This window comes from Falsiroseomonas selenitidurans, assembly GCF_012103215.1.
GTDB lineage: Bacteria > Pseudomonadota > Alphaproteobacteria > Acetobacterales > Acetobacteraceae > Falsiroseomonas > Falsiroseomonas selenitidurans.
The window spans coordinates 1-55,998 of the sequence record NZ_JAAVNE010000010.1 but is presented as its reverse complement, the minus strand read 5'-3'; the positions used below and the strand labels follow the sequence as shown (position 1 = coordinate 55,998).

Annotated in this window: 49 protein-coding genes (1 of these 49 only partly in view); 32 read left to right on the top strand and 17 right to left on the bottom strand. The window is 71.1% G+C overall.

Going from position 1 to position 55,998, the window contains the following annotated elements; genetic code table 11:
• Both HEQ75_RS08470 and HEQ75_RS08465 read left to right on the top strand, forming a co-directional pair.
• Positions 1-144, top strand: the 3' portion of a protein-coding gene (locus tag HEQ75_RS08470; protein WP_168029255.1) for an endonuclease/exonuclease/phosphatase family protein. Its footprint begins 735 nt before the window's first position; the window shows 144 of its 879 coding nt (coding positions 736-879); its start codon lies beyond the left edge, outside the window; the stop codon is at positions 142-144.
• A 33-nt stretch (positions 145-177) separates the two neighbouring features.
• Positions 178-993, top strand: a complete 816-nt coding sequence (locus HEQ75_RS08465) for an aspartate/glutamate racemase family protein (protein WP_168029253.1) — start codon at positions 178-180, stop codon at positions 991-993.
• On the opposite strand, the gene HEQ75_RS08460 is transcribed toward HEQ75_RS08465, so the two are convergent.
• Together HEQ75_RS08460 and HEQ75_RS08455 are read right to left on the bottom strand one after the other, a co-directional pair.
• Complete coding sequence (locus HEQ75_RS08460) at positions 994-1,947, bottom strand: Bug family tripartite tricarboxylate transporter substrate binding protein (RefSeq protein WP_168029251.1); 954 nt, start codon at positions 1,945-1,947, stop codon at positions 994-996.
• 5 nt (positions 1,948-1,952) lie between these two features.
• The gene (locus HEQ75_RS08455) at positions 1,953-2,939 is read right to left on the bottom strand and encodes a Bug family tripartite tricarboxylate transporter substrate binding protein (RefSeq protein ID WP_168029249.1); all 987 of its coding nucleotides are present in this window, start codon (positions 2,937-2,939) and stop codon (positions 1,953-1,955) included.
• Between the two features lie 92 nt (positions 2,940-3,031).
• Between HEQ75_RS08455 and HEQ75_RS08450 the strand changes: the two genes are divergently transcribed.
• The 5 genes from HEQ75_RS08450 to HEQ75_RS08430 are packed head-to-tail and all read left to right on the top strand — an operon-like array spanning position 3,032 to position 8,547.
• The gene (locus HEQ75_RS08450; protein WP_168029247.1) at positions 3,032-4,741 is read left to right on the top strand and encodes an SMP-30/gluconolactonase/LRE family protein; all 1,710 of its coding nucleotides are present in this window, start codon (positions 3,032-3,034) and stop codon (positions 4,739-4,741) included.
• Positions 4,742-4,756: 15 nt separating this feature from the next.
• Complete coding sequence (locus HEQ75_RS08445; protein WP_168029245.1) at positions 4,757-5,680, top strand: dihydrodipicolinate synthase family protein; 924 nt, start codon at positions 4,757-4,759, stop codon at positions 5,678-5,680.
• Positions 5,677-6,855, top strand: coding sequence for a mandelate racemase/muconate lactonizing enzyme family protein (locus HEQ75_RS08440; protein WP_168029242.1), 1,179 nt, complete (start codon positions 5,677-5,679; stop codon positions 6,853-6,855). The genes HEQ75_RS08445 and HEQ75_RS08440 overlap by 4 nt, the downstream gene beginning before the upstream one ends.
• A 56-nt stretch (positions 6,856-6,911) precedes the next feature.
• Positions 6,912-7,376 carry a DoxX family protein gene (locus HEQ75_RS08435; RefSeq protein ID WP_168029240.1) on the top strand — a complete coding sequence of 155 codons (465 nt, stop codon included), beginning with the start codon at positions 6,912-6,914 and terminating at the stop codon, positions 7,374-7,376.
• Between the two features lie 4 nt (positions 7,377-7,380).
• Entirely contained in the window at positions 7,381-8,547 is a 1,167-nt protein-coding gene (locus HEQ75_RS08430; protein ID WP_209318429.1) for an OpgC family protein, read from the top strand.
• 30 nt (positions 8,548-8,577) lie between these two features.
• Here the strand turns inward: HEQ75_RS08430 and HEQ75_RS08425 are convergent, their stop codons facing one another.
• The 5 genes from HEQ75_RS08425 to HEQ75_RS08405 all read right to left on the bottom strand — a co-directional run bounded on the left by HEQ75_RS08425 (position 8,578) and on the right by HEQ75_RS08405 (position 14,179).
• Positions 8,578-10,347: an adenine deaminase gene (locus HEQ75_RS08425; protein ID WP_168029236.1), complete on the bottom strand. Its 1,770-nt coding sequence runs from the start codon at positions 10,345-10,347 to the stop codon at positions 8,578-8,580.
• Positions 10,344-11,318 carry a hypothetical protein gene (locus HEQ75_RS08420; RefSeq protein ID WP_168029234.1) on the bottom strand — a complete coding sequence of 325 codons (975 nt, stop codon included), beginning with the start codon at positions 11,316-11,318 and terminating at the stop codon, positions 10,344-10,346. Before HEQ75_RS08420 ends, HEQ75_RS08425 begins: the two co-directional genes overlap by 4 nt.
• 105 nt (positions 11,319-11,423) lie before the next feature.
• Positions 11,424-11,741: a hypothetical protein gene (locus HEQ75_RS08415; protein WP_168029232.1), complete on the bottom strand. Its 318-nt coding sequence runs from the start codon at positions 11,739-11,741 to the stop codon at positions 11,424-11,426.
• Between the two features lie 117 nt (positions 11,742-11,858).
• Positions 11,859-13,430, bottom strand: coding sequence for an ABC transporter substrate-binding protein (locus HEQ75_RS08410; protein ID WP_168029230.1), 1,572 nt, complete (start codon positions 13,428-13,430; stop codon positions 11,859-11,861).
• On the bottom strand, positions 13,427-14,179 hold the full coding sequence (locus tag HEQ75_RS08405; protein WP_268887728.1) for a phosphoribosyltransferase: 753 nt from the start codon (positions 14,177-14,179) through the stop codon (positions 13,427-13,429). The genes HEQ75_RS08410 and HEQ75_RS08405 overlap by 4 nt, the downstream gene beginning before the upstream one ends.
• A gap of 45 nt (positions 14,180-14,224) precedes the next feature.
• Between HEQ75_RS08405 and HEQ75_RS08400 the strand changes: the two genes are divergently transcribed.
• The 3 genes from HEQ75_RS08400 (at position 14,225) to HEQ75_RS08390 (ending at position 17,046) form a co-directional block, all read left to right on the top strand.
• Positions 14,225-14,800 (top strand): DinB family protein, encoded by a 576-nt coding sequence (locus HEQ75_RS08400; RefSeq protein WP_168029226.1) that lies wholly within the window; start codon positions 14,225-14,227, stop codon positions 14,798-14,800.
• A complete protein-coding gene (locus HEQ75_RS08395) occupies positions 14,797-15,726 on the top strand; it encodes a nucleoside hydrolase (RefSeq protein ID WP_168029224.1) in 930 nt (309 codons plus the stop codon). The genes HEQ75_RS08400 and HEQ75_RS08395 overlap by 4 nt, the downstream gene beginning before the upstream one ends.
• Positions 15,727-15,798: 72 nt before the next feature.
• A complete protein-coding gene (locus tag HEQ75_RS08390) occupies positions 15,799-17,046 on the top strand; it encodes a patatin-like phospholipase family protein (protein ID WP_168029222.1) in 1,248 nt (415 codons plus the stop codon).
• Positions 17,047-17,257: 211 nt separating this feature from the next.
• On the opposite strand, the gene HEQ75_RS08385 is transcribed toward HEQ75_RS08390, so the two are convergent.
• The 3 genes from HEQ75_RS08385 to HEQ75_RS08375 form a co-directional block, all read right to left on the bottom strand.
• On the bottom strand, positions 17,258-20,179 hold the full coding sequence (locus HEQ75_RS08385; RefSeq protein WP_168029220.1) for an ATP-binding protein: 2,922 nt from the start codon (positions 20,177-20,179) through the stop codon (positions 17,258-17,260).
• Position 20,180: 1 nt separating this feature from the next.
• The gene (locus HEQ75_RS08380; RefSeq protein ID WP_168029218.1) at positions 20,181-21,281 is read right to left on the bottom strand and encodes a TRAP transporter substrate-binding protein; all 1,101 of its coding nucleotides are present in this window, start codon (positions 21,279-21,281) and stop codon (positions 20,181-20,183) included.
• A gap of 193 nt (positions 21,282-21,474) precedes the next feature.
• Positions 21,475-21,792 carry a hypothetical protein gene (locus tag HEQ75_RS08375; RefSeq protein ID WP_168029216.1) on the bottom strand — a complete coding sequence of 106 codons (318 nt, stop codon included), beginning with the start codon at positions 21,790-21,792 and terminating at the stop codon, positions 21,475-21,477.
• 181 nt (positions 21,793-21,973) lie between these two features.
• Between HEQ75_RS08375 and HEQ75_RS08370 the strand changes: the two genes are divergently transcribed.
• The 10 genes from HEQ75_RS08370 (at position 21,974) to HEQ75_RS08325 (ending at position 33,626) form a co-directional block, all read left to right on the top strand.
• On the top strand, positions 21,974-22,717 hold the full coding sequence (locus HEQ75_RS08370) for a glycerophosphodiester phosphodiesterase (protein ID WP_168029214.1): 744 nt from the start codon (positions 21,974-21,976) through the stop codon (positions 22,715-22,717).
• Positions 22,718-22,855: 138 nt separating this feature from the next.
• Positions 22,856-23,659 carry an ABC transporter ATP-binding protein gene (locus HEQ75_RS08365; protein WP_168029212.1) on the top strand — a complete coding sequence of 268 codons (804 nt, stop codon included), beginning with the start codon at positions 22,856-22,858 and terminating at the stop codon, positions 23,657-23,659.
• Entirely contained in the window at positions 23,656-25,527 is a 1,872-nt protein-coding gene (locus HEQ75_RS08360; protein WP_168029210.1) for an AMP-binding protein, read from the top strand. The genes HEQ75_RS08365 and HEQ75_RS08360 overlap by 4 nt, the downstream gene beginning before the upstream one ends.
• A gap of 9 nt (positions 25,528-25,536) precedes the next feature.
• Positions 25,537-26,430, top strand: coding sequence for a branched-chain amino acid ABC transporter permease (locus HEQ75_RS08355; protein WP_168029208.1), 894 nt, complete (start codon positions 25,537-25,539; stop codon positions 26,428-26,430).
• Between the two features lies 1 nt (position 26,431).
• A complete protein-coding gene (locus tag HEQ75_RS08350; RefSeq protein ID WP_168029206.1) occupies positions 26,432-27,499 on the top strand; it encodes a branched-chain amino acid ABC transporter permease in 1,068 nt (355 codons plus the stop codon).
• Positions 27,500-27,520: 21 nt separating this feature from the next.
• Positions 27,521-28,804, top strand: a complete 1,284-nt coding sequence (locus tag HEQ75_RS08345; RefSeq protein ID WP_168029204.1) for an ABC transporter substrate-binding protein — start codon at positions 27,521-27,523, stop codon at positions 28,802-28,804.
• Complete coding sequence (locus HEQ75_RS08340) at positions 28,801-29,640, top strand: ABC transporter ATP-binding protein (RefSeq protein ID WP_328733485.1); 840 nt, start codon at positions 28,801-28,803, stop codon at positions 29,638-29,640. Before HEQ75_RS08345 ends, HEQ75_RS08340 begins: the two co-directional genes overlap by 4 nt.
• The gene (locus tag HEQ75_RS08335) at positions 29,637-30,857 is read left to right on the top strand and encodes a phenylacetate--CoA ligase family protein (protein WP_168029202.1); all 1,221 of its coding nucleotides are present in this window, start codon (positions 29,637-29,639) and stop codon (positions 30,855-30,857) included. The genes HEQ75_RS08340 and HEQ75_RS08335 overlap by 4 nt, the downstream gene beginning before the upstream one ends.
• A gap of 10 nt (positions 30,858-30,867) precedes the next feature.
• A complete protein-coding gene (locus HEQ75_RS08330) occupies positions 30,868-32,457 on the top strand; it encodes an acyl-CoA synthetase (RefSeq protein ID WP_168029200.1) in 1,590 nt (529 codons plus the stop codon).
• The gene (locus tag HEQ75_RS08325) at positions 32,454-33,626 is read left to right on the top strand and encodes an isovaleryl-CoA dehydrogenase (protein ID WP_168029198.1); all 1,173 of its coding nucleotides are present in this window, start codon (positions 32,454-32,456) and stop codon (positions 33,624-33,626) included. Before HEQ75_RS08330 ends, HEQ75_RS08325 begins: the two co-directional genes overlap by 4 nt.
• A 7-nt stretch (positions 33,627-33,633) precedes the next feature.
• On the opposite strand, the gene HEQ75_RS08320 is transcribed toward HEQ75_RS08325, so the two are convergent.
• A complete protein-coding gene (locus tag HEQ75_RS08320; protein WP_168029196.1) occupies positions 33,634-33,789 on the bottom strand; it encodes a hypothetical protein in 156 nt (51 codons plus the stop codon).
• Between the two features lie 120 nt (positions 33,790-33,909).
• Here HEQ75_RS08320 and HEQ75_RS08315 point away from each other — a divergent pair, with 120 nt between their 5' ends.
• Positions 33,910-34,326 carry a rhodanese-like domain-containing protein gene (locus HEQ75_RS08315; protein WP_168029194.1) on the top strand — a complete coding sequence of 139 codons (417 nt, stop codon included), beginning with the start codon at positions 33,910-33,912 and terminating at the stop codon, positions 34,324-34,326.
• A 50-nt stretch (positions 34,327-34,376) separates the two neighbouring features.
• Here HEQ75_RS08315 and HEQ75_RS08310 read toward each other — a convergent pair whose 3' ends face one another.
• Positions 34,377-36,941 (bottom strand): HWE histidine kinase domain-containing protein, encoded by a 2,565-nt coding sequence (locus tag HEQ75_RS08310; protein WP_168029192.1) that lies wholly within the window; start codon positions 36,939-36,941, stop codon positions 34,377-34,379.
• Between the two features lie 200 nt (positions 36,942-37,141).
• Here HEQ75_RS08310 and HEQ75_RS08305 point away from each other — a divergent pair, with 200 nt between their 5' ends.
• The 4 genes from HEQ75_RS08305 to katG all read left to right on the top strand — a co-directional run bounded on the left by HEQ75_RS08305 (position 37,142) and on the right by katG (position 43,546).
• Entirely contained in the window at positions 37,142-37,477 is a 336-nt protein-coding gene (locus tag HEQ75_RS08305) for a hypothetical protein (RefSeq protein ID WP_168029190.1), read from the top strand.
• Between the two features lie 120 nt (positions 37,478-37,597).
• Positions 37,598-39,205 carry a carboxyl transferase domain-containing protein gene (locus HEQ75_RS08300; protein WP_168029188.1) on the top strand — a complete coding sequence of 536 codons (1,608 nt, stop codon included), beginning with the start codon at positions 37,598-37,600 and terminating at the stop codon, positions 39,203-39,205.
• An 8-nt stretch (positions 39,206-39,213) separates the two neighbouring features.
• Positions 39,214-41,232, top strand: a complete 2,019-nt coding sequence (locus tag HEQ75_RS08295; RefSeq protein WP_168029186.1) for an acetyl/propionyl/methylcrotonyl-CoA carboxylase subunit alpha — start codon at positions 39,214-39,216, stop codon at positions 41,230-41,232.
• Between the two features lie 112 nt (positions 41,233-41,344).
• Entirely contained in the window at positions 41,345-43,546 is a 2,202-nt protein-coding gene (gene katG, locus HEQ75_RS08290) for a catalase/peroxidase HPI (RefSeq protein ID WP_168029184.1), read from the top strand.
• A gap of 51 nt (positions 43,547-43,597) precedes the next feature.
• On the opposite strand, the gene HEQ75_RS08285 is transcribed toward katG, so the two are convergent.
• Genes HEQ75_RS08285 through HEQ75_RS08270 form a run of 4 tightly spaced genes read right to left on the bottom strand, consistent with a single transcriptional unit; the run spans position 43,598 to position 47,503 of the window.
• Positions 43,598-44,458, bottom strand: coding sequence for an HpcH/HpaI aldolase/citrate lyase family protein (locus HEQ75_RS08285; protein ID WP_168029182.1), 861 nt, complete (start codon positions 44,456-44,458; stop codon positions 43,598-43,600).
• A 2-nt stretch (positions 44,459-44,460) separates the two neighbouring features.
• Complete coding sequence (locus HEQ75_RS08280) at positions 44,461-45,429, bottom strand: Bug family tripartite tricarboxylate transporter substrate binding protein (RefSeq protein ID WP_168029180.1); 969 nt, start codon at positions 45,427-45,429, stop codon at positions 44,461-44,463.
• Entirely contained in the window at positions 45,426-46,622 is a 1,197-nt protein-coding gene (locus HEQ75_RS08275) for a CaiB/BaiF CoA transferase family protein (protein ID WP_168029179.1), read from the bottom strand. The genes HEQ75_RS08280 and HEQ75_RS08275 overlap by 4 nt, the downstream gene beginning before the upstream one ends.
• A complete protein-coding gene (locus HEQ75_RS08270) occupies positions 46,619-47,503 on the bottom strand; it encodes an FAS1-like dehydratase domain-containing protein (RefSeq protein WP_168029177.1) in 885 nt (294 codons plus the stop codon). Before HEQ75_RS08270 ends, HEQ75_RS08275 begins: the two co-directional genes overlap by 4 nt.
• 95 nt (positions 47,504-47,598) lie before the next feature.
• On the opposite strand from HEQ75_RS08270, the gene HEQ75_RS08265 reads away from it, so the two are divergent.
• On the top strand, positions 47,599-48,588 hold the full coding sequence (locus HEQ75_RS08265) for a LysR family transcriptional regulator (RefSeq protein WP_168029175.1): 990 nt from the start codon (positions 47,599-47,601) through the stop codon (positions 48,586-48,588).
• Positions 48,589-48,625: 37 nt separating this feature from the next.
• Entirely contained in the window at positions 48,626-49,585 is a 960-nt protein-coding gene (locus HEQ75_RS08260; protein WP_168029173.1) for a dihydrodipicolinate synthase family protein, read from the top strand.
• Here the strand turns inward: HEQ75_RS08260 and HEQ75_RS08255 are convergent.
• Positions 49,555-50,835 carry an NAD(P)/FAD-dependent oxidoreductase gene (locus HEQ75_RS08255; RefSeq protein ID WP_209318428.1) on the bottom strand — a complete coding sequence of 427 codons (1,281 nt, stop codon included), beginning with the start codon at positions 50,833-50,835 and terminating at the stop codon, positions 49,555-49,557. The two genes, HEQ75_RS08260 and HEQ75_RS08255, sit on opposite strands and share 31 nt — an antisense overlap.
• A gap of 113 nt (positions 50,836-50,948) precedes the next feature.
• On the opposite strand from HEQ75_RS08255, the gene HEQ75_RS08250 reads away from it, so the two are divergent.
• The 5 genes from HEQ75_RS08250 to HEQ75_RS08230 all read left to right on the top strand — a co-directional run bounded on the left by HEQ75_RS08250 (position 50,949) and on the right by HEQ75_RS08230 (position 55,551).
• A complete protein-coding gene (locus tag HEQ75_RS08250) occupies positions 50,949-52,523 on the top strand; it encodes a GMC family oxidoreductase (protein WP_168029171.1) in 1,575 nt (524 codons plus the stop codon).
• A gap of 72 nt (positions 52,524-52,595) precedes the next feature.
• Positions 52,596-53,465, top strand: coding sequence for a glutathione-dependent disulfide-bond oxidoreductase (gene yghU / locus HEQ75_RS08245; RefSeq protein ID WP_168029169.1), 870 nt, complete (start codon positions 52,596-52,598; stop codon positions 53,463-53,465).
• Positions 53,466-53,481: 16 nt separating this feature from the next.
• A complete protein-coding gene (locus HEQ75_RS08240) occupies positions 53,482-54,384 on the top strand; it encodes a dienelactone hydrolase family protein (protein ID WP_209318426.1) in 903 nt (300 codons plus the stop codon).
• Positions 54,272-54,742: a DUF1289 domain-containing protein gene (locus HEQ75_RS29025; RefSeq protein ID WP_328733484.1), complete on the top strand. Its 471-nt coding sequence runs from the start codon at positions 54,272-54,274 to the stop codon at positions 54,740-54,742. The genes HEQ75_RS08240 and HEQ75_RS29025 overlap by 113 nt, the downstream gene beginning before the upstream one ends.
• Positions 54,739-55,551: a phosphate/phosphite/phosphonate ABC transporter substrate-binding protein gene (locus tag HEQ75_RS08230; protein WP_168029165.1), complete on the top strand. Its 813-nt coding sequence runs from the start codon at positions 54,739-54,741 to the stop codon at positions 55,549-55,551. The genes HEQ75_RS29025 and HEQ75_RS08230 overlap by 4 nt, the downstream gene beginning before the upstream one ends.
• Positions 55,552-55,998: the final 447 nt, after the last annotated feature.

Below are 55,998 nucleotides of genomic sequence, written 5' to 3'. Positions count from 1 at the left end.
GAATGGCGCGGCGAGGAGGGCGCGCGGATCGACTACGCCTTCCTGCATCCATCGCTGGTGCCCGCCTTCCGCGCCGCGCGCATTGGCACGGAAGCCACGGGCAGCGACCACCTGCCGATCTTCCTGGAGATGGATTTCGGCTGATGTAGTCTGGCGCCGGTTCGGCGGGGGCAGGCGATGAGGATCGGTCTGGTGGGCGCGGCGCAGGCGCTGGTGGCGGGGCTCGGTGCACCGGAGGAGATCCGCGCGGTGGTGGCGCCGCGCACGGTGATCCAGGCCTGGCCCGCGCGCCTGCCGGTCTTCGCCCACACCGAGGTGGAATACGCGCTGCAGGCGCTGGCCTATCTGGAGGCCGGCCTGGCTGCCGCCAGCCAGGGCTGCGACGCGCTGGTGCTGAACTCGCTCTCCGACTACGGGCTGGCCGCGCTGCAATCGGCGGTGGACCTGCCGGTGGTCGGCCCGGCGGAAGCCAGCCTGCGCTTCATGCCGAGCATTGGCCCGCGCTTTTCCCTGGTCACCGTGTGGCCGGAAAGCACCAATTTCATGCCGCGCAAGATGCTGCACGCCTATGGCGCGGCGGCGCATTGCGTCCGCATCCGCAATGTCGGCACCGAGGCGCTGCTGGCGGGGGAGGGTCGGCCGGATGGCTTCCTGAAGGACATGCAGACCGGCCAGGAGGCGATCCTCGACCGCATCCTGGCGCAGTGCCACGCGGCCATGGCAGAGGACGACATCGACGCCATCCTGCTCGGCTGCACCTGCATGTCGCCGATCGCGTCCCGCATCGCCGCGCGCTGCGCCATCCCGGTGGTCAACCCGCTGGCCGTGGCGGTGAAGACGGCCGAGATGCAGGCCAGCCTCGGCCTGCGTGCCAGCCGTCGCGGCCAGGGCGCGCCGCGCCCCGCCAGCCTCGACCTGCTGCGCCAGATGATCGCGCCGGTGGCGGGGGCGGAGCCGGCATGCCCGGTCTGCGCCGTCGCGTCCGCGGCGTAGCTATTCCACCCGGATATTCGCCCGCCGCGGCACCGCCGACCAGCGTTCGACCTCCGCCAGGTACAGCCGGCCCCATTCCGTGCGGGACATCGGCGCCTGGATCAGCCCCAGGCCGCGCAGCCGGGCCTGCACCTCCGGCACCATCGCCACCTCGGCGAAGGCCGCGTGCAGCCGCTCGAGCGCCGCATCGGGCGCGCCGCGCGGGGCCAGGAAGCCGAACCAGCTATCCGATTGCAGCGCCGCGACGCCCAACTCGGCGAAGGTCGGCACCTCCGGCAGCAGCGGGCTGCGCGTCGGGCTGGAGACGGCAAGCGCCCGGAGCCGCCCGCCGCGGACATGCGCCGCCACCTCCAGCACGTTGCTCACCATGAAGTCGAGCCGCCCGGCGATCAGGTCCGCCTGGCCCTGGGGGCCGGAACGGTAGGGCACATGCTCGAAGGCCAGGCCATAGGCCTCCTTCATGATCTGGTGCGCGGGCTGCCAGCCGGCCAGCGCGGCGCTGCCGGTCTGCAGCGGGGCGGGCGCCGCGCGGGCGCGGGCGACCAGTGCCGCCAGGTCGCCATCCGGCGATCCAGCCGGCACCACCAGCGCGTTGGCCGAGTGCCCGGCGAAATACACCGGCGCGAAATCCGCCGCCGTATCGTAGGGCAGGCGGGGATAGAGGCCGGGGGCCACCGCATGGGCATTGGCGATCAACATGATCGTGTGGCCATCCGGCGCCGCCTTGGCGACGCGGTCGCTGGCGATGGTCCCGCCCGCGCCCGGCAGGTTCTGCACCACCATGGGCTGGCTGAGCCGCGCCTGCATGCGTTCCGCGAAGCTGCGGGCGATGATGTCGGTGGCGCCGCCGGCGCCGTAGCCCACCACCAGCGTCACCGGGCGATCCGGATAGCCAGCCTGCGCATGAGCGGGGGCGGCGGCGAGGCCGGCGGCGAGAAGGCTGCGGCGCCGCATCGCGGTCACTCCACCACGATGTTCTGGGCGCGGGCCAGGTCGCGGAAGGTCGCCAACTCCCGCACCATGAAGTCCCTGAACGCCTCCGGCGAGGTCTGCTGCGGCATTTCCAGGTTGAGCTGGGTGTAGCGCTGGCGGGTTTCCGCCGCTTGCAGGAAGCCCTGCGTCGCCGTCGCCAGCCGCGCCAGGATTGGTGCCGGCGTGCCAGCGGGGGCGGCCAGCCCATGCCAGGAGGCCAGCTCCGCCCCCGGATAGGCCTCGTTCAGCGCCGGCAGGTTCGGGTAGATCGGCATCCGCGCGGGCGCGGTGGTGGCCAGGGCCAGGATCCGGCCTTCCCGGATCAGCTGCGTCGTGGTTGCCGCGACGTCCAGCGAGCAATCGATGGTGCCGGCCAGCAGCGCCTGCAACAGCGGGCCGCCGCCGGCGAAGGGTACATGCGTCATGCGGATGCCGGCCTTGGCCATGAACAGCTCCATGCCGAGATGCAGCGAGGAGCCGACGCCGGAGGAGCCGAAATTGATCGCCTCCGGATTGGCCTTCGCCCGCGCCACCAGATCCGCGACCGTCTTCACATCGGGCAGCTTCGTCGGGTTCACCAGCAGCAGGGCCGGGGTGACCGCGAGGTTGGAGACCGGGGCGAAATCCTCGATCGGGCGGTAGGGCAGGGGGTTCTTGCGCACCGCCGGCAGGATGGCGTTGGCGGCGATGTTGATCATGCCCACCGCGCCGCCATCCGGCGCCGCCTTGGCCAGCGCATCGACACCGATGGCGCTGCCGGCGCCGCCGCGGTTTTCCACCACGAAGCCCTGGCCGAAGCTGGCCTGGAGATGCTGCGCCAGCATCCGGCCCACCAGGTCCGCCGCGCCGCCGGGCGGGAAGGGAATGATGAAGCGCACCGGGCGGCTGGGCCAGGCGGGCTGGGCGAGGCCGAGGCGCGGCGTGGCAAGGGCGGCGAGGCCGAGGCCGGCAAGGTGGCGGCGGGCGAGGCGCATGGACGGGATCCTCCGGTTCCTTGGTGTCTTGCGTGACGTGGAACTTGGTTCCACGATATGGACACCCGCGAAACGGGTCAACGGGAGGATCGATGGCGCGCAGCCGGCCAGCAGAGATCGAGGAGGAAGCCGCCGCCGTGCCGGGGACCCAGGCGCTGACCCGCGGCATCGCGCTGCTCGGCCTGGTCGCCGATGCCCCCGCGCCGCTGCGCTTCGCCGAGATCGCGGACCAGGCCGGCCTCGCCCGCCCTACCGCCCACCGCATCCTGGCCGCGCTGGTGGAGGCCCGGCTGCTGCGGCACGAATCCGCGACCCAGACCTATGCCCTCGGCCCGCGCTTCCTGGAGATGGCGCATCGGGTCTGGGACGGCTTCGACCTGCGCGCCACCGCGGCGCCGGAGCTGGAGCGCCTGGCGCGCCTGGCCGGCGAGACGGCGCGGCTGGCGGTGCTGGAGGGTGACAGCGTGCTGTATGTGGACCAGCGCGATGCGGCGCAGGAGGCGGTGCGGCTGGTCAACCGCGTTGGCGCCCGCGCCCTGCCGCATGCCAGCGCCTGCGGCAAGGCGATGCTGGCGCAACTGCCGGCGGCGGAACGCGCGCTGCTGCTGGAACGCCTGGCGCCGCTGGCCGCCCCTGGCCCACGCAGCATCACGGATGCGGCGGCGCTGGAGCGCGAATTGGCGCTGGTCGCCGCCCGCGGCTACGCACTGTCGCTGGAAGAAGCCGCCGCCGGGGTGAACGCGGTGGCCGCCGCGGTGCTGGACCGCCGCGCCCGGCCACTCGGCACAATCTGCCTCGTCGGCCCCGCCTTCCGCATGGGGGAGGCCCGGCTGCACGCCCTGGGGCGGGAGGTGATGGAGGCGGCGCGGCGGATTTCCGGCAATGCCGCACAATCCGCCATGACCCTGACCGTGGCGCCGCGCCCGGCCACCGTATCCGCCGGCGTGGCCCTGGCGGTGCGGGCGGAGGCGCTGCTGGGGGAAGGCCCGCTCTGGGCCGAGGGCCGGCTGCACTGGGTGGATATTCTGGCGCCGGCCGTGCATGTCAGCGACCCGGCGACGGGCGAGGACCAGGCGATCCCGGTGGAGGAGCTGGTGGCGGCGCTGGCGCCGCGGCGTGGTGGTGGGCTGGTGGCGGCGGCGCGTTCCGGCCTGCGGCTGCTGGATGCGGCGGGGCTCGGCCGGGTGGTGGCGGCGCCCTACGGCCAGGGCGCGGCGCTGCGCTTGAACGACGGCAAGTGCGACCGGGCCGGCCGCTTCTGGGTGGGCTCGCTGGCGCTGGATTCGACGCCCGATGCCGGCGCGCTGCACCGCATCGATGCGGGGGGCCAGGTGCGCGTCATGCAGGCCGGGCTGCATGTCGCCAATGGTATCGGCTTCAGCCCGGACGACCAGCGCCTGTACCTGGCCGATAGCGGCCGGCGGCGGATCGACGTGTTCGATTTCGACCTGGCGGCCGGCACCCTGGCCCATCGCCGCCCCTTCGTCGCCTTCGCGGAAGGCGAGGGTGTGCCGGATGGGCTGACAGTGGATGTCGCCGGCGGCGTCTGGGTGGCGCTGTGGGATGGCTGGCGCGTGGCGCGCTATGCCCCGGACGGGCGGCTGGACCGGGTGGTGAACCTGCCCGTGCCGCGCCCGACCAGCTGCTGCTTCGGCGGGCCGGACCTCGGCACCCTGTTCGTCACCAGCGCCCGGGTTCGGCTTTCCGGGGCGGAACTGGCGGCGGCGCCGCTGTCCGGTTCTGTCTTCGCTGTCACCGGCACCGGCGCCACCGGGCTGCCCGAACCCCCTTTCCATGGCTGAGGATTGTCATTCGTCATGACCAAGCTGGCCGGCGTGTTCCCGGTGCTGCCGACACCCTTCACCCCCGACGATGCGGTGGATGCGGCGGCGTTCCGGCGGCTGATCGACTTCGCGGTTGAATCCGGCGCCGATGGCGTGGTCTACCCCGGCATGGCGAGCGAGGTGGAGACGCTCTCCGCCGCGGAGCGCGGCCGGATGGTGGCGGCGCTCGGCGCGCATCTGGCCGGCCGCCTGCCCTTCATCGTGGGCGCCAGCCATGCCGACCCGGCTGAAAGCGCGGCCCGGGCGCGCGAAGGCATGGCGGCCGGCGCGGTGGCCGCCATGATCATGGCGCCGCCGCAGGCGGGCCAGGATGTGGAACGCCAGGTGGCGTTCTTCGCTGCAGTGGCCGCGGCCGCGCCCGGCCTTGTCATCATGCTGCAGAACGCCCCGGCGCCGAACGGCGCGGCGCTGTCGCCGGAAGCGGTGGCCGCCGTTGCCGCCGGGGTGCCGGCGATCCGCTACGTGAAGGAGGAAACGCTGCCCTGCGGCCAGCATGTCACCCGCATCCTCGCCGCCGCCCGAGGGGGGCCGGATGGGGGGCTGGATGGCGTGATGGGCGGCGCCGGGGCGCGCTTCGTGCTGGATGAGCTGGCGCGCGGCGCCAATGGCACCATGCCGGCCCTGGAACTGGCCGATGCCCATGCCGCGCTGTGGCGCGCCTGGAGCGCCGCCGACCGCGCCGAGGCCCGCCGCATCTACACCGCCACCCTGCCGCTGCTGCTGCTGCAGATGACCTTTCGGGTGCGCGCGACCAAGGAGGTGCTGCGCCGGCGCGGCCTGCTGGAGAACACCGCTGCCCGCGCCGCTGGACCGAAGCTGGATGAGGGCGACCTCGCGGAGCTCGGCGCGCTGATCGCCACCGCCGCCCCCTGCCTGACCCTGCACCCCCCGGCATGATCGACCGCATCGCCCGCGTCACCGCCCATGTGGTGACCATCCCCCGGGAGGTGCCCTATCTCGGCCCGCTGCGGGCTGGGGAGGTGGTGAACCGCGCCGGCTACATCGTCCGCCAGGGCAACCGCACCCTTTACCCCACGCAGGACCGCAGCATCGTGCTGCGCATCGACACGGAGGCGGGCCTCACCGGCTGGGGCGAGACCTATGGGATCGTGGCGCCGGAGGCGGTGCGCGCCATCGTGGACGACGTGCTGGCGCCGGTACTGGAAGGCCGCGACCCCTCGGCCCCGGCGGTGATCCACGAGGATCTCTACGACCTGATGCGGGTGCGCGGCTGCTTCGGGGGCTTCTACCTGGATGCGTTGGCCGCGGTGGACATCGCGCTGTGGGACCTGCTGGGGCGGCGGCTCGGCGTGCCGGTCTCGACGTTGCTGGGCGGCCGGCGGCATGCGCGCATCCCGGCCTATGTCTCCGGCCTGCCGCGCGCCAGTCTTGCGGAGCGGGTGGATTTTGCCCGGGACTGGCAGGCGCGCGGCTTCGTGGGCTTCAAATTCGCCGCCGTCGTCGCCGATGAGGGGGCGGAGGCGGAGATCGCCGCGCTGCGGCAGGGGCTCGGCCCGCAGGCGCGCATCATGGCCGACCTGCACTGGAAGTATTCGGCCGCCGAGGCCATCCGCCTGATCCGCCGCCTGGAACCGCACGGCCTGGCCTTTGCCGAGGCCCCCTGCGCGCCGGAGGATATCGCCGGCCAGGTGGAGGTGGCGCGCGCCGTCGGCGTGCCCGTGGCGCTCGGCGAGGAGCTGCGCACGGTCTTCGAATGGCTGCCCAGGCTGGCCGCGCGCTGCATGGCGATCGGCCAGCCGGAGATGGGCCATACCGGCATCACCGAGTTCTGCCGCATCGGCGCGCTGTGCCATGCGCACCATGTGGCGCTGATGCCGCATGCGGCGATCGGCGTCGGCCTGTTCATGGCCGCCAGCCTGCAGGCAGCCAGCGCCCAGCAGGGGCTGCCCTGGCACGAATACCAGCACAGCATCTTCGACCCGAACCGCCACCTGACGCAGCCGACCGGCAGCACCCATATGACCTGCGAGTCAGGCTTCTATACGCTGCCTGACGGGCCCGGCCTGGGGGTGGAGCCATCCCCCGCCCTGTTGGTGCAGATTACGGCGTAACCCGCCTTCCCGGGCGGACGAAGCAGGGGGCAACACACCCGCCGGAGCCGCCCGCCATGCTGACCCTGAGCCCTCGCACCGACCGCATCCTGAAACTGCTGGCCTGGCCGGCGGCGATCTGGATCGCCTATGAGCTGACCTGGTACCAGCAGTTCAAGCTGACCGGCAACGAAGGCTCGGTGCACCTGTTCACCATCCTGTCCGACTGGCTGGGCACGCCGGGCGGGGAGAAGCCGTTCCGCCTGTTCGTCGCCATCCTCGAGATCTTCTGCGCCGTTTTCGTGCTGATCCCGCGCACACGGATGATCGGCGCGGCGCTGTCGCTCGGCACCATGTCCGGCGCGATCTTCTTCCACACCGTCAGCCCGCTGGGCATCGACCCCTACGGCGATGGCGGCGTGCTGTTCAAGGAAGCCGTCTTCACCTGGTTCATGGCGCTGTTCGTGCTGTTTGCGCATCGTGAGGAAGCGCTGGCCACGCTGGGCTGGCTGCGCGCCCGGCTGCTGCCGCAGGCGGCCTGACGCCATGGCGCAGCAGCCCCGCCCCGCGCCCGAAGGGCTTCTCCGCCCCGCGCCCCAAGGGGTGACACCGCAACGCCCGCCGCGGGACCTCCGCCTGGATGTCCTGCGGGGCTGGCTGCAGGTTTCCATCTTCATCGCCCATGCCTTCGGCGCGATCTACTTCTGGGGCATCCACGCCAGCTGGGGTGTCTCCGACAGTTCCGAGCAGTTCGTGCTGCTGTCGGGCCTGGCGCTCGGCTCCGTCTTCACCCTGAAGCGGGTGCGGGATGGCTTCGGCGCGGCGCTGCGCGACCTGGGCGGGCGTATCCGCCGCCTGTACCTGACGCATCTGGTGGTGTTCGTGCTGTTCGCCGCCATGGTGTTCTGGGCGCAGATGGCGGTGCCGCTGCCCGGCGTGGTGGAGGCCACCGGCTGGGGCTGGCTGGTGCGGGAGCCGTGGCTGGCCATCCCCGGCACGCTGTCCCTGCTGTACCAGCCCGCCTTCATGGACATCCTGCCGCTGTTCGTCCTGTGCATGGTGTTGCTGGCGCCCTTCCTGTGGCTGCTGGAACGCCTGGGCGATTGGGCGCTTCTCGCCCCCTTCGGGCTTTACGGGGCGGCGCAGATCCTCGGTCTGATGCCGCATGGCCTGGGTGGGCGGGAACTGGGCTTCGACCCGTTGGCCTGGCAGGTGCTGTTCCTGCTGGGCGCGTGGCTGGGCCGCCGCGCGCTGCTGGGCGCGTCCCCGCTGCCGCGCCATCCCGCCCTGTTCGCCACTGCCCTGCTGGTGCTGTTGGCGGGGCTGTGGGTGAAGCTCGGCCATTATGGCTGGATGGTGCCGGCGCCGGCGCTGCTGGACGAGTTCTCGCAGAAGCCGAGCCTCGGCCCGTTGCGCCTGGTGCATGCCCTGGCGCTGGCCTGGCTTGTCGCCGTGCTGGTGCCGCGGGAGGCGCCCTGGATGCATGGCGCGCTGCCGCGGGCGCTGGCGGTGATCGGCCGGCACAGCCTGCATGTCTTCTGCCTGGGCCTGTTCCTGTCCTGGGGTGTGGCCATGGCGCTATCGCTGCACCCGGCTGGCGCCTGGTGGCTGGAACTGGCGCTGATCCCGCTGGGCGCCGCGGCACTGGCCGGCTTCGCGGCGACTTTGGAACGCCGGCGCCAGCCTTCGCGGCGCATGGCGCGGGCCGGCTGATCAGCCGGCCTGCCGTCAGGCCCGCCATGGTCAGGCCGGCAACGGCTCCGCCGGGTCGAAGATGTCGCCGGTGGCGCCATCGGTCAGGCCGAGGTCGGTCAGGTGCGGCCCGGCATTGCAGGCCAGCGAGATGCCCGTGATGCCGCGGAAGATGCGGTAGGGCGGCTGCCAGTCGCACACCCGGCCGGCGGCCTCGCGCAGCCGGGCGAAGTTCTCCGCCGTCTGCCCAGCCGGCGTCGTGGCGATCAGGCCCGCGATGGGCAGCGGCAGCAGCGCCGTCACCGCGCCGTCTTCCGCGACCGCCATGCCACCGCCGGCCGCGATCACGGCGTTGGCGGCGGCGGCCATGTTGTCCGGTGTGTCGCCCAGCACCAGCAGGTTGTGGCTGTCATGCGCGATGGTGGTGGCGATGGCGCCGCGCATCGTGCCCCAACCCTCGGTCAGGCAGGTCCGCGGCACCGCGGGTGCGCGGCCGTGGCGATGGATGATGGTCAGCACGGTATGGCCCGGCGGCACTGCCGCCACGCCGTCGCGCACCGTCACCTCCGCCTCGCCCCAGGCCGTGAAGCGGGCGCCGATGATGCGGCGCAGCCTGGCGCGGCCATGCCGAAGGCCGGCCACGCGCAGGGCGAAGGCCTCCGGTGGCTGCGGCGGCAGCTTCATGGTGTCGGTCGGCGCATCGGTGCGGCGCGCGGGCGGCACGACCAGGGCGCCGCCTTTCGCCACCACCACCCCGTCCACCAGCACCCGGTCCACCGCCACCAGGGCGAGGTCCGACAGCAGCACCAGGTCCGCCCTTCGCCCTGGCGCCACCAGCCCCAGATCATCCCGCTTCAGCCGCATCGCCGCATGCAGCGTCGCCAGCCGGATGGCGCTGATCGGCGACAATCCACGCGCGATGACCCGGGCGATGGTGTCACGCAGGCCACCCTTGGCCACCAGTTCATCCGGGAAGACGTCATCCGTCGCCAGCACCAGGTTCACCGGCAGCAGCGGCAGGGTGGCGAGCGCGGCGACGGCGCCGGGCAGCACCTGGTCGTGGCTGCCGCGCAGCTCCACCGTCAGCCCGGCACGCAGCTTCTGCAGGAAATCCTCGGCCGCGGTGATCTCGTGGTCCGAGGTGACTCCGGCCGTCGCATAGGCCTGCAGATCGGCATCCAGCAGCCCGCGGGCATGGCCGTTGACGTTCTTGCCGGCGGCGAGGCCGGCACCGACGATGCCCGTCATGTGCGGCGTGCCACGCAGCACGCCGGGCATGTCCATCACCTCCGCCACGCCCACAACCTCGGGCCAGGCCAGCATCTCCGCCATCTCGGCCGGGCCGATCTCGGCGCCGGCCAACTCCAGCCCGGGCGCGGAGGGGACGCAGGAAGGCGCGGCGACCAGCGTGCGCAGCGGCAGGTGGCGGGAGGCCTCGACCGCCCAGCGAACGCCGGCCACGCCGAGCACATTGGCCAGCTCATGCGGGTCCCAGACGCAGGTGGTGGTGCCGGCAGGCACCACCACGCCGGCGTAGTCGGCCGGCGCCATCAGGCTGCTTTCGTAGTGCAGGTGGCTGTCGATGAACCCCGGCGCGACGAAGCGGCCGGTCGCATCCTCCACCGAGGCCGCATCCGCCCGCAGCCCGGGCGGGTGGACGGAGGCGATCAGCGGGCCGACGATCCCGACATCCGCCGCGCGCAACTCCCCGGTCGCCACATCCACCACCGTGCCGCCGGTCAGCAGCAGGTCGAAGGGGGCGGCGCCGCGCGCCGCCTGCACGGCGCGGGCGCGCAGCGCCTGATCGACGGGCTGGGTCATGGCGGGGTCTCCGGCGGGTCCAGCGGCTCGAGGAGCGGCGTGCCCGGGCCACCGATCCGGATGGTATCGCCCAGCGTCTCCACCGCGCGTTCCAGCACGGTGGCCCCCACCTGGCGCAGCAGGTAGACGCCGAGGATGCGGGCCTTGGCCGAGGCGACGACCTTGGTGTCGGTGTCGAGCCGGGCGATCTGCTCACCCAGTTCGCGCTGCTCGTCGCTGCTCAGCCCTTCCACCAGGCCGAGGCAGAAGGTCGGCAGCGTGGCCTTGGCCTTCTCGAAATCGATCCCCTCCATGGTCGCGGCCACCGCATCGGCCCGGTCGGACGCCTGGCTGCGGTTCACAAGGCGGTCGGAGCCCTCCAGGAAGGTCTTCAGCATGGTGGACGGGCCGATGCCCACATCGGTGTCGCCGACGCGGGCGGTGAAGAGGGAGGTGCGGAAGAAGGCGATGGCGCCGAAGGCGGCGAGCAGCGCCTCCGTCACCGACTGGTTCGGACCGGGGCCGATGACCGCGAATTCCTGCACCAGGGCCAGCGCGACGATGCCGGCGGCAAGATTGATGCCGATATAGGCTGCCGCCGGCCGCATCCCGAACAGGCGGGAGGGATCGTCGCGGTAGCGGGCGATCAGCTCCCCGAAGCCGACGGCCCCGGCGAAGAAGGCGACCGCGGCATATTGCGCCACCGGCCCCTTTGCGAGGCTGAGCGGCCCGGGCTGCTTCAGCCAGAGCACCAAGCCGATCAGCACCATGCCCAGCAGCGTGGCGCTGCCGAACGTCAGCGCCACGCCGCGCGCCGCCTGCCAGCGGCCGCGCCGTGCCGTGATCGGCGCCTGCCGCGCCGGGTCGCCGGCCAGCAGCAGCACGAAGGCGATGGCGACCAGCGCGACAAGGCCAATCACCAGCAGCCCGCGCCGCGGGTCCGTCGCGGCAAGGCCGCCGGCCACAGGCAGCATCATCAAGGCGAGGACCATGAGAAGGATCGCGAAGCGGGTCCGGTTGGGCATCCGGGCGGTGCCTTTGCGGCAGGGGGCGGTTCCCAGGCTATCGCCCCGGCGCCGCCGCCGGCAATGCGGCCGTCAGCCGAGACCGGCGGCCTCGCGCCCCTTCGGGCTCAAGCGGAACATGCCCTTGTTGTTCTGCACAAGCCCGTGGCTCTCCAGCGTGCGCAGCGCGCCGGCGGCGGCATCGAGGCTGGCGCCGAAGGTCTTCGCCACCTCCACCACCGACATCTCCTCCCCTGCTTCGGTTGGCCAGACCTTCAGCACGGCGTCGATCGACAAGGGCTGCGCGCCCAGGGCGAGGGCGACGCGGGATTGGCTGCTCGCCATACGGCTCGTGCCGGTGCTGCTGTTCAGCGTGTCCAGGAAAGTGCCGAAATAGTCGGTCTTGCGCATGGCCTGCGGTCCCCTTGCAGGCCGGAGATGGTGCCGGCGCCTGCCCCGATCAATCGCGCTGAAGCATCCTCGGATCAGGCCAAACCACCGGCGGCCCGATTCAAGCGTCCAGGCAGCCTAGCGTGCGGCGCGTCCGGCGGAGAAAGCCAGCGTCATCTCATCCGTCCGCGGCTCGTAGCTGAAGCCGCGCCGCATCGCCCAGGTGTTCACCTGGAAATACAGCGGGATCAGTGCCGTGTGCTCCACCAGCGCCAGCCGCGTCGCCTGCTGGGTCAGGGCGCGGCGCTCCGAGTCGTCGATGGTGGTGCGGGCGCGCTGGATCAGCGCATCCACCTCCGGGTTGGAGAAGCGGCCGCGATTGGCGGTGCCGAGGCCGAGCGTGGTGTTCCAGCTGTGGATCTGCGTCTCCAGCATCCCAAGCAGTTCCGGGTTGGGTGAGAAGCCGGCCAGATTCACCGAATACTGCAGCCGCGCCGCCTCGCTCAGCCACATGGAGCGCGTCTTGGTCTGCACCGTGGTGGCGAGGCCAAGGCGCGTCCACATCTGGGCGATGGCCTGCACCACCTGCTCGTCATTGGTGTAGCGGTCGTTCGGCCCGTTCACCTGCACGGCGAAGCCGTTCGGGTAGCCGGCCTCGGCCAGCAGGCGCCTCGCCTGGTCCAGGTCGAAGGGCGGCGGGGTCATGTCCGGGGAGGTGCCGAAATAGCCGGGCGGGCCGAGGTCGCCGGCCGCCATCGCCTGGCCCTGCATGATGCGGGAGACCAGGGCATCCCGGTTGATCGCCAGCGACAGGGCGCGGCGCACGCGGGCATCACGCAGCGGGTTGTCGATGCGCGCGCCGTCGCGGCCACGGATGAAGGGGGTATCCACCCGGTCGCTGTCCAGCGTCAGGAAGATCAGGCGGTTGGAAGGGCTCTCCGCGGTCGAGAACCGCGCGCTCTCGGCCTTGAAGCGGGCGAAATGGTCGGGCGGGACGATCTCGATCAGGTCCACGTCGCCGGCCTGCAGCGCCGCCACCCGGGCGCCGGCATTGGCGATCGGGCGGAACTCCACCCGGTCGAAGGCCGGGGCCGGGCCGGCGAAGCCCGGGTTACGCTCCATCACCACGGGGCTGCCCGGCTGCCAGGAGACATGGCGGAACGGCCCGGTGCCGACCATGGCGCGGCCGGCATTGTAATCGGCCGTGCTCGCGCCCTCCCCATGCTTCTTCGAGACGATCATCACCAGCGCCAGGAAGTTCGGCAGCAGCGGCGTGGGCTGGGTCGTGCGCAGGCGCAGCGTGGTGGCGTCCACCGCCTCCACCCCGGCGATCGGGCGCGTTGCGTAGCGGAAGGAGGAGGGGGAGTTCGGCACATCCCCGGCGCGGGACAGGGTGAAGGCCACATCCTCCGCCGTCACCGGCGCGCCATCATGGAAGCGGGCGGCGGGATTGAGCTTCACCTCCCAGGTCAGTTCATCCACCGCGCGCATGGACAGCGCGATGGCCGGGCGCAGATCCTGCTTCGCATCCTGTTCCATCAGCGGCTGGAAGACATGGCGCGCGAAGGCGATGTTGGTGATGAGGCTGGCGAAATGCGGATCGAGGCTGGTCGGCCCGGCCTCCACGCCGATGCGGATATTGTCCTGCGCCATGGCGGGGGCAGCGAACAGCGCACTGCCCAGCAGGGCGGCGCGGAGGTGGCGGATCATGCGGCGTGGTCCTTGGGCAGCAGCGAGGGGGACGACTTCGGGCAGGGTGGCAGCGCCAGGTGATGCGGCGCGGTGCCGGGCTCCGGCAGCCAGCCGCCCGGCGCCGGGCGGAAGATCGGGGTGGCGAAGGCGGCGCGCAGCGGGATGCCGGCGGGCCAGCCCGCGATCCAGCGATCGCCCTGTGCCATGGCGACCACCATCGCCACCGGCGTGACGCCGCAGGCCGCGAGCAGCGCCAGCCCGGCCTGGGCGGAGGCGCCGGTGGAGACCACGTCATCCACCAGCAGCACGCGCCGACCCGCCAGCCTTTCCACCAGCCGCGGGTCCAGCCACAGCCGGCGCGGGGTGGGGGAGGTGATGGAGTGCACCGGCACGGAAAGCCGTTCCTCGTACCAGCGCTTGCGCGACCAGCCGGGCGCCACCCAATTGGCGTGGCCGAGCGCTTCCGCCACCAGCGGCGCGAAGACCTGCCCGAGGCTGGGCAGGCCGACCACCACCTCCGCCCCGAAGGGCCGCGCGGCCTTCGCCATCCAGCCGGCTAGGCGGCGCACCACGGCGAAGCTGGCCTGGTTGGCGATCAGCCCGGCGACGGCGAACTCGGTGAAGTCGCGCAACGGCAGCTCGAGCACAGCGCCATCCGGCATCGGCGCGGCAAAGCGCAGGCCGAAGGGCGGCGCCTGCGCTGCCTGCGCCGGTGCGCCGAATTGCTGCCAATAGGCCATCGGGTTCCGTTGGGTTGCGCGACACAAGGTGCCATGCTCCGGCCCGCATCCGCAACGCCCCGGAGACGCCAGATGCCCCCCAGCCTGTTGGGCAGCCTTCTCGCCCAGGCCCACAACAATGCCTGGGCCAATCACCGGCTGCTGACGGCCTGCGCCGGCCTGACGCCGGCCGAGCTGGCGGCACCGCGCTGCGGCTTCTTCCCGAGCCTGGCCGCCACGCTGAACCATATCCTGGTCATCGACTGGTTCTATGTGGACGCGCTGGAAGGCGGCACGCTTGGCCCGGCCGCCTGGGCCGACAGGGTTCCTCACCCGGACCTGCCCAGCCTGCGCGCCGCGCAGGCCGCGGTGGATGCCCGGCTGATCCACCATGTGGCGCAGCTGGATGCGGCGGCGCTGGCGGCGATGGTGCAGGTGCATCGCGGCCATCGCGTGCAGGTGGAACGCCGGGACCGGCTGCTGCTGCACCTGTTCCAGCACCAGCTGCACCATCGCGGCCAGGCGCATGCGATGCTGTCCTCCAGCCGGATCGCCCCGCCGCAGCTGGATGAGTTCTTCGCCGCCGAGGAAGCCCCGCTGCGGGCGGCGGAATTCGCCGAGCTCGGCTTCTCGGAAGCCGCGATCTGGGAGGCACGGCCCGCGCCATGACGCCGCGCACCACGCTGATCGACTGCGACCCCGGCACGGACGACGCCATCGCGCTGTGGCTGGCGCTGGCCTCCCCGGAGCTTGACGTGCGACTGGTGACTGTGGCCGGCGGCAATGTCGGCCTGGCCGCCACCACCGCCAATGCGCGCGCCATCATCGGCCTGACCGGGCGGGCCATTCCCGTGGTGGCCGGCGCCGAGCGGTCGCTGATGGCGCCCTTCCGGTCCGAGACCGCGGTGCACGGGGAGGATGGGCTGGGCGGGGTGCGCCTGCCGGAGGGGCCACCGCTTTCCCCCGGCATCGCCGCAGATGCAATCCGCGGCCTGCTGCGCGCGGCGCCGGCGGCCTCCGTCACGGTCATCGGGCTTGGCCCCGTCACCAACCTGGCGCTGGCCTTCGCGACGGAGCCGGCGCTGGTGGACCGGGTGGCGGAGGTGGTGCTGATGTCCGGCGCCTGGTCCGAGGGCAACATCACCCCCGCCGCCGAGTTCAATGCCTGGAACGACCCGGAGGCGCTGGCCATCCTGCTCGGCCTCGGTTGTCGGCTGACCATGGCGACGCTTGACCTGACGGCGCAGGCCTTCGTGACGCCCGCGGTGGTGGCGGCGCTGGCGGCGCGGCCGGGCGGCGCCTGCTGGCAGGCCACGCTCGCCATCCTGCGCGCCCTGCCACCCTCCCGCCGCATGGGCTTTCGCGGCTTCCCGCTGCACGACCCCTGCGCCGTGGCCTGGCTGCTGGCCCCGGGCCTGTTCGGCGCGCGGGACGCCCAGGCGGAGATGGATTGCAGCCCCGGCCCCGGCCGCGGCCGCACTGTGATCGACCGCTGGCAGCGCCTGGGGCGCCCGCCCAACCTCAACCTGCTGGAAACCCTGGATGCGCCGGGCTTCTTCGATCTGCTGGCGGCACGCATCGCTGGCCTGCCCTGAAACGAGCGGCTTAAGAACCGGTTCACCTCGCCGGCCCAGGGTCGCGCACAATCTCCGGCAGGCATCCCCCTCATGATCCGACGTCGTCCCCTGGCCCTTCTCGGCCTGCTGCTGCCGCTGCTGGCCGCCTGTGCCGGGGTGACCCGCGCGCCGGTGCCCGGGGCGCTGGCCGACCAGGCGCATCCCCTCGGCATTCCCGGCCTGCGCAGCTGGGGCGATGTGCTGGAGCCGGCGGCGCTGGACCTGATGGTGGCGCGCCAGGCCGGCATCCTGCGGCAGCGCTTCGGCGCGTTGGCGGCGGAAGGGCGAATGCCGCCGCTGCACTATCTGGCGATGTCCGGCGGCGGGCCTGACGGCGCCTTCGGCGCGGGCGTGCTGAAGGCCTGGAGCGAATCCGGCACGCGCCCGCAATTCGCGGCCGTCGCCGGCGTCAGCACCGGCGCCATCATCGCGCCCTTCGCCTTCCTGGGCGCCGCGTATGACCCGGTGATCGAGGAGATCTACACCACGCTGCGCACCAGCCAGGTGGCGCGGCCGGCGGTGGTCAGCGGCCTGCTGTCCGGTGTGGCGCTGACCGACACCACGGGCCTGGCCAACCGCATTGCCCGCTACGTCACGCCGGACCTGCTGGCCAAGGTGGCGGCGGAATACCAGCGCGGCCGGCTGCTGCTGGTGGGTACCACCAACCTGGATTACGGCCGGCCGATGATCTGGAACATGGGGGCCATCGCGGCCTCCGGCCATCCTGGTGCCGTGCAACTGTTCCGCGACGTGGTCCGTGCCTCCGCCGCCGTGCCCATCGCCTTCCCGCCGGTGTTCATCCCGGTGCAGACCGCCGATGGCCGGCGCTTCGATGAGATGCATGTGGATGGTGGGGCGACGTCGCAGGTGGTGCTGATTTCGCCGCAGGTGCCGATCGCGGCGCTGACCCGCCAGGAGATCGGCCGCAACATCGACCGCCGCCTCTGGGTGATCGTGAACAACCGCATCGTGACGCGGCACGAGCCGGTGCGCCCGCGGATCTTCTCCATCGCCGGCGCCTCGGTGAGCTCGCTGATCCGCGGCAGCGCCATCGGCGATCTGTACAAGCTGTTCCTGATCACGGAGCGGGACGAGATTGACTTCCGCGCCGCCTGGATCCCGCCGGAGATGCCCTGCACCGCGACCGAGGAATTCGACCCGGTCTACATGCGCTGCCTGTTCGACTTCGGTGCCGCGCGGATGCGGGCAGGCGGGCTGTGGCATGACCTGCCGCCGTATTTCGTCCGCCCGCCCTTGTCGCCGATGCGGATTCTCCCCGTGGCGCCCGGCGGTTCCTGAAGGCAGATAGGCCAGGAGGGGCCTTGGGTGGCGCCTCGAAAGGCTGCTGAACCTGACCAAAGGAGAAGATCGCCCCGGGCCTGTAGCCGCGATCAGCGGCCCTGAGGGTGGCCCGCCGGCGATCCGGCGAGCCAGGGCAGCGGCTGCGGCCGCCCTGCGGCTGAGGGCATCAGGAACCAACCACCGCGCCGCAGCAAGCGGCCGCCGGCAATCAATCCGCCACGCCCTGGGCCACCCGCGCGGCGCGGGTGGCGGGGGCCTGGTCGTTATGCGCCTCGCGCTCCCGCGGTGCCTCGATCAGCGGCAGGGTGGCGGCGGCGGTCTCCAGCACCAGGCGCAGCGCGTCCACCGGGTCGCGCTCCGCATGGATGTCCTTCTGCAGCGCCTCAGTCATCGCGCCCAGGCGGCGCGCGCCCAGGGTGCGGGCGGCGCCCAGCATGCGGTGGGCTGCATGGCGCAGGCGAGGGATGTCCTGGGCGATCCCGGGGCTCGACAGGGTCTCATAGCCGAAGCGCACCTCGGCGACGAATTCGGCGATCACCACCTCCGCGGTCGGCCCCAGATCGGCCGCCAGGTTGCGCAGCGCCGCCTCATCCAGCAGCGGCTGCTGTGCATCGCCGGAGGGCGTGGCCGCGGGGCCGGGCAGGGTGTCGCCGGCCGCCAGGCGCTGCACAGCGGCCAGCAGCGATTCGCGATCGATTGGCTTGGCCAAATGCCCATCCATGCCCGCCGCCCGGCATGCCGCCACCTGCTCCGGCAGGGCGGAGGCGGTGACAGCCAGCACCGGCACGCGGCGCCGGGCGGTGTCCAGGGCCCGGATCCGCCGTGTCGCCTCCAGGCCGTCCATCACCGGCATCTGCACATCCATCAGCACCACGTCATAGGCATCGCGTTCCACCGCGGCCAGGGCTTCCGCCCCATCCGCCGCACTGTCCACGCGATGGCCGGCGCCCACCAGCATGGCGCGCGCCACCATCCGGTTCGCCGCCACGTCGTCCGCCACCAGGATGCGCAGGCTGCGGCCGGGCACCTCCCCGGCGCGCTCCGCCGGCAGGGCGACGACGGTGGCGGCAGCAACCGGCAGGGGCACCTCCTTCAGCGGCATCTCGACCCAGAAACGCGCGCCCTGGCCCACCTCGCTGTCGCAGCCGATTCGCCCACCCATGGCGGCGGCCAGGCGGGCGGAGATCGCCAGGCCCAGCCCGGTGCCCGCGCCATCCTGCCCGGCGACGGGGAACAGCTGGGAGAAATCCTCGAACAGCAGGTGCCGCTTTTCCGGCGGCACGCCGGGGCCGGTGTCCTGCACCTCGATCCGCAGCCCGGCGCGGCCTTCCATCGGCATGGCGCGGATGTCCACCCGGCCGCCGGGGGGCGTGAACTTCACCGCGTTGGACAGCAGGTTCAGCAGCATCTGCCGCACCCGCGTGGCATCCGCCTCCACCGCCGCGGGGGTGCCGGGTGCGATGTCCAGCGTGAAGGTCAGGCCCTTGCGGTCCACCTCCGGCGCCAGCAGGCCGGCGCAGGCTTCCAGCAGCGGACGCACGGCCACGTCGCGCAGGTGCAGGTCGAGCTTGCCGGCCTCGATCTTCGACAGGTCCAGCAGGCTGTTCACCAACTCCAGCAGATGGCGCCCGGCCTCGTGCAGGGTCATCACCTGGTCGCGCTGTTCCTCGGTCAGCGCCGGGTCGCGCAGCAGTACCTGGGCGAAGCCGAGCACACCGTTCAGCGGCGTGCGCAGTTCATGCGACATCCGGGCGAGGAACTGGCTCTTTGCCTCGCCGGCCGCGCGGGCGCTGTCGCGCGCCTGGGCCAGGTCGTCCATCGCGCGCTTCAGCGGCGTGATGTCCGTGCGGATACCCACCGTGCCGCCATCCGGCGTGCTGCGCTCCGTGATCAGCACCCAGCGGCCATCCGGCAGCAGCCGCTCGATCGGCGGGTTGTTGGCATGGCGCCAACTGTCCATCTCGTCCACGAAGGCTTCCAGGTCGCCCACCGCCTGCGGGTACTGCCCGCGCTTGGCGCCCTCCCGCATGATGTCGCGGAAGGCGGCGCCGGCTTTGATGAAGGGCGCCGAGATGGCGTAGAATTCCTTGTAGCGCTGGTTGCAGGCGATCAGCCGGTCGTCCGGCCCGAACATGACGAAGCCGTCGGACATGCTCTCCAGCGCATTTTCCAGTGTGGAGCGCCAGCGGGCGCGTTCCGCCTCGACCTTCTCGCGCTGGCGCAGGCCCAGCAGCAGGGCGGCAGCCAGCGCCAGCACCAGCAGGGCGAAGGCGCCGGAGACGAACAGCGCGCGCTCCCGGTCCGTGCTCCAGCCCTGCAGCGCCGCCTCCAACTCGATGGTGGTGACAACGGACAGGGAAGGGTAGAGCGTCGGCCGGACCGCCACGAGGACAGGCTCGTTATTGAAGCGGCTGCGGGTTTCGCGCAGCCCGGCCAGCGCCGAGGCCGGCACCGCCAGGCGCCGGCCGATGCGCGTCTCGTCATGCGGCAGGGCGGCCAGCAGCGTGCCGTCCTCCCGCTCCAGGGTGATGCGCAGGCCCGGCGCGCCACCGCCCACGCCCAGCAGGCTGCCCACCAGCGGCACCGGCACTTCCGCCACGGCGGTCACCGGGCCCAGCGCCGGCATCACCACCGGGCGGGCGAAGAACAACGCCCATTCGCCGGTGGCCGGGTTCTGCACCGGCCCGCCGATCATCACGCTGCCGGCGTTGGGTGTGGCATCGGTGAAGGCGGCGCCCAGCGGCAAGGGCAGCGGCCGGCGGCGCGATACCGCGAGGCCGGTGGCCACCGGCATGCCGTCGGCACCCACCAGCAGCACGTCGCGGAAGGTGAAGTTCTGGTTGTTCAACTCGCGCATCACCCGGCCGGCGCCGGACGCATCGAAGCGCCCGTTGCGGGTGTAGGGGGCGAGGATGGCGGGCAGGCCCGCCAGCATGGCGTCCACCTGGACGAAGTTCCGGTTGATCGACGCCTCGACGGCGCGAGAGACGCGGTCTGCCGTATCCGTGGCAGCCTTCAGCGCCGCTTCGCGCGACCGCTCCAGCAGCATGGCCGTGGCCACCACTTGCGCCAGCAGCAGCAGGACGACAGCGGCAAGGACGGCCAGACGCAGGCGGCGCGCTGTCTGCATACTATTCAGGCCGCGCCCGGATGCCGAGCGTCGGCGCCAGATACTCGTTCCATGCCTCGACGCAATCCAGCCCGCAGCGGTTGACCCAGCGCGGCAGCACCACCTCGGTCAGGAGGCGGCGGCGGCGTTCATCATCCGCGGTGGAAACCGGCACCAAGGTCATGGTGCCACGGCGTCCGGCGGTGCAGGCGGGCAGGCCCGCATTGCAGGCCAGGCCCTCCCCGGTCTCGCGGTCCGCCGCAGCCCAGATCTGCTGCTCCAGCTCGTTGGTGCCCTGGCGGATCGTCATCTGCACCTCGGCCGGCAGTGCCGCCCAGGCCGTCGCATTGGCCCCGAAGATGGAAATGCCCCAGGCCAGCGCCATGGCGTGCACATGGCTGGTCACCTCATGCAGCCCGATGGCGTTGCCGGACAGCGTGCCGGTGATGGCGCATTCCACCACGCCGCCGCGGATTGCCTGCACCACCTCGGCGAAGGGGATCACCACCGGCGTCGCGCCCAGCGCCTGCAGCATCTCCGACTGTCCGACGGAGGACGACCGGATGCGCCGGCCGGAAAGGTCGGCCAGCCCGGCGAAGGGGCGGGTGCAGAACACCACCTGGGCCGGGTAGGTGTAGATTCCCAGCAATTCGATCTGGTAGCGCTCCCGCAGCACCTGTTCGATATGCGGGCGGAAGGCACTGACGGTCTGCCGCAGGCTGGCCATGTCCGGCGCCAGGGCCGGCAGGTCCACCGCGTTGAACTCCGGCTCCTCGGTCGCGACGATGGCCAGCAGCGCGGTGCCGAAGGGCACGACGCCAAGCCGCATCAGCTGGAGCATTTCCTGGCCGCGTATGCCGCTGCGGTCGAAGGGCGCGATTTCCGCCTGCACCCGGCCATTTGTCAGCTCGCCGATGCGATGGCGCCAGAAGGGCTCCTCGTAGCGCACATACTGGCTGACATTCGCCAGGCCACCGACGATCTTCAGGCGAATCGGCGCCGACTCTGCGGCAGGGGTCTGCCCGCCGAGGCCCTGCGCCAGGGCGCCAGGGGCAAGGGCCCAGGCAGCCAGCAGCAGGATTGCGGGAATGATGTTGCGGAATCGGCGCTTTGCCGAAGGCATGCGGAACTCCTGTCACGGCTTGGGCGGAGCGGGCTGCCAGTCGCCTGCCTGTCATTCCCGCATAGTCTTATAGCAAGTTCCTTAACGATTGCAGCAACCATAACGCGAGTGGCCGATCCCGCCGTCGCGCGGGACGCCCGCTCTGCCGCCTCGCCCGCGCCTCGAGGCGCCTGTCCTCCCGGGCGACCCGGCCTCAGGCCAGGACCTCGCGCAGCCAGCCTTCGGCGTCCTGCGGCAGGCCGGACCAGGCCGCACGCGGGCCGATGCTGCTGACCAGCAACAGGCCGCTCTCACCGAATCCGCGGCGGGCGAGGGCGCGTTGAAAATGGCTCAGGATGTAGTCGGGCGACAGGTCGGTGGACACCAGGATTGCATCCTGGCCCATTGCCCAATGGGCGTCCGCAATCTCCCAGATGGCGTCGCGAACGGCCGTTCGCATGTCCTCCGCAGCGCTGCTGCCGGCCTCGGCTGCCCCGCTTTCGGGGCGGTGGACGACGATGGACAGGGTCATGGTGCCCTCCGCACGGCAAGCATCCGACCACTGCTAGGCCGGAACACCTTATGCGCGAGAGCGCGAGTCTGTGCAATGCGGTGCAACTGGCCGGCGCAACTGGCCGATCCGGCAAGCCGATGCGAGACTGGCGCCATCCCGCAGCCTGGATCGCCTGGCAAGCCGGGGAGGACGCCCAGCCATGCAGCCCAAGACCCTGATCGCCAGCCATCGCGGCGGCCTGTTTCCCTGGCCGGAGAACAGCGCCACGGCCTTCCGCCGCAGCGCCGCCCTGGACCTGGACCAGGCTGAATGCGACGTCCACCCGACTGCCGATGGCGTGCCCGTGATCATGCACGACGCAACATTGGACCGCACGACGGACCAGCGCGGCACGGTTGCGGCGCTGACTGCCGCCGAATTCCGCCAGGTGCGGGTCCGCGGCACGGCGGGGGAAGCGCCGCCGACCCTGGCGGAGTACCTGGCGATCCTCCAGGCCAGCCCGGTGGCGCCGCGAATCGAGGTCAAGGCGGATATGGCCCGGCGCCCCTATCCCGGGTTGGTCGAGCGCACCCTGGCGGCGCTGGATGCCACCGGGCAGCGCCGCCGCGCCTGGCTGATCGGCTTCCAGGCCGACCCCATGGCCGAGGCGCTGCAGGCCGGCGGCCTCGCCGGCGTTGCCTGGCTGTTGGAGGGCTCGACGCTGCGCGATCTCGGTCTGGCGGGCACCATCGCCGTTGCCCGCGCGCATGGCATCCCGGAAGTCGGGATGCATGAACAGGCGATCGATGCGGAACTTGTGGCCGCGCTGCGGCAGGCCGGCCTGGGGATCGGCGCCTGGGGCGCGAACCATGCGCCCAGCATCCGGCGCCTGCTCGGCCTTGGCATCGATATCCTGACCACGGACGACCCGGAACTGGCGATCCGCCTGCGCGCGCAGGGCTGAACCGCCGGGTCGCAGCCTGCCGGGCGGCCGCCCGGCCGAAGGCGTGTCCCTGCCCGTCCCCCGGCATTTGGTTGCGGCGCGCCGCGAAGCGGCCCTAAGCTCCCCGCCAACAAGATCGCGTCGGGGAGCGCGTCCGATTTGGCCGAGGAATCGCCGATCCTGGCGGTGGAAGGTGTCAGCCTGCGCTTCGGCGGGGTGCGGGCGCTGACCGATGTCTCCTTCACCGTGCGGCCCGGGGAGATCTTCTCCATCATCGGGCCGAACGGGGCCGGCAAGACCTCCATGGTCAACTGCGTCTCCGGCCGCTACCGCCCGACGGAAGGCGTGGTGCGCTTCGGCGGGCAGGACATCACCCGGCTGGGGCCGAACCGCCGCGCCGGGCTCGGCATTGGGCGCACCTTCCAGAACCTGGCGCTGTTCGGGCACATGAGCGTGCTGGACAACATCATGGTCGGCCGCCACCACCTGCTGAAGGCGGGCTTCCTGCGCGGCATGCTCTACTGGATCGGCGGGGCGCAGACCGAGGAGCTGGCGCATCGGCGCGAGGTGGAGGAGATCATCGATTTCCTCGAGATCCAGCCGGTGCGCAAGGCCATCGCCGGCACGCTGCCCTACGGCCTGCGCAAGCGCGTGGAACTGGCCCGCGCCATCGCCCTGAAGCCCCGGCTGATCCTGCTGGACGAGCCGATGGCCGGCATGAACCTCGAGGAGAAGGAGGACATGGCCCGCTTCATCACCGACCTGAACGAGGAATGGGGCATGACCGTGCTGATGATCGAGCACGACATGGGCGTGGTGATGGACATTTCGCACCGGGTCATGGTGCTGGATTTCGGCCGGAAGATCGCCGAGGGCAGCCCGGAGGCGGTGATGGCGCATCCGGAGGTCAAGCGCGCCTATCTGGGCAAGGACCTGGCCGAGCCGGAGCCGGCGGCGGCATGAGGCCGATGGAGACGCTGCCCCGCCTGCTGGCGCGAAACGCCGCCGAGCATGCGGTGGAGGTGGCGATGCGGGAAAAGCAGTTCGGCATCTGGCGGTCCTTCACCTGGGCCGAGATCGGTGCGCGGACCGCCGCCATGGCGCTCGGCCTGCGCAGCCTGGGAATCGGCGCCGGCGAGGTGGTGGGGCTGATCGGTGACAACCGCCCGGACTGGGTGATGGGCGAAATCGCGGCGCACACCGTCCGCGCCCGCAGCCTCGGCCTCTATCGCGATGCGCTGGAAGACGAGGTCGCCTACCTGCTGAACCATGCCGGCGCCAGACTGGTCTTCGCCGAGGACGAGGAACAGGTCGACAAGCTGCTCGGCATCGAGGTGCCGACGCTGGCCCACATCATCTATGCCGACCCGCGCGGCCTGCGCAAATACGACGATCCCCGGCTGATGTCGCTGGCGGCGCTGCTGCAGGCAGGCGAGGCGCTGGAGGCGGCGGAGCCCGGGCTGCATGCGGGCCTGGTGGCGGCGACCGACGGGGCGGAGATCGCCGTGCTCTGCACCACCTCCGGCACCACCGCGCGGCCGAAGCTGGCGATGCTGACGGGCGGCGCGCTGATCCGCCATTGCGAGGCCTATCTCCAGGCCGATCCGAAGGGGCCACAGGACGAATACGTGTCCGTTCTGCCGCTGTCCTGGATCATGGAGCAGATCTACGTGCTCGGCTGGGGCCTGATCGCCCGGATGAAGGTGAACTTCGTCGAGGAGCCGGAGACGATGATGGCCGATTTCCGGGAGATCGGGCCCACCTTCGTGCTGTTCGCCCCGCGCATATGGGAACAGCTGGCGGCGGAGGTCCGGGCGCGGGTGATGGACGCCTCGGCCCTGAAGCGGCGGATGTTCGACCTGGGGCTGAAGCTGGCCGGGGGCCGCCGCTCGGCGGCGGCCGACCTGCTGCTGTTCCGCGCGCTGCGCGACCGGCTGGGCTTCACCAACCTCACCTCCGCCGCGACCGGCGGCGCGGCGCTGGGGCCGGAGACCTTCCGCTTCTTCCAGGCCATGGGCGTGCCGCTGCGCCAGCTTTACGGCCAGACGGAACTGCTCGGCGCCTATACGCTGCACCGCGCCGATGCGGTGGATTTCGACACGGTGGGCGTGCCCTTCGATCCCAGCATCGAGATCCGCATCGACGCGCCGGATGCGAATGGCGTGGGCGAGATCGTCACCCGCCACCCCAACATGTTCTCTGGCTACCTCGGCGCCACGGAAGCGGCTGACATGCGGGATGGCTGGCTGCACACCGGCGATGCCGGCTATTTCGACAAGGCCGGGCAGCTGGTGGTCATCGACCGCATCAAGGACATCGCGGAGACCGCCGGCGGCGACCGCTTCAGCCCCCAATACATCGAGAACAAGCTGAAATTCTCGCCCTTCGTGGCGGAGGCGGTGGTGCTGGGCGCCGGGCAGTCGCACCTGGCGGCGATGATCTGCATCCGCTTCCCCATCGTCTCGAAATGGGCGGAGCGCCATCGCATCGCCTTCACCACCTACTCGGATCTGGCGGCCCGGCCGCAGGTGTTGGCGTTGCTGCGGGCGGAGGTGGCCAAGGTGAACGCGACGCTGCCGCCGGCGCAGCGGCTGCGCGACCTGGTGCTGCTGTACAAGGAACTCGACGCCGATGACGGGGAGCTGACGCGCACCCGCAAGGTGCGGCGCGGCGTGATCGCGGAGAAGTACGGCGACATCATCGCCGCCATCTATGCCGGTGCGGACAGCATCCCGGTCGACACCACCATCGCCTTCCAGGACGGCACGACGCAGCGCATCCGCACCACGCTGGCCGTGCTGCGCGCCGAGCCTGCCCTGGAAGCCGCCTGAGGAATGGGCATGGACCTGACCCTGCTGCTGCAACTCACGCTCAACGGGCTGATCGTCGGTGCGCTGTATGGCGTGGTCGCGATGAGCTTCGTGCTGATCTACAAGGCGTCCCAGGTGGTGAACTTCGCGCAGGGCGAATTCCTGCTGGTGGGCGCCTGGGTGTGCTGGTGGTTCCTGACGGAATGGCAACTGCCCTTCTATGCCGGGTTCATCTTCACCCTGCTGTTCATGATGCTGTTCGGCCTGGTGCTGCAGATGGTGGTGCTGCGGCCGCTGATCGGGGAGCCGGTGATCAGCGTCATCATGGCGACCATCGGCCTCGGCATCTTCTTCCAGGCGCTGATGAAGTGGATCTTCGGCGTCTTCGCGAAACCCTTCCCGCCAATCTTCGAGACCGAGCAGGTGCGGGTGCTGGGGCTGGAGGTGCAGACGGTCTACCTCGCCAGCCTCGGCGTCTCGCTGCTCATCATGGCGGGCTTCGGCTGGTTCTTCAAAGCCTCCAAGCACGGGCTGGCCATGCGGGCCACGGCGTTCGACCAGCAGGTGGCGCAATCGCTCGGCGTCTCCGTGCCGAAGGTCTTCGCGATGTCCTGGGCCATTTCCGCCGTCGTCTCCGCCGTGGCCGGCGTGGTCGTCGGCGTGGTGAACGGCGTGTCCAGCGCGCTGTCCTTCTACGGCATCAAGGTTTTCCCCGCGGTGATCCTGGGCGGGCTGGATTCCATCCTGGGCGCGGTGCTCGGCGGTGTCATCGTCGGGCTGCTGGAGAACTGGGCGCACTACATCGACAGCCAATGGCTGAACTGGGGCAACATGTTCCAGATCGCTCCCTTCTACGGGCTGGTGCTGATCCTGCTGATCAAGCCCTACGGGCTTTTCGGCACCCGCAACATCGAGCGCGTCTGAGATGACGGCGATGACACCCTGCGGCGACTGGCGCGCCAGCTACGCCGCCGACACCACCATCTTCCCCACCCGCAACAGCCGCATCGCGCTGCTGCTGGGCATCGTCCTGCTGTGCTGCGCGCCGCTGGTCTTCGACCGCTACGAGCTTTCGCTCCTGATCAACATCGGCTTCCTCGGCATCGCCGCGCTGGGGCTGAACATCCTGGTCGGCTTCACCGGGCAGATCAGCATCGGCCATGCCGCCTTCTTCGGCCTCGGCGCCTTCATCTCCGCCTATCTGCACGAACGCTTCCATGTGCCGGTGCTGCTGTGCATCCCGCTGGCCGGGCTCGGCACCGCGCTGATCGGACTCGTCTTCGGGGCGCCGGCGGCGCGGCTGAAGGGGCTTTACCTGGCCATCGCGACGCTCGCCGCGCAGTTCATCCTGGAGGATTTCTTCGCCCGCGCACAGTGGTTCACCGGCGGCGTGGCGGGGCGGATGACGGAAAGCCCGGTGCTCTTCGGCTTCGCCTTCGACCGCGACGAATCCTATTTCTACCTGACCCTGGCCTGGGTCATCATCATGTTCGTGGGGGCTGCGAACCTGATGCGCACGCGCGACGGCCGCGCGCTGGTGGCAGTGCGGGACCATTACCTCTCGGCGGAGATGATGGGCATCAACCTCGCCTATTACCGCACGCTCAGCTTCGGCATCGCCAGCCTCTACGCCGGCATCGGCGGCGCGCTCTATGCGCACTACCTGCTGTTCGTCTCGGTGGAGGCGTTCAACATCCTGTTCTCCATCCAGTTCCTCGGCATGGTCATTATCGGCGGGCTGGGCAGCGTGATGGGCAGCCTGATGGGCGCGGCCTTCATGGTGATGCTGCCGGAGGTCACCCAATGGGGCGCCGACCTGCTGGCCGGCAGCAGCATCGATCGTGCGCTGAAACTCGGCGCCAGCATCTCCTTCCTGCGGGAGATGGTGGTGGGCGCGGCGATCATCCTGTTCCTGATCTTCGAGCCGGATGGGCTGGCACGGCGCTGGCGCCTGATCAAGGCGTACTGGAAACTCTACCCGTTTTCGCACTGAACCAAGGGGAGGAACGAACGAATGAAGATGCAGATCCTGGCCGGCGCCGCGACGCTGGCCTTCGCGCTGCCGCTGGCGGCGCAGCCCATTCCGGTGGGCCACCTGATGGACAATTCCGGCGCCACCAGCGATGTCGGCCAGCCCTATGGCCAGGGCGTGGCGGATGCGCTGGCCTGGGTTAACCGCACGCGCAACGGCGTCAATGGCCGCCAGATCAACGTCTCCGGCTTTGACTACGGCTACGCCGCACCGCGCGCCGTCAGCCAGTACCAGGCCTGGACCGGCCGCACCCGCGTCGTCGCCATCCAGGGCTGGGGCACCGCGGATACGGAAGCGCTGGTGCGTTTCGTCACGCGCGACCGCATCCCCTATGTCAGCGCTTCCTACTCCGCCGCGCTGACGGATGCCGCGGGGCAGTCCGGCCGGCAGGGGGTGGAGGCAGCGCCCTACAACTTCTTCTACGGCCCGTCCTATTCCGATGGCCTGCGCGCCATGCTGCAATGGGCGGCACAGGATTGGCGGACGCGCGGCCAGCAGGGGCGGCCGAAATACGTCCATATGGGCGCCAACCATCCCTATCCGAATTCGCCGAAGGCGGCCGGTGAGGCGCTGGCGGCGGAGCTGGGCTTCGAGGTACTGCCGGCCATCCAGTTCGCCCTGACGCCGGGCGACTACACCGCGCAATGCCTGACGCTGAAGAATGCCAGCGCCAACTATGCCTATCTCGGCAATACCGCGGGCTCCAACATCTCTGTCCTGCGCGCCTGCCAGACCGCGGGGGTGCAGGTGCAGTTCCTGGGCAATGTCTGGGGCATGGACGAGAATGCGATGAAGGCCGCCGGCGCCGCGGCGAATGGCGTGGTCTTCCCCGTCCGCACCGCCGCCGTCTGGGGCGGCGACGCGCCGGGCATGGCGCAGGTGCGGGAGATCAGCCGGGTTTCCGATGCCGCCGGCACTGCCTATCGCCCGGTGCACTACCTGTCGGGCGTCTGCTCCGCCATGCTGATGGTGGAAGCGATGGAGACGGCGGCCGAAGGCGGCGGCCAGGTGACCGGTGAGCGGATCCGGGATGGCTTCTATGCCCGCCGGAACTGGGTGCCGCGCGGCTTCGAGGGGGTCTGCAACCCCTCCACCTTTGCGCGCGATGACCATCGCGGCACGCTGCGGGTGGCGCTGTACCGTGCCTCGGTCGGCGGCGACACCTCGCAGGGCAGTGTGACGGAGCTGATGCGCGCCGGCACGATGAAGATCGAGCAGATCGCCACCATCGACCTCGACCGCCGCCGGGACTGGCTGGGCTGGTGAGCCAGGCGGTCACCCAGCCTCCGCCGGCGATCGCGCCGGCGGAGGCGCCGCTGCTGGAAGTGAACAACATCGAGGTCGTCTACAACGACGTCATCCTGGTGCTGCGCGGCCTGTCGCTTGCCGTGCCGCGCGGGCAGATCGTGGCATTGCTGGGGGCCAACGGGGCGGGCAAGTCCACCACGCTCAAGGCCATCTCTGGCCTGCTGAAATCGGAGGATGGCGCGGTGACGCGCGGCGAGATCCGCTTCGATGGCCAACGCCTGAACGGGGTGGAGGCGCATGACATCGTGCGCCGCGGCATCTTCCAGGTGATGGAGGGGCGGCGGATCATCGGCGACATGACCTGCCTCGAGAATCTGCGGCTCGGCGCCTTCACCCGCAGCGATGGCGCCGCAATCCGCCGCGACATCGAGATGGTCTACGGCTATTTCCCGCGGTTGAAGGAACGCACGGGGCTTGCCGGCTACCTGTCCGGGGGCGAGCAGCAGATGCTGGCGATCGGACGCGCGCTGATGGCACGGCCGAAGCTGATCCTGATGGACGAGCCTTCCATGGGCCTGTCGCCGCTGCTGGTGAAGGAGGTCTTCGGCATCATCCGCCAGCTCAACCGCGACCTGGGAATCACCATCCTGCTCGTCGAGCAGAATGCCCGCATGGCGCTCTCCGTCGCCAGCCATGGCTATGTGATGGAACAGGGCAAGGTGGTGCTGGATGGCAGCGCCGCGGCGCTGGCGGAGAACGAGGATGTGAAGGAATTCTACCTCGGTGGCCATGGCGCGGAGCGCAAATCCTTCCGCAACCTGAAATCCTACAAACGACGGAAGCGCTGGCTGTGACAGGGTTCTTCGACGATCGCGAGACGCGCAGCGCGGACCAGCGCGCGGCCGAGAATGCGCAGCGCCTGCCAGCCCAGCTGGCCCATGCGAAGCGCCACGCGCCGGCCTATGCCGCGCTGCTGGCGGATCTCGATCCGCGCGAGGCCAACCTCGCGGCACTGCCGGTCACGCGCAAGTCGGACCTCATCGCCGCGCAGGCGGCCGCACCGCCCTTCGGCGGCTTCACCGCGGTGGCAGTGGCGGCGGTGCCACGCGTCTTCGCCTCGCCCGGCCCGATCCATGAGCCGCAGGGCGCGGGCGCCGACCCGTGGCGCTATGCCCGGGCACTGCATGCCACCGGGCTGCGGCCGGGAATGCTGCTGCACAACTGCTTCGCCTACCACTTCACCCCGGCCGGCATGATGCTGGAGGAAGGCGCGCGGGCGCTGGGCTGCCCCGTGTTCCCGGCCGGCCCGGGCAACACCGAGAGCCAGGCCCGCGCGGCGGCGCACCTCAGGCCGGGCTGCTACAGCGGCACGCCGGATTTCCTGCGCACGATCCTCGAGGCCGGCGATGCGCTGGGCCTCGACCTTTCCTGCCTGCGGTTCGGCCATGTCACCGGCGGGGCCTTCCTGCCCGCCTTGCGCAGCTTCTACGCCGCGCGCGGGCTTGTTGTGCAGCAGAGCTACGGCACCGCCGATCTCGGCCTCATCGCCTATGAATCGGAAGCCGGGGAGGGGCTGATCTGCGACGAGGATGTGCTGGTGGAAATCGTCCACCCCGGTACCGGCGAGCCCCTGCCGGAGGGCGAGGTGGGGGAGGTGCTGGTGACCACCTTCAGCGCCACCTACCCGCTGATCCGCTTCGCCACCGGCGACCTTTCCGCCGTGCTGCCCGGCGCCTCTCCCTGCGGCCGCAGCAACACCCGCCTCCGCGGCTGGATGGGCCGTGCCGACCAGGCAGCCAAGGTGCGCGGCATGTTCGTGCGGCCGGAGCAGGTGGCGGAGGTGATGCGCGCGCATCCGGGCCTGGGCCGCGCGCGCCTGGTCATCGGCCTGGACGGCATGCGCGACACCATGCTGCTGCGGGTGGAAGCCCCGGTGCGTGATGCGGCGCTGGTGCAGAGCCTGACGGCCAGCCTGCAGGCCGTGACGCGGCTGCGCGGCACGGTGGATCTGCTGGAACCCGGCGCCCTGCCCAACGACGGCAAGGTGATCGACGACACCCGTCCGGCATGACGCGCCGCGCATGAGCTTCGCCTGGAACATTCCGGACCGCTGCAGCATCGCGCAGGAAGCCTGCGACCGCTGGGCCGATGGCAGCGGCCGCCTGGCGCTGCTGCATCTGCAGGGCGATGCCGTGGAGCGAATCAGCTTTGACGAATTGCACCGCCGCGCCTGCCGCCTCGCCAATGCCTTCCTGGCGCATGGCCTCGCCCGCGGCGACCGCGTCGGCGTGCTGCTGCCGCAGGGGCCGGAGGCAGCGGTGGCGCATCTGGCCGCCTATCGCATCGGCGCCATCGCCGTGCCGCTGTTTCTTCTGTTCGGCGAGGAGGCGCTGCGCTTCCGCCTGGCGGATTGCGGCGCGGCCGCGCTGGTGACGGACCAGGATGGGCTGGCGAAGCTCGACAGTATCCGCGCCACGCTGCCGGAACTGGCAAAGGTCTTCGCCATCGGCGGTGGCCCCGGTGCGCTGGATCTGGCGGCGGAGATGGCGCGCGCGCGGGACAGCCACGCCTGCCTCGCCACCGGCCCGGACGACCCCGCGCTGATCATCTACACCAGCGGCACCACCGGCAGCCCGAAGGGCGCGCTGCATGCGCATCGTGTGCTGCGCGGCCATCTGCCCGGCGTGGAATGGCCGCATGATGGCTTTCCCCAACCCGGCGACCTGTTCTGGACCCCGGCGGATTGGGCCTGGATCGGCGGGCTGCTCGATGTGCTGCTGCCCAGCCTGTTCCACGGCGTGCCGGTGCTGGCACATCGCATGGCAAAATTCGATCCAGAGTTCTGCTTTCACCTGATGGCGCGCCACGGCGTGCGCAACGCCTTCCTGCCGCCCACCGCGCTGCGCATGCTGCGCGGCGTGTCCAACCCCGCCCGCTTCGGCCATGCGCTCCGCAGCGTCGGCTCCGGCGGTGAAACGCTGGGTGCCGAGATGCTGGATTGGGGCCGCGGCGCCTTCGGCCTGACCATCAACGAGTTCTACGGCCAGACCGAATGCAACCTGATCGTGGCCAATTCCGCAAAGCTCTTCCCGGTGCGCCCCGGCGCCATGGGGCGTGCGGTGCCGGGCCATGAACTCGCGATCCTCGATGTCGAGGGCCAGCCCTTGCCCGATGGCGCGCAGGGCGTGCTCGCCGTGCGCGCGCCCGACCCCGTGATGTTCCTGCGCTACTGGAACCAGCCCGAGGCAACCTCCCGAAAATTCCAGGGTGACTGGCTGCTGACCGGCGACCAGGCGGTGCGCGATGGCGATGGCCTCTTCACCTTCATCGGCCGCGATGATGATGTGATCACCTCCGCCGGCTACCGCATCGGCCCCGGCGAGGTGGAGGATTTTCTTCTGACCCATCCCGCCATCGCCCAGGCGGCGGTCATCGGCCTGCCCGATGTGCTGCGCACGGAACGTGTCACGGCCGTGGTGGTGCTGAGGCCCGGCTTCGCCCCCGGCGCCGCGCTCGCGGCGGACATCCAGGCGCAGGTGCGCCAGCGCCTGGCGGCGCATCTCTATCCGCGCCAGGTGGAATTCGTCGAAGCCCTGCCGCAGACGGCCACGGGAAAGATCATGCGCGGCGCGCTGCGCGCGCGCTTCGCCCAGGAAGGAGTGCCCTCATGATCTCCAACCAGATGCCCATGCTGGATTTCGACCTGGGCGAGGAGATCGACGCGCTGCGCCACAGCGTGCGCGGCTTCGCCGAGGATCGCGTCGCCCCCATCGCCGCCGAGATCGACCGCACCGACGAATTCCCCCGCTACCTCTGGCCGGAGATGGGCGCCCTCGGCCTGCACGGCATCACGGTGGAGGAGGAGCATGGCGGCGCCGGCATGGGCTATCTCGCGCATTGCGTGGCGATGGAGGAGATCAGCCGCGCCAGCGCCAGCGTCGGGCTGAGCTACGGCGCGCATTCGAACCTCTGCGTCAACCAGATCCGCCGCAACGGCAATGAGGAGCAGAAGCGCCGCTACCTGCCCAAGCTGATCTCCGGCGAGCATCTGGGCGCGCTGGCGATGAGCGAGCCCTCCGCAGGCTCCGATGTGGTGTCCATGAAACTGCGGGCCGAGAAGCGCGGCGACCGCTGGGTGCTGAACGGCACCAAGCTCTGGATCACCAATGCGCATTACGCCGAGACGCTGGTGGTCTATGCCAAGACCGATCCCGAGGCCGGCCCCAAGGGCATCACCGCCTTCCTGATCGAACGCGGCTTCAAGGGCTTCCGCCCCGCCCAGAAGCTGGACAAGCTCGGCATGCGCGGCAGCCCGACCAGCGAGCTGGTCTTCGAGGAGTGCGAGGTGCCGGAGGAGAACGTGCTGGGCACGGTCGGCGGCGGCGTGCGCGTGCTGATGTCCGGCCTGGATTACGAACGCGCCGTGCTGGCCGCCGGCCCCATCGGCATCCTGCAGGCCTGCCTCGACCTGGTCATTCCCTACATCCACGACCGGAAGCAGTTCGGCCAGGCGATCGGGGAGTTCCAGTTCATCCAGGGCAAGGTGGCAGACATGTACACGGCGCTGAATGCCGGCCGCGCCTATACCTATGCCGTGGCCCGCGCCTGCGACCGCGGGCACGCCAGCCGCAAGGACGCCGCCGGCGCCATCCTGTTCGCGGCCGAGGCGGCAACGAAGGCCGCGCTCGACGCCATCCAGATTCTCGGCGGCAATGGCTACATCAACGACTACCCGGCCGGCCGGCTGCTGCGCGACGCCAAGCTGTATGAGATCGGCGCCGGTACCAGCGAGATCCGCCGCCTGCTGATCGGGCGCGAGATCTTCCGCGAATCGGCGTAAGTCAGATCTACAGGCGGAAGTAGCCGGCCAGCGCCATGAGGGTGAAGGTGGTCAACGCCACCATGGCGATGATCCAGGGCAGGTCCTGGCGGAACGCCTCGCCCTTCGAATTGGCAACCTTGCGGCCCATGTGGTCGTGCGTGGCGTTGTCGGATTCGGACATTCTTCGATCTTCCCCTGGCACTCCCCGCCGCGCATGCCTTGGGCGCGGTGGGCGATGGTTGTCCCGTGCCGGGCGGCACCCCATCCTCCCCAGCCTGAGATCAGGACGGAGAGTGAAGCCATGCCCGGTGTTCCCGATGTATCCCCCCGCGCGGCCTGGCAGGCCCTGGCCGAGGACCCCGACGCAATGCTGGTGGACGTGCGCACCGACGCCGAGTGGAACTTCGTCGGACTACCGGACCTGGGCGGGATCGGCAAGCAGGTCGCGCTGATCCCGTGGCAGGTGTATCCCAGCATGCAGGTCAATGGCGGCTTTGTCGAACAATTGCATCGCGCCGGTGCCTCGCCGCTGTCCAAACTCTATTTCATCTGCCGTTCAGGCGCGCGAAGCCTGGCGGCCGGCCAGGCGGCGCAGCAGGCGGGCTTTCCGCATGCCTTCAACGTCGCCGATGGCTTCGAGGGGCCGGTGGATGCCGAAGGCCATCGCGGCGTCATGGCGGGCTGGAAGGCCGACGGGCTGCCCTGGCGCCAGCGGTAGGGCAGCCGGCGTCCGGATGGGATGAGCCGGAGGCCGCGCCCGCCGCGGGCCTATTCCTCCAGCGCCGATATCGCCTGCCAGGCGCGCAGCACGGAGGAGGCGGTATAGGGCTTGGTCAGGATCGGGCGACTGCGGAAGCGGTCGTCGATGGTGGCGGTGTCGCCATAGCCGGTGGCGAAGACGAAGGGCACCTGCATGGCGGACAGGCGCTCCGCGATCGGCACGCTGCGCTCCCGCCCCAGATTGTAGTCCAGCACCGCGAAATGCGGACGGTTCTCCGCCAGGTAGCTCAGCGCCGCGCTGACGGTGGAGGCGACATGGACATTGTCCGCCCCGAGCGAGCCAAGCATGGCCTCCGTCTCCAGCGCGATCAGCAGATTGTCCTCCACCAGCAGGATGTCGCCGGACAGGCGCTCCACCTTCGCCTGCGTCCTCTCGGTGGCTTGCGCATTGGCGCCGGGTGCCGCCGGGTCCAGCACCTCGATGAAGGCGGCGGGGATGTGGAACCGTGCGCGCAGGCCGGCGGGGGCGAAATCCACCCTTGCCTGGCCCATCAACTCGTGCGGGATCGCCCGCTCGATGATGGTGGAGCCGAAGCCGCGCCGCGTCGGTGGGGTGATGGGCGCGCCACCGATCTCGTCCCAGGCGATGTCGAGCCCCTTGTCCGGGTCGTTGCGCAGCGCGATCTCGACATGGCCGCGGGAATCGCGGAAGGCGCCGTATTTCGCGGCGTTGGTGATCAGCTCGTGCATCACCAGCGCCACGGTGGCGAAGGCGTCCGGCTGGATGCCGACATCGTCGCCGTGGATGGCCACCCGTTCCGCCTTCGCACCGAGATAGGCGCCGGCCTCCACCCGGATCATGGTGGCGAGCGACCGCGCGCCCCAGCCGCTGCTGGTCAGCTGGTCATGCGCGCGGGCCAGGGCGTGGACCCGGGCGCTGACCTCCTCGGCGAAGCTCTCGACGCTGGTGGCGCTGTCGCCGCATTGCCGCACCAGGCCGACGATCAGGTTCAGGATGTTGCGGACCCGGTGGTTCAGCTCCGCGATCAGCAGGTCCTGCTGGTCGTTGGAGAGCTTGCGCTGTTTCTCGGCCCGGTCGGTCACCTGCAACATCAGCTCCAGCAGCGTCATGCGCAGCGCCTCGGCGATGGCGAGGTCGCCGGCGGACCATTGTGCCGACTGGCCGCGCACCGTCTCGCGCCAGGCGGCGAAGCTGGCGCGGGGGGAAAGCTGCTGCGTGCCCTCCACGCGCCGCACCGCCTTGGCGGGCTCCCCCGCCCAGGTCACCTGCTGCACCAACTCCCGCCGGAAGAACACCACGTAGTCGCGTGGCCGGCGTGAGACCGGGATCGCCAGCACGCCGCAGCCCTGCCTCGTGTAGTGCGCCGCCGGCGGATGCACGAGCGAGAGCGCATGGCTCGCATAGACCTTGCTGGCCGCCGCGCGGTTCAGGAAGCGCATGATCTCCAGGATCTCGCTGGTCCCCGGCGTGGTGCCGGTGGTGCGCAGCCGGCCGTCGATGAAGGTGGCCAGCCCATCCGCCCCCAGCATGCTCTGCACCCCGACCAGGTGCTGGAACACGTCGTCGAGCGACCCCGTCTCGCCCGACAACTGGCTGATCATCCGCGTCTGGAAGTCGCGGGCTTCCTCCCGCCGCGCCACCTCCTCGGCCCGGGCGCGGGATTCCAGCAGGAAGGAGAACATCTCACCGAAGAACTCCAGCGCCGTGCGCCGTTGCAGCGACAGGTTGCGCGGCGTGGCGTGGTGGCAGGCGATCAGCCCCCAAAGCCGTCCGCCGGACAGGACGGAGATGGACAGCGAGGCCCCGACCTGCATGTTCCGAAGATACTGGATATGCACCGGGGAGACGGCGCGCAGCACGGACATCGACAGGTCGATCGGCCGGCCGGAGGGATCGAGCGCCGGCAGCACCGGAACCGGTTCCGCCGCCACATCGGCGATCAGGCGGATCGGGTTGCGCAGATACAGGGCGCGGGCCTGGGCCGGGATGTCGCTGGCCGGGTAGCGCAGGCCCTTGAAGGGAGCGAGGTCGCCGCGCCGCGTCTCGGCCACCACCTCGCCGCTCAGATCCTCGTGGAAGCGGTAGAGCATCACGCGGTCGAATCCGGTCAGAGCGCGCATCTGCCGCACCACCAGGTCGCACAGCCGGGCCAGGTCCGGCACGTGGCGCAGCTGGCCCAGCAGCGTCTGCACGAAGCCGGCGACCTGCTCATCCCCCTGCACCGCAGGCTCGCCCTCGATCACCAGGGATTCGCCAGCGCGGTGGATCGCCAGGTCGAAGGGGCGGCCGCCGGGCAGCGCGTCGCTGCCGAACAGGCGCTGTGCGCCGGACCCGTGGCCCAGCATCTGCAACTGCCCGCGGATCTCGTGCAGCATGTCGCGGCCAAGCACCTCGGACAGCGGCGTGCCCAGCACTGCCTCCGGCGAGACGTTGAGGAACTGCTCGAGGTTGGCCGAGGTCCGCGTGGTGATCCAGTCGGCCGAGGCTTCGACGAGGAACCCCTGTGGCTGCACGAAGCCCAGATAGTGGATCTGCTCAAGGTCGCAGGAGGAGAGGGCGTCCTTCCAACGCTCGCCCGCCAGTTGTTGCATCAGGTTCTCCTTGCCCCTCCGACGCCGGGGCGAGGGGATCGCGAGCATAGACCAATCGGGCGTAAAGATGGAGGCAAGTCGCTTTCACGTCCGCGTCGGGGCGCATCGGTGGTCGTGCGGGCACCAGCCTGCACATTGCGGTTGACAGCGGCGCGTCGGCCCGGCTGTTACGACCTTGGATCTTGCCGGAGGGGATCGGGATGGCCCGGCACACGCTGCTCTACGGCCTCGGCGCGCTGTTCCTGGCGGTCGTCGTGGTGGCCACCATTGTCATCGTGCGGCAGCCGCCGGAACCCGGCACGGCTGCGGCCTTCCGCGCGCTGTCGGCCGGGCCACCATCCCCGGCGGTCGTTCTGCCGGGCAGCGTGCCGGTCCAGCCGCCGGACCAGCGCCGCCCGGCGGCGGATTCCTGCACCAGCTTCAACCGCGAACTGGATGAGGCCGCCCAGGCCCAGGCGCGCATCGGCAACCAGGCGGAGGCGCAGCGCCTGCTGAGCCTGCGGCAGACCTGCCCTGGCGCCGCGCAGCGGCGCTGAGGGCGTGCCGCGGCATCATGGCTTGCCTGTGCGGCGGATTCAGGCCGAAGCTGCGCCTCCAACCGGCCGCGCGATGCCGGCCAGGCCCACCCCGCCCGCGGTCCTGACCGGAGTGCTGCGATGCCGATGATCGAGACCGCCCTGGACCTGCGTTCCGCCGAATGCCGCGCGAATGCCGCGCGGATGCAAGCGCTTGTCGATGATCTGCGCGGCGTGGCGGAACAGGTGCGGCTTGGTGGCGGTGAGGCGGCGCGGGCGCGGCATCTGTCGCGCGGCAAGCTGCTGCCGCGGGACCGCATCCGCGCCCTGATCGACCCGGGCTCCCCCTTCCTGGAGGTGGGGCAGCTGGCCGCCCAGGGCATGTATGGCGGCGAGGTGCCTTCCGCCGGCATCATCACCGGCATCGGCCGTATCGCCGGGCGCGAATGCGTCATCCTGGCGAATGATGCCACGGTGAAGGGCGGCACCTATTTTCCCATGACCGTGCAGAAGCACCTGCGGGCGCAGGAGATCGCGCAGCAGAACCACCTGCCATGCCTCTACCTGGTGGATTCCGGCGGCGCCAACCTGCCGAACCAGGACGAGGTCTTTCCCGGCCGCGACCATTTCGGCCGGATCTTCTTCAACCAGGCCACCATGTCCGCCCTCGGCATCCCGCAGGTCGCCGTGGTGATGGGCTCCTGCACGGCTGGCGGCGCCTATGTGCCGGCGATGTCGGACGAGACCATCATCGTCCGCAACCAGGGCACCATCTTCCTCGCCGGCCCGCCGCTGGTGAAGGCCGCGACGGGCGAGGTGGTGAGCCCGGAGGATCTGGGCGGCGCCGAGCTGCACAGCCGCGTCTCCGGCGTCACGGACCACATGGCGGAAAGCGACGCCCATGCGCTGGGCATCGCCCGGCAGGTGGTGGCCGGGCTGAACACGGTGAAGCGTCCGCCGGTGGCGCTGCGCGCGCCGGTGCCGCCGCGCTACGCGGCGGCGGAGTTGTACGGCGTGGTGCCGACCGACCTCCGCACCCCCTACGACGTGCGGGAGGTGATCGCGCGCCTTGTCGACGGCAGCGAATTCACCGAGTTCAAGCGGCTGTACGGGCCGACGCTGGTCTGCGGCTTCGCCCATCTCTGGGGTTATCCGGTCGGCATCGTCGCCAACAACGGCATCCTGTTTTCCGAAAGCGCCCAGAAGGGCGCGCATTTTGTGCAGATCTGCGCGCAGCGCGGCATCCCGCTGGTCTTCCTGCAGAACATCACGGGCTTCATGGTCGGCCGGAAATACGAGGCCGGCGGCATCGCCAAGGATGGCGCCAAGCTGGTGACCGCCGTCGCCACCGCGGCCGTGCCCAAATTCACCGTCATCATCGGCGGCAGCTTCGGCGCCGGGAATTACGGCATGTGCGGCCGCGCCTATTCGCCGCGCTTCCTGTGGATGTGGCCCAATGCCCGCATCGGCGTGATGGGCGGGGAGCAGGCGGCCTCCGTGCTCGCCACGCTTCGCCGCGACGCGATCGAGCAGCGCGGCGGCACCTGGCCGGCAGCGGAGGAGGCCGCCTTCAAGGCGCCGATCCGCGAGCAGTACGAGACGCAGGGCCATCCTTACTACGCCAGCGCGCGGCTGTGGGACGATGGCGTGATCGACCCGGCCGACACCCGGCGGGTGCTGGCGCTCGGCCTTTCGGCCGCCTTCAACGCGCCGGTGCCGGAAACGCGCTTCGGCCTGTTCCGGATGTGAGGCGCGCGATGTTCCGCAAGATCCTGATCGCCAATCGCGGCGAGATCGCCTGCCGCGTCATCGCCACGGCGCGGCGCCTGGGCATCGCCACCGTCGCCGTGCATTCGGAGGCCGATGCCGGTGCGCGGCACACGCGCCTGGCCGACGAGGCCTGGCCGATCGGGCCGGCCCCGGCGCGGCAGAGCTACCTGTCCATCCCCGCCCTCCTCGACGTTGCCCGCCGCGCGGGGGCGGAGGCGGTGCACCCGGGCTATGGCTTCCTGTCCGAGAATGCGGATTTCGCCGAGGCCTGCGCCGCCGCGGGCCTGATCTTCATCGGCCCGCCCCCCGCGGCGATCCGGGCCATGGGCTCGAAGGCCGAGGCCAAGGCGCTGATGGCGCAGGCCGGGGTGAAGCTGGTGCCCGGCTACCACGGCGCGGCGCAGGATTTTCCGACCATCGCCGCGGCGGCGACAGAGATCGGCTACCCGGTGCTGCTCAAGGCCAGCGCGGGCGGCGGCGGCAAGGGCATGCGCGTCGTCGAGGCACCCGAGCGACTGGCGGAGGCGCTGGAGGGCGCGCAGCGCGAGGCGCTGGCCTCCTTCGGCGACCAGCGCGTACTGGTCGAGAAATACCTGGCCCGGCCAAGGCATATCGAGATCCAGGTCTTCGCCGACCGGCAGGGCAACACCGTCTCCCTGTTCGAACGCGACTGCTCCATCCAGCGGCGGCACCAGAAGGTGATCGAGGAAGCCCCGGCGCCGGGCATGGACCCCGCCAGGCGCCAGGCGATGGGGGAGGCGGCGGTCGCCGCGGCGCGCGCCGTGGGGTATGTCGGCGCCGGCACGGTGGAGTTCATCGTCGAGGGCGATGCCTTCTACTTCATGGAGATGAACACGCGCCTGCAGGTCGAACACCCGGTGACGGAGATGGTGACCGGCCTCGACCTGGTGGAATGGCAGCTGCGCATTGCCCATGGCGAAGCCCTGCCGCTGGGGCCTGCGCTGCCGGCGCTGCGCGGCCACGCGATCGAGGCGCGGGTCTATGCGGAGGACCCGGCGCGGGACTTCCTGCCCTCCACCGGCCGCCTGCTGCATCTGCGTCAGCCGGTCGAGATTCCAGGCCGGATCCGGGTGGAGACCGGCGTGCGCGCCGGCGATGCGATCACGCCGCACTACGACCCGATGATTGCCAAGCTGGTGGTCTGGGGAGAGGACCGCCCCGCCGCGCTCAGCCGCCTCGCGACGGCCCTTGCGGCCTATGAGGTGGTGGGCGTCGCGACCAATCTCGGCCTGCTTCGTGCCATTGCCGGCCATGCTGCCTTCGCGGCCGGCGACCTCGATACCGGCTTCATTCCGCGGCATGCGGGCAGCCTGCTGGCCGCGGCGCCCTGCGTGCCAGCGGCGGACCGGGTGGCGGTGCTGGCCGCCGCGGCGCTGGTGGTGCTGCGCGACCGGGCGGGCGCGGTGCAGGCGGCGGCCCGCGCCACCGACGACCCCTGGTCGCCCTGGGCCATGATGGATGCGTGGCGGATGAACGGGGAAGGCTACCAGGACCTGTCCTTCCGCGACCGGGACGGCACGGCGGTGATGCTGCGCGCCCACCCCGGGCCGGATGCCAGCCTCCGGCTCGACCTGCCCACCGGCCCGGTGCAGGCCAGCCTGGCCGAGGAGGCGGAGGCCCTGTGGCTGACGGTGGACGGCGTCTCCCGCCGCCTGGGCGTGGTCCGTGACGGGGCGGAGATCACGGTCATCCTGGCCGGCGCCAACCACGCGCTGACGCTGCTCGACCCGCTGGCGCCGCCCAGCACCGAAACCGCCGGCGGCGACCGCGTCACCGCGCCGATCCCCGCCCGGGTGACGCGCGTGCTGGTGCAGCCCGGCGATGTGGTGGAGCGTGCCGACCCGTTGCTGGTGCTGGAGGCGATGAAGATGGAACTGACGCTGCGCGCCCCGATGGCCGGCACCGTTGCAACCCTCGCGCACGCCGTGGGCGACATGGTCGAGGAGGGGACCGAGCTGGTCACCTTCGTCGTGCCCGCAGCCTGATCGGGCTATCATAGAGCCGATCGATCAAATCGTTCTGAATTACTCATTGGATCGATGTCCGCCACCCGTCCATAGTCCGTCGCCTCAAGGCAACGAGAAGGGGAAGACGCCCATGGACACGAACCCACCCGCCGCGGCCAAGTGCCCGGTTGCTGGCCATACCACCCGTCTGGCGCGGATGAACCGGGACTGGTGGCCGAACCAGCTCAACCTCAACATCCTGTACCAGAATCCGCCGGCGGCTAACCCGCTGGGCCGGACCTTCGACTATGCCAAGGAATTCGAGACGCTGGACCTGGACGCGGTGGTCCAGGACCTGCACGCGCTGATGACGGATTCGCAGGATTGGTGGCCGGCCGATTACGGCCATTACGGCCCGTTCTTCATCCGCATGGCCTGGCACAGCGCTGGTACCTATCGCATCGGCGATGGCCGCGGCGGCGCCGGGTCGGGCACGCAGCGCTTCGCGCCGCTGAACAGCTGGCCGGACAACGCGAACCTCGACAAGGCGCGCCGCCTGCTGTGGCCGATCAAGCAGAAGTATGGCCGCAAGCTGTCCTGGGCCGACCTGATGGTGCTGGCCGGCAACGTCGCCCTGGAATCGATGGGGTTCAAGACCTTCGGCTTCGCCGGCGGCCGCCCCGATGTGTGGGAGCCGGAGGAGGACGTCTATTGGGGCCGCGAGGGCACCTGGCTGGGCGACGAGCGCTACAAGAACGAGCGCGAGTTGGAAAGCCCGCTGGCCGCCGTGCAGATGGGCCTCATCTACGTCAATCCGGAAGGCCCGAACGGCAAGCCGGACCCGGCCGCCTCCGCCCACGACATCCGCGAGACCTTCAGCCGGATGGCGATGAACGATGAGGAGACGGTGGCGCTGATCGCCGGCGGCCACACCTTCGGCAAGACGCATGGCGCGGCCGAGCCCGGGCAGTATGTCGGGCTGCAGCCGGAGAGTGCGGGCGTGGAGGAACAGGGCCTCGGCTGGCGCAACAGCTACGGCAGCGGCAAGGGCGTGCACACCATCACCAGCGGCCTGGAAGGCGCCTGGACCACCAACCCGATCCAGTGGGACAACAACTACTTCGACAACCTGTTCAACCACGACTGGGAACTGGTCCGCAGCCCGGCCGGCGCCTACCAGTGGGTCCCCAAGGACGGCGCCCTGGCCGATGCCGTGCCGGATGCGCATGACCCGGAAAAGCGCCATGCGCCGATGATGGCCACCACCGACCTGGCGCTGAAGGTGGACCCCATCTACGCCAAGATCGCCAAGCGCTTCCACGAGAACCCGGACCAGTTCGCGGATGCCTTCGCCCGCGCCTGGTACAAGCTGACGCATCGCGACATGGGGCCGCGCGCCCGCTACAAGGGCAAGCTTGTGCCGGCCGAGGTGTTGATCTGGCAGGACCCGGTGCCGCCGGTGGACCATCCGCTGGTGGACGAGGCCGACATCGCCGCGCTGAAGACCCGCATCCTGGCTGCCGGCCTGTCCACGGCGGAACTCGTCTCCACCGCCTGGGCCTCCGCCGCCACCTTCCGCGACTCCGACAAGCGGGGCGGCGCCAATGGCGCGCGCATTCGCCTGGCGCCGCAGAAGGATTGGGAGGTCAACCAGCCGGAACAGCTGGCCCGCGTGCTGGGCGTGCTGGAAGGCATTCAGGCTGCCTTCAACGCGGACCAGGGGGGCGGGAAGAAGATCTCGCTGGCCGATCTGATCGTCCTGGCCGGCGGCGCGGCGATCGAGGCGGCGGCGCAGCAGGGCGGGCAGGCGGTGACGGTGCCCTTCACCCCCGGCCGCACCGACGCGCTGCCGGAGCAGACGGATGTGGCGTCCTTCGCGGTGCTGGAGCCGAACGCGGACGGCTTCCGCAACTACCTGCGCCCCAGCGACGACCCCCGCTCGCCGGAGGAGAAGCTGGTGGATCGCGCGCAGCTGATGACACTGAGCGTGCCGGAGATGACGGTGCTGGTCGGCGGGCTGCGCGTGCTGGGCGCCAACCATGGCGGCGCCGCACATGGCGTCTTCACCGACCGGCCGGGCGCGCTGACGAACGACTTCTTCGTCAACCTGCTCGACATGCGCACGGCCTGGTCGGCTTCCGCCAGCTCCGAGAACCTGTTCGAGGGGCGGGACCGGGCCAGCGGCGCGGTGCGCTGGACCGGCACGCGGGTGGACCTGCTGTTCGGCTCCAACTCCATCATCCGGGCGGCGGCGGAAGCCTATGCCTGCGAGGATGCGAAGGACGCCTTCGCCGAGGCCTTTGTGGCGGCCTGGACCAAGGTGATGAACCTGGACCGCTTCGACCTCGCCTGACCCGTCCAAAGCCCTCTCCCCCCGCCGGGGGAGAGGGTTGGGCGAGGGGCTTCAGCGCGCCGCCGCCAGGATGCGGCGGGCGCGGCGCAGGATCGGCTCGTCCACCATGCGCCCATCCACGGTGAAGGAGCCGCGGCCCTCGCGTTCCGCTTCCTCCGCGACCTGGATCTGGCGGCGTGCCAGGTCCAGTTCCTTCTCGCTCGGCGCGAAACCCTCGTTCAGCACCGGCAGCACCCCAGGGTGGATGCAACTGGCGCCGACGAAGCCGGCGCGGCGGGACCGCGCGACGGTGTCGCGCAGCTTCTCCAGGTCGCGGAAATCCGCGATCGAGCCTAGCGTGCCCATCGCCGCCACGCCCGCCTGCGCGGCCGCCACCACCATGCGCCGCTTGATCGCGGCCATCACCTCGTCATCCGAGGTGCAGCCGATCTCGGCCGCCAGATCCTCCGCGCCGCAGAGCAGGGCGACGACCCGGGGCGAGGCCCCGGCGATCTCCGCCATGCACTCGGTCGCCGCGGCGCTTTCGATCAGCGGCAGCAGCACGCAGCGCGGGCTGCCGCCTTCCAGCTCGTCCAGCACCTCGGCCAGCAGCCGCACATGGCCGGCATCCATGGCCTTGGTCATCAGGATGCCGTCCACGCCACAGGCCACCGCGGCCTCGATGTCGCGCACCGCCAGGCGCAGCGGCCGGTTGATGCGCACCAGCACGGCCCCGGGGCCGGTGCGGCAGGTGGCGACGGCCTCCGCCAGCCCGTCCCGCGCCGCCGCCTTCTGCGCCGGCGGCACGCTGTCCTCCAGATCAAGGATCACCGCATCGGCGCCGGCCCCCGGCGCCTTGGCGACGAAGCGCGGCACGTTGGCCGGCACGTAGAGCATGGAGCGCCAGGTGGCGGCGCGCGGCATCATGGCCATGCTCAGTTCGCCGTCACGCCGGCTGCGCGGATCAGCTCGCCCCAGCGCGTCACCTCGCTGCGGATGAAGGTGCCGAACTGCTCGGGCGTGCGCGGCGCCGGTTCCGCGCCATCCTGGCGCAGCCGGGCGGCCACCGCCTCGGTGTTCAGGCTGGCGTTGATCTCCCGGTTCAGCCGGTTGATGATCTCGGGCGGCGTGCCGCTGGGGGCGGCGATGCCATACCAGGGCACCGTGTCGAAGCCCGGTGCCACGGTTTCCGCCGCGGTGGGCAGGTCCGGCAGGCTCGGCACGCGCTGGGCGGAGGAAACGCCGAGGGCCCGCAGCAGGCCCTGGCGGGCCAGCGGCATCACGGTGGGTGCCCCGCCCCAGGTCACGTCGACATGCCCGGCCACCAGATCGTTCAGCGCCGGGCCCAGGCCGCGATAGGGCACGTGCTCCATCTCCAGCCCCGTCGCCTGCAGGAAGGCCAGCATCACGGTATGGCCGGCGCTGCCATTGCCGGCCGTGCAGTAGCGCACCCGGTTCGGGTTCGCCTTGGCGAAGTCATGCAGCTGCTTCAGGGTCTGGAAGGGCTGCTTCGGGTTGACCACCAGCACGTTCGGCGTGGTGGCGATCATCGCCACCGGCGCGAAGTCGCGCACCGGGCTGTAGGTCAGGTTGGGATACATGGCGGCATTCACTGCCAGCGTGCCGATATGACCGAGCAGCAGCGTGTAGCCATCCGGCGCGGCGCGGGCCACGACCTCGGACCCGATGGTGCCGCCGGCGCCGCCGCGGTTTTCCACCACCACCGGCTGGCCGAGCCGTGGCGTCAGCTGGTCGGCCATGGCGCGGCCCAGCGTGTCGTTCGCCGCACCGGGCGGGAAGGGGACGATCAGGCGGATCGGCCGGTTCGGCCAGGCGCCCTGCGCCAGGGCGGCGGGGGCGGCCAGCGCGCCGGCCGCGGCCCCCAGAAGCGTGCGACGGTTCATGCCACCTTCTCCTTCCCCAGCAGCCTGGCCCGCTCGGCGGGCGCATAGCCCAGCTCCGTCAGGATCGCCTCGGCATGTTCGCCCTGGCGCGGCGCCAGGCGTGACTCCGGCAGGCCGGACCCCGAGAACCGGTTTGCGTGTCGCAATCCCAGCATGTGTTCCTCCCCTTCTTCTTGTGTCAGCACGCCCGATCCGCGCAGTTGCGGATCCTCCAGCAGGCTCGCCAGCGTGTTGTAGGGCATGGCGGGCACGTCGTGGCGGCGCAGCAAGGCCACCCATTCGGCGGTGCCGCGCTCCAGCATCACCTCGGCGCGCAGCGCGAAATAGGCCGCCACATTGGCCAGCCGCGCGGCGACGCTGCAGAAACGCGGATCCTGCATCAGTTCGGGCCGCCCGATCGCCGCGAAGAAGCCGCGCGCCTGCGCATCCGTGTTGGCGGAGACGCAGATATAGCCATCCCTGGTCTTCATCGGCCGCGCATCGGGCGTCATGATCCGCGGATCGCCGAAGCTGCCCTCCGGGTCGTGGGTGCGCTGGCCGAGATGCTCGGACAGCACGAAGGCCGCCGCATTCTCGAACATCGGCACCTCCACCGCCTGGCCCTCGCCGGTGCCGGCGCGCGCCACCAGGGCGGCGCAGATCGCCTGCGCGGCGATGATGCCGACGATGTGGTCCGTGAGCACGAAGGGCGCGAAGCGCGGTTCGCCGATCACCGTCTCCAGGCAGGCGGCGACGCCGGACAGGCCCTGGATGATGGTGTCGTAGGCCGGCGCGCCGTCATAGGGGCCGCCGCTGGCGAAGCCGGCGATGGTGCAATGCACCAGCCTCGGGTTCAGCGCCGAGAGCGCGGCCCAGGTCAGGCCCAGCGAGGCCAATGCGCGCGGCCGCATGTTGCTGACGAAGACATCGCTGGTCGCGGCCAGGCGCCGGATCACCTCCTGCCCCTCCGGCGCCTTCAGGTCGAGCACGATGGACCGCTTGTTGCGGTTGAAATGCATGAATTTGGGCGACATGCCCGGCGCGTTGGCCGGCGCCTTGCCGCCCAGCCGGCGCATCAGATCGCCTTCCGGCGGCTCCACCTTGATGACCTCCGCGCCCTGCTCGGCCAGCAGCAGCGTGGCGGTGGGGCCGACGATGACGCCGGTGCAGTCCAGCACGCGGATGCCCGCGAGCGGCCCGCGCTTCGCGGTCAAGCGAGGTCCCCCGGCTCGGCCGCGGCCTCGGCCTGGGCGATGATGCGCCCCGCCTCGTTCACCGCCCAGAGCGAGAGGCTGCCATCCGGCTGGTGGGTGCAGCGCAGCTCGCCTTCCCGGCCGACGAAGAAGGGGTTTACGTTGCGCACGGCAAAGCGGCCGAGGCGCCCGCCCGGCAGGTTGCGCTTCGCCATCTCGTGCAGGAACAGCGCGTGCAGCCCGCCATTCACCACCAGGCCGGGATAGCCTTCCTCCTGCGTCGTGTAGGGCTGGTCGTAGTGGATGCGGTGGCCGTTGTAGGTCAGCGCCGAATAGCGGAACAGCGTGACGGTCTGCGGCGCATAGGCCTGGCGGTCATCCGCCGGCGGCAATTCCACCGGCGCCTCGGCCTTCGGCGGCGCGCCGGCGCCGGGCTTCGCTTCCTCCCGGTAGACGATGTCGTGCAACTCGGTCAGCACCGGCTTGCCGTCCATCTCCACCACATGGTCCACGCGCACGAACACCATCTTCCCGGTCCGCCCGACCTTCGGCGTGATGGCGGCGATGGTGGAGGTGCGGCGGATCTCCGCGCCGATGGTGATGGGCGCCAGGTAGCGCAGGCGCCTGCCGGCGAACATGCGGCGCGGCAGCGGCACCGGCGGCAGGAAATCGCCCTTGCGCGGGTGGCCATCCGGGCCGAGCTGCGATTGCCGGGCCACGGGTGCGAAGAACACCGAATGCCAGCCCTCGGGCAGCGCATCGCCGCGGCGGTAGGCGAGGGGGTCGAGGTCGAGCAGGGCGGCCAGCCGGCGCACGATCGGCAGCGCGGCCTCGTCCTCCAGCACTTCCTGGCGGCCGATCCAGCCCTCCATGGCGCCGGATTCGACGTGGGTATCAGGCATTGCGGTTCCTCCTGCCGCGAGTCTTGTCCCCGCCGCGCGGCCGCGTCCAATGCAATGTGGTGACCACGCGATGCGTCCGGTGCATCATCTGGGGCATGTATCTCGACCTGCCGGGGCTGGAGGCCTTCATCGCGGTGGCGGAGCTTGGCTCCTTCCGCCGTGCCGCCAGCCGGCTGGGCCTCAGCCAGCCGGCGCTGACCCGGCGGCTGCAGCGGCTGGAGGCGGTGACGGGGGCGGAGTTGCTGGACCGCCGCGCCCAGCCCATCCGGCTGACCGCCACCGGCACGGCCCTGCTGCCGGAGGCGCAGGAGGCGATCGGCCGGCTCCGTGCCGCCATCCGCCGCGCCGTGGACCCGGATCGCGGGCAGCGCATCGAGATCGGCTGCCTGCCGACGCTGGCGGTGCGCCATCTCGGCCCCGTGCTGGCGGCGCATGGCGCGGCCTGGCCGGAATCCGAGGTCGTGCTGCACGAAAGCTCCGCCACCGAGATCCGCGCCATGCTGGACGCCAACCGCATCGACTTCGCGCTGGCCGCCATCGGCGCGGAGCGTTGGAACGTTGAGCGGGTGCCGCTGTTCGACGAGCCCTTCTTCCTGGTCCTGCCGCGCAGCCACCGCCTGGCGGCGCGCGAGTCGGTCGCCTGGGCGGAGCTGCGCGACGAGAAGCTGGTCTCCACCCATGCGGTCAGCGAGAATCGGCGGCTGGTGGATGCGGCGCTGGACCAGGCAAGGGTGCCGACCACCTGGCGGGTGGAGGTGCGGCACCTGGCGACCGCGGTGGCCATGGTGGCGGCTGGCGCCGGCATCATCGCCCTGCCGGCCTCCGCGCTGCCGGAGCCGCTGCCGCCGGGGCTGGCCACCCTGCGCCTGCTGCGCCCGGCGCTGACGCGACGCGTCGGTCTGCTCAGCCCGCGGGAGCGCCAGCTTTCGCCCGCCGCGCGCAGCCTGATGGCGGCGATCGTCACCGCGTTGCGGCGCGTGCCCGAGGCCGCGTTGCGGTGCGGGCCGGAAGCGGCTGCGCGGCCCGCCCCACCCGCGGCGCCTCGCCGGGGCAGGGCTTTACGCCCGGCATCCCCGCACGGATGATCCCGCCCCGCCGCAGCACCATCGGGAAGGACCTGCCATGAAGCTGGATGTCACCGCCGGGGGCGTCTACGTCATCGCGCCCACGCCCTTCCACCCGGATGGCCGCGTGGATGATGCCAGCCTCGACCGGATGACCGACTTCTTCCTGGGCGAGGCCCGATGCGACGGCATGACCATCCTCGGCGTGATGGGGGAGGCCCCGAAGCTGGATGGCGCCGAATCCCTGGCCCTCAGCCGGCGCATCATCGGCCGCGCCGGGGCCGCCGGCATCATCGTCGGCGTCACGGCGCCCGGCTTCGCCGCCATGCGCGCCCTGGCGCAGGGCGTGATGCAGGCGGGCGCCGCGGGCGTGATGATCGCGCCCCCCAGCCATTTGCGGACTGATGACGCCGTGGTGGCCTATTTCCACCAGGCGGTGGAGGCGATCGGGCCGGACATCCCCTGGGTGCTGCAGGACTACCCGCAGCTGTTCCAGGTGCAGATGACCCCCGCGGTGATCCGCCGCATCGTCATGGACCTGCCCTCCTGCGTCATGCTGAAGCACGAGGATTGGCCGGGGCTGGAAAAGATCAGCACGCTGCGCCGCTTCCAGGCGGAAGGCTCGATGCGGCCGCTCAGCATCCTTTGCGGCAATGGCGGCATCTTCCTGGATTTCGAGATGGCGCGCGGCGCCGATGGCGCGATGACCGGCTATGCCTTCCCGGACATGCTGGCGGAGCTGGTGCGCCTGTCCAAGGCCGGGGAGCGTGACCGGGCGCAGGATTTGTTCGACGCCCACCTGCCGATGATCCGCTACGAGCTGCAGCCGGGGCCGGGGCTCGCCGTGCGCAAATACGTGCTGATGCGCCGCGGCATCATCGCCTCCGACGCGCAGCGCCGGCCGGGCACGGCGCTGACCGAGACGGCGCGGGCGGAGGTGGAATACCTGCTCGCCCGGCTGGCACGGCACGATGCGCGGGCGCGGCTTCAGGCGCCGGCGAAGCGTTCCGCCGCATAGGGCGAAAGGTCCCGATTGCTCGGCCGGCCCAGCACGGCGGGCGCCAGCAGCTCCGCCGTCGGGGCGGAGCCGGTCAGGCCGAGATGGCCGTGGCCGAAGGCGAAGAAAAGCCCGGGCACGCGCTGCGCCGGGCCGATCACCGGCACGGAATCCGGCAGGCAGGGCCGGTGGCCCATCCAGAAGCCCTCCGCCGGCGCCGGCCGCGCCTCAGGGAACACCGCGGCCAGGTCGTCGTAGAGCAGCTTCGCGCGGGCCGGGTCCGGCGCGCGGTCCAGCCCGCCGAATTCCACCGTGCCGGCCACCCGCAGCGCGCCCTCCATCGGCGTGATGAACACCTTGCGGTCGGCCGGGATCACCGGGCGGGTCAGGGTGAAGCCGGGCTCCGGCAGATCCACATGGTAGCCGCGCTGCGATTCCAGCGGGATGCGGTAGCCGAGCGGCGCCGCCAGCCGCGCCGACCAGGCCCCTGCCGCCAGCACCACGGCATCGGCGGGATGATGCCCCGCCTGGCCCTGCGCGCCGCTGATGCGGCCATCCTGCGTCGTCAGCGCCGTGACCCGGTCGCGCAGGATGCTGCCGCCGGCCTGCCGGAACACCTCCGCCAGCCGCCGCGCGTAGCGGAGGGGGGAGGCGCAATGGGCGTGGTCCGCCAGGAAGATCGCCATCTGGTAGGCTGGGCCCACGGCGGGCTCCAGCGCCAGGATGCCGGCGCGATCCAGCCGCTCCAGCCTTGCGCCATGCGCCGCGCGGATGGCCCAGCTCGCCTGGTCCTTCGCCAGCTGCGTGGCGCCCCGGTACAGGTAGAGCTGGCCATGCGGTCGCAGCAGCTCCGGCGCGCCGATCTCCCGCACCAGGGCCTGGTGCTGTTCCGTCGCCAGGCGCAGCAGCCCGTCCAGCGCGGCGGTGGCGCGCGTGACCGAGGCCGGGCGCGCCGCGGCGACGAAGCGGGCCAGCCAGGGGGCGGCGCGCAGCCAGTAGCCGGCCGGCACATGCAGCGGCGCGGCGCGGTCCAGCAGCATCCGCGGCACCTGCTTCAGCAGGCCGGGCATGGCCAGCGGCGCGACGGAGCTCGCGCTGATCGCCCCGGCATTGCCGAAGCTGGCGCCGCCTTCGCCCGGCGGTTCCGCATCCACCACGCTGACCTCGGCCCCGGCCTGGCGCAGCCGCCAGGCCAGGGCGAGGCCGACGATTCCGGCACCGATCACCAGAACCCTGCGCGGGTTGCCCTCCGCCATGCCGTCGCCCTCCATCCAGGCCGTCCAGCTTGCACGGCGCGCCAGGGCGCCGGAAGCCCTGCCCGCGCGTGGCTTGGCGGGCGCCCGGTCACCGCGCATGCTCGGTGCGGCTGAAGGGGATGCGCCGCATGTACGATGTCATCGTGGTCGGGGCGGGTTCCGCCGGCGCGGCGCTCGCGGCGCGGCTGTCGGAGGATGCGCGGCGGCGCGTGCTGCTGCTGGAAGCCGGGCGGGACTGGCGCGCGGCGGAGGCGCCGGCGGCGTTGCGCAGCCCCAACATCATCCCCTTCATGCACGACCCGGCGCACCAGGCCGCCTGGCAATGGCCGGGGCTGATGACGCGCCGCACCCGCGCCCAGGCGCCGAAATTCTACTGGCGCGGCAAGGCGCTGGGCGGGTCCTCCACGGTCAATGCGCAGATCGCCATTCGCGGCGTGCCGGCCGCCTTCGATTCATGGGCCGAAGCGGGCTGCGAGGGCTGGTCGGCGGAGCAGGTGCTGAAGCTGTTTGACGTGATCGAGGACGACAGGGATTTCGGCACCCCCGGCCGCCGCCTCGGCGGGCCGCTGCCGGTCTGGCGCATGCCGGAGGATCGCTGGGGGGCGGTGGACCGGGCGCTGCGCGACGCCGCGCTGCAGGAAGGCCATCCCTGGAAGGCCGACCTGAACGCACCGGTGGGGGAGGGCGTGTCCTGCAACCCGATCAACCTGCGCGACGGCCTGCGCATCACCACCAATGACGGCTACCTGGAACCCGCGCGCGGCCGCCCCAACCTGGAGATCCGGGGGGAGGCGCTGGTCGACCGGGTGCTGTTCGAGGGCCGCACCGCGCGCGGCGTGCGGGTGCGCTTCGGCGATGGCGACTGGCAGGAGATCGCGGGGCGAGAGGTGGTGCTCTCGGCCGGCGCCATCCACAGCCCCTGTCTGCTGATGCGCAGCGGCATCGGCCCGGCGGCGGCGCTGCGCGGGCTTGGCATTCCGGTGCTGCAGGACCTCCCCGCGGTCGGCCAGCACTTCATGGACCACCCCATCCTGCGCGCCAGCCTGGACCTCGGACCCGCCCACCGGGCGCAGGGGGCCGAGGCGCGTCACACCAATTGCTGCGTCACCTACAGCAGCGGCCTGGGCGGCGGCGGGGAGCGTGACATGATCTTCATCGCCTACAACCATCGCGGCCTGGCGGAGGGCGGGGTGGCGCCGGTGGGGGCGATCGGCGTCGCGCTCTACGACGCCTTCTCCCGGGGCGAGGTCCGGCTGACCGCCGCCGAGCCCGAGGCGCAGCCGCTGGTGGAGGAGAACATGCTGGACCATGCGAGCGACCGGCTGCGCCTGCGCGACGGCGTCCGCCGCCTGGCGCGGCTTTGCGCCCGGCAGCCGGTGGCCGGCATCGCGGACCGCATCACCTTCGGCGAGACGGCGCTGAGCATGGACGAGGCGGCGGCACTGCCGGATGCCGAGCTGGATGCGGTGATGCTGCAGGAAGCCGGCGACATCCAGCATGCCGCCGGCACCTGCCGGATGACGGCGCATGAGGATCCGCGCGGCGTGGTGGACCCGGACCTCGCGGTGCGCGGCGTGCAGGGGCTGCGGGTGGCCGATGCCTCCATCATGCCGACCGATTGCCGCGCCAATCTGCACTTCACCTGCGTGATGATCGGCGAGATGGCGGCGCGCCGCGTCGCCGGCCGCATGACGGCGGGATGAACCTCGCCCCTGCCGCTTGAGCCGGCGCCCGGCAACGCCACATCCCCCCAAAGCATACCGGATTTGGAACGCATGAGCGACGCACCCTACACGCCCCCGACGATCTGGACCTGGGACAAGGAGAATGGCGGCCGCTTCGCCAACATCAACCGCCCCATCGCCGGGCCGACGCAGGAGAAGGAACTGCCGGTCGGGCGCCACCCGCTGCAGCTCTATTCGCTGGGCACGCCGAACGGCGTGAAGGTCACCATCATGCTGGAGGAGCTGCTGGCGGCGGGCCACCAGGGCGCCGAATACGATGCCTGGCTGATCCGCATTGGCGAGGGTGACCAGTTCGGCAGCGGCTTCGTCGGCGTGAACCCGAATTCCAAGATCCCTGCCCTGCTGGACCGCAGCGGGCCGACGCCGATCCGCGTCTTCGAATCCGGCGCCATCCTGGTGCATCTGGCGGAGAAGTTCGGCGCCTTCCTGCCGACCGATCCGGCGAAGCGGGCCGAATGCCTGTCCTGGCTGTTCTGGCAGATGGGCAGCGCGCCCTATCTCGGCGGCGGCTTCGGGCATTTCTACGCCTATGCCCCGAGCAAGATGGAGTACCCGATCAACCGCTTCGCCATGGAGGTGAAGCGCCAGCTGGACGTGCTGGACCGCCGCCTGGCGGAAAGCCCCTATCTGGGCGGGGATGACTACACCATCGCCGATATCGCCGTGTTCCCCTGGTATGGCGGGCTGGTGAAGGGCTGGCTCTACGGCGCGGCGGAGTTCCTGCAGGTGCAGACCTACAGGCATGTGAACCGCTGGGCGGATGCGTTGCTGGAACGCCCGGCCGTGCGGCGCGGCCGGATGGTCAATCGCGTCAATGGCGAGCCTTCCAGCCAGCTGCACGAACGCCATGACGCCAGCGACTTCGAGACGCGGACGCAGGACAAGCTGGCGGCCGAATAGGGCGGGACAACGGGAGATGGCGATGACGGACAACGGCACGGCGGACATCGATCCCGCCCTGATTCCCCAGGACATCTACGACCTGTACGACGAGTACTGCCATGGCGGGATGGATCGCCGGTCCTTCCTGCAGGCCGCGGCGGCGCTGACGGCTGGCGGGGCCGCGATGGCCCAGGCGCTGCTGCCGCGCTACGCCGAGGCGCAGACCATCTCCTTCACCGATCCGCGCATCAAGGCGCGCTATGTCACCTACGCCTCACCCGGCGGCACCTCCGGCTCCATGCGCGGCTACCTGGTGGCGCCGAGCGGCGCCGGGCGCTTCCCGGCGGTGCTGGTGATTCACGAGAACCGTGGCCTGAACCCCTATATCGAAGATGTGGCGCGGCGGCTGGCGGCGGAGGGCTTCCTGGCCCTGGCGCCGGATGGGCTGGCGCCGGTCGGCGGCTATCCCGGTAACGACGATGATGGGCGCGACCTGCAGGCGGGGCTGGACCAGGGCAAGCTGCGCACGGACATGCTGAACAGCGCCCGCCATCTGAAGGCGCATGAACTGTCCTCGGGCAGGCTTGGCGCCACGGGCTTCTGCTGGGGCGGTGGCACGGTGAACTTCCTGGCGGTCAGCCTCGGCGCCGAGCTGCTGGCGGCCGCGCCCTATTACGGTGCCGCCGCCGCCGCCGCGGGCGTCCCGGCCATCCGCGCCGAGATCCAGGCGCATTTCGCGGAAAACGACCCGCGCATCAACGCCATGTGGCCCGCCTATGCGGCGGCGCTGGCCGCCCAGGGCGTGAAGCATGAGGGCTTCACCTATGCCGGCACCCAGCACGGCTTCCACAACAACTCCACGCCCCGCTACCAGGAAGCCGCGGCCAAGCTGGCCTGGGACCGGACCTTGGCGCTGTTCAGGCGCACACTCGCCTGACCCGTCGCCGGTTCAGGCAAGGCGTGGCCGCCTTGCCCTGCCGCTTGCGTGCCGTCGGGGCAGGGCCGGCACCATGACGGGGAGCCCCTGCGTCGGGCGCTGCGTGTTGGACCCGCGGATCGGCCTCTGCACTGGCTGCGGCCGCAGCGGTGCCGAAATCGGCGCATGGCCGGGCATGTCGGACCCCGCCCGTGCCATGCTGGTGGCGGCATTGCCAGGCCGGCTGGCACGCATGACCGGCGCGGCGCCGCCGAGGGCGGGGGCCATGCCGGTGCCAGGACCGGCTGGCCGGCCGGCGCCGCCATCCGACTGCGCCGCCCCGGGATCGGTGGCAACCGTGCCTGAGGATCGGACATGACCCGCTTCATCGCCAATGCCCGTATGTATGCCGTGGCACCGGAGGCCGAGGCCGCCTGGCAGGCGCTGATCGCACATGTCGCTTCGGAAGCCGAGGTGGCACTCGACTACATGCCCTATCCGGCGCCGAAGCCGCTGGAGGATCTGTGGCGGCGGCCGGATCTCGGCTGCGTGCAGATGTGCGGCTACCCGATCGCGCTCGGCATCGCCGAGGTCGTGCCGATTGCGGCACCAATTCCGGCGCTGCCCTGGGCGGGCGGGCACGCCGCCTATCGCTCCGACCTCATCGTGCGGGCCGACAGTCCCTTTCGGACCCTGGCCGACAGCTTCGGGCATCGGCTCGGCTGGACCGTGGCGCACTCGCATTCCGGCTTCAACGCGCTGCGCCACCACCTTCTGCCGCACTGGCAGGCGCGCGGGCCGCTCTACGCCGCGGTGCGGGGCGAGTTGGTGACGGCGCGGGGCATCCTGGATGCCGTGCTGGATGGCAGCATCGATATCGGTCCGCTCGATGGGTATTGGCACGCGCTGATCGCCCGCTACCGGCCGGATCTGACGGCCGGGATCCGGGTGCTGGACCAGACGGCGCTGGCGCCCATGCCCGCTTTTGTCGCCGCACCTGGCCTGCCGGTGGAGGACCAGGCTCGCCTGCGGGCCGCCTTCGCCCTGGCCGCGAGCCGCCCCTGGTTCCCGCCGCTCGGGCAGGCGCTGCTGATCGCGGGCTTTTCCCCGGTGGATCGCAGCAGTTTCGCGACGACGTTGGCCTGGGACCGCGCGGCTGTCGAAGCGGGCTACGCCGCGCCCGGATGAACCGCGCCCCCTTCTGCGGGGCACCCGCTGGCCGTGATCTGGGGCGCCTGGACCGCCAGGCGGCCACCGGCCGACTTGGCCCGTGCGCGGCACGTTCCGGGCCTGGGGTCGCGGGGCCGGGTCCGGAAGTCTTTTAAGACGGTCTGTTGACAGTGGTGTGTGTGGCTCGTAGAAGGCGGCCACCGACGAGGAGCCCTTGAGGTTTTGGTTGGTTCGCCGGGAGGCGGGGGGTTGCAAGAGGCGGGGTTGCTCGCTAGATTGTTTGCCCCGCCGTTGAGGCGAAGGTCTTCATCGCAGTGATGCGAGGGTGCTGGTGGTCAGGGTTCTGGCCTCAGGACGCGACCGTGTTCATTCAAGCTGTGTATCTGTTGAGGGAAGAGTATTGGTTGCTCTTTGCTTGTTGTTGGTTGGCTGATGGTGCCTGTTGAGGGTGTTGTTGGTTGGCTG

Excerpts from the sequence above, each read along its gene's own strand:
- HEQ75_RS08465 (WP_168029253.1), top strand. The coding sequence starts at position 178 with ATGAGGATCGGTCTGGTGGGCGCGGCGCAGGCGCTGGTGGCGGGGCTC.
- HEQ75_RS08460 (WP_168029251.1), bottom strand. The coding sequence starts at position 1,947 with ATGCGGCGCCGCAGCCTTCTCGCCGCCGGCCTCGCCGCCGCCCCCGCT.
- HEQ75_RS08455 (WP_168029249.1), bottom strand. The coding sequence starts at position 2,939 with ATGCGCCTCGCCCGCCGCCACCTTGCCGGCCTCGGCCTCGCCGCCCTT.
- HEQ75_RS08450 (WP_168029247.1), top strand. The coding sequence starts at position 3,032 with ATGGCGCGCAGCCGGCCAGCAGAGATCGAGGAGGAAGCCGCCGCCGTG.
- HEQ75_RS08445 (WP_168029245.1), top strand. The coding sequence starts at position 4,757 with ATGACCAAGCTGGCCGGCGTGTTCCCGGTGCTGCCGACACCCTTCACC.
- HEQ75_RS08440 (WP_168029242.1), top strand. The coding sequence starts at position 5,677 with ATGATCGACCGCATCGCCCGCGTCACCGCCCATGTGGTGACCATCCCC.
- HEQ75_RS08435 (WP_168029240.1), top strand. The coding sequence starts at position 6,912 with ATGCTGACCCTGAGCCCTCGCACCGACCGCATCCTGAAACTGCTGGCC.
- HEQ75_RS08430 (WP_209318429.1), top strand. The coding sequence starts at position 7,381 with ATGGCGCAGCAGCCCCGCCCCGCGCCCGAAGGGCTTCTCCGCCCCGCG.
- HEQ75_RS08425 (WP_168029236.1), bottom strand. The coding sequence starts at position 10,347 with ATGACCCAGCCCGTCGATCAGGCGCTGCGCGCCCGCGCCGTGCAGGCG.
- HEQ75_RS08420 (WP_168029234.1), bottom strand. The coding sequence starts at position 11,318 with ATGGTCCTCGCCTTGATGATGCTGCCTGTGGCCGGCGGCCTTGCCGCG.
- HEQ75_RS08415 (WP_168029232.1), bottom strand. The coding sequence starts at position 11,741 with ATGCGCAAGACCGACTATTTCGGCACTTTCCTGGACACGCTGAACAGC.
- HEQ75_RS08410 (WP_168029230.1), bottom strand. The coding sequence starts at position 13,430 with ATGATCCGCCACCTCCGCGCCGCCCTGCTGGGCAGTGCGCTGTTCGCT.
- HEQ75_RS08400 (WP_168029226.1), top strand. The coding sequence starts at position 14,225 with ATGCCCCCCAGCCTGTTGGGCAGCCTTCTCGCCCAGGCCCACAACAAT.
- HEQ75_RS08395 (WP_168029224.1), top strand. The coding sequence starts at position 14,797 with ATGACGCCGCGCACCACGCTGATCGACTGCGACCCCGGCACGGACGAC.
- HEQ75_RS08390 (WP_168029222.1), top strand. The coding sequence starts at position 15,799 with ATGATCCGACGTCGTCCCCTGGCCCTTCTCGGCCTGCTGCTGCCGCTG.
- HEQ75_RS08385 (WP_168029220.1), bottom strand. The coding sequence starts at position 20,179 with ATGCAGACAGCGCGCCGCCTGCGTCTGGCCGTCCTTGCCGCTGTCGTC.
- HEQ75_RS08380 (WP_168029218.1), bottom strand. The coding sequence starts at position 21,281 with ATGCCTTCGGCAAAGCGCCGATTCCGCAACATCATTCCCGCAATCCTG.
- HEQ75_RS08375 (WP_168029216.1), bottom strand. The coding sequence starts at position 21,792 with ATGACCCTGTCCATCGTCGTCCACCGCCCCGAAAGCGGGGCAGCCGAG.
- HEQ75_RS08370 (WP_168029214.1), top strand. The coding sequence starts at position 21,974 with ATGCAGCCCAAGACCCTGATCGCCAGCCATCGCGGCGGCCTGTTTCCC.
- HEQ75_RS08360 (WP_168029210.1), top strand. The coding sequence starts at position 23,656 with ATGAGGCCGATGGAGACGCTGCCCCGCCTGCTGGCGCGAAACGCCGCC.
- HEQ75_RS08355 (WP_168029208.1), top strand. The coding sequence starts at position 25,537 with ATGGACCTGACCCTGCTGCTGCAACTCACGCTCAACGGGCTGATCGTC.
- HEQ75_RS08350 (WP_168029206.1), top strand. The coding sequence starts at position 26,432 with ATGACGGCGATGACACCCTGCGGCGACTGGCGCGCCAGCTACGCCGCC.
- HEQ75_RS08345 (WP_168029204.1), top strand. The coding sequence starts at position 27,521 with ATGAAGATGCAGATCCTGGCCGGCGCCGCGACGCTGGCCTTCGCGCTG.
- HEQ75_RS08330 (WP_168029200.1), top strand. The coding sequence starts at position 30,868 with ATGAGCTTCGCCTGGAACATTCCGGACCGCTGCAGCATCGCGCAGGAA.
- HEQ75_RS08325 (WP_168029198.1), top strand. The coding sequence starts at position 32,454 with ATGATCTCCAACCAGATGCCCATGCTGGATTTCGACCTGGGCGAGGAG.
- HEQ75_RS08320 (WP_168029196.1), bottom strand. The coding sequence starts at position 33,789 with ATGTCCGAATCCGACAACGCCACGCACGACCACATGGGCCGCAAGGTT.
- HEQ75_RS08315 (WP_168029194.1), top strand. The coding sequence starts at position 33,910 with ATGCCCGGTGTTCCCGATGTATCCCCCCGCGCGGCCTGGCAGGCCCTG.
- HEQ75_RS08310 (WP_168029192.1), bottom strand. The coding sequence starts at position 36,941 with ATGCAACAACTGGCGGGCGAGCGTTGGAAGGACGCCCTCTCCTCCTGC.
- HEQ75_RS08305 (WP_168029190.1), top strand. The coding sequence starts at position 37,142 with ATGGCCCGGCACACGCTGCTCTACGGCCTCGGCGCGCTGTTCCTGGCG.
- HEQ75_RS08300 (WP_168029188.1), top strand. The coding sequence starts at position 37,598 with ATGCCGATGATCGAGACCGCCCTGGACCTGCGTTCCGCCGAATGCCGC.
- HEQ75_RS08295 (WP_168029186.1), top strand. The coding sequence starts at position 39,214 with ATGTTCCGCAAGATCCTGATCGCCAATCGCGGCGAGATCGCCTGCCGC.
- katG (WP_168029184.1), top strand. The coding sequence starts at position 41,345 with ATGGACACGAACCCACCCGCCGCGGCCAAGTGCCCGGTTGCTGGCCAT.
- HEQ75_RS08285 (WP_168029182.1), bottom strand. The coding sequence starts at position 44,458 with ATGGCCATGATGCCGCGCGCCGCCACCTGGCGCTCCATGCTCTACGTG.
- HEQ75_RS08280 (WP_168029180.1), bottom strand. The coding sequence starts at position 45,429 with ATGAACCGTCGCACGCTTCTGGGGGCCGCGGCCGGCGCGCTGGCCGCC.
- HEQ75_RS08270 (WP_168029177.1), bottom strand. The coding sequence starts at position 47,503 with ATGCCTGATACCCACGTCGAATCCGGCGCCATGGAGGGCTGGATCGGC.
- HEQ75_RS08265 (WP_168029175.1), top strand. The coding sequence starts at position 47,599 with ATGTATCTCGACCTGCCGGGGCTGGAGGCCTTCATCGCGGTGGCGGAG.
- HEQ75_RS08260 (WP_168029173.1), top strand. The coding sequence starts at position 48,626 with ATGAAGCTGGATGTCACCGCCGGGGGCGTCTACGTCATCGCGCCCACG.
- HEQ75_RS08255 (WP_209318428.1), bottom strand. The coding sequence starts at position 50,835 with ATGGAGGGCGACGGCATGGCGGAGGGCAACCCGCGCAGGGTTCTGGTG.
- HEQ75_RS08250 (WP_168029171.1), top strand. The coding sequence starts at position 50,949 with ATGTACGATGTCATCGTGGTCGGGGCGGGTTCCGCCGGCGCGGCGCTC.
- yghU (WP_168029169.1), top strand. The coding sequence starts at position 52,596 with ATGAGCGACGCACCCTACACGCCCCCGACGATCTGGACCTGGGACAAG.
- HEQ75_RS08240 (WP_209318426.1), top strand. The coding sequence starts at position 53,482 with ATGGCGATGACGGACAACGGCACGGCGGACATCGATCCCGCCCTGATT.
- HEQ75_RS29025 (WP_328733484.1), top strand. The coding sequence starts at position 54,272 with ATGCCGGCACCCAGCACGGCTTCCACAACAACTCCACGCCCCGCTACC.
- HEQ75_RS08230 (WP_168029165.1), top strand. The coding sequence starts at position 54,739 with ATGACCCGCTTCATCGCCAATGCCCGTATGTATGCCGTGGCACCGGAG.